This window comes from Algoriphagus aquatilis, from assembly GCF_042657405.1.
Lineage (GTDB): Bacteria > Bacteroidota > Bacteroidia > Cytophagales > Cyclobacteriaceae > Algoriphagus > Algoriphagus aquatilis.
This window is the reverse complement of sequence record NZ_JBHSKS010000021.1, coordinates 1-51221: the sequence shown is the minus strand read 5'-3', so window position 1 is coordinate 51221 and position 51221 is coordinate 1. Positions and strand designations below refer to the sequence as shown.

Genomic DNA, 51221 nt, shown 5'->3' with positions numbered 1-51221 from the left:
CATCCCGAACAGAGAAGTTAAGCCCTGCAGCGCCGATGGTACTGGGGTTACTCCCGGGAGAGTAGGTCGCCGCCACATTCTAACCAAAAGCCTTCAGTTCATACCTGAAGGCTTTTTTCGTTTTTATCCCTCTTTCGATTTATGGTTTATGATAGCGAACATAGGCTATCCAATTGCCATCAGGACTCCAACTATGTACATTAATGGTTCCTTGGCCTCCATAAAAAACAGGTGTTAGATCCCTGATTTCCTTTGTAACCATATCCCTAATTCTAAGCTTAACATCCTTTCCAAAGGGATGTCCTCCTTTTTGGTCTTCCAGATAGGAGATGTAAACAATGGATTGATTGTCTGGTGATGGATGAGGGAACCAATTATCATATTCATCAAAAGTCAACTGTTCTTGATTGCTTCCGTTAGGTTTCATTCGATAAACTTGCATTCGACCTGTTCGGTGTGAATTAAAATAGATCCATTGGCCATCATACGAGTATTCGGGACCGTCATCAAGGCCATCTGAATTGGTAAGTCTTATTTCTTCACCGCCCGTACTAGGGATGATGTATACATCCCATTGACCATTCCTTTCGGCACAGTATGCCAGAAATTTCCCATCCGGGCTTATCCCATGCCAATAGCTAGGGTAAAGAGGGGTAATAAGTTCTGGTTTTCCTCCTTCTATTGGAATTATATAAATTCTTGAGCCTAAGCCTTTGTCGTTTTTGCTGAAAATGAGTGTTTTACCATCAAAGCTTAAACCGTGATCGTTATTGGCAGAAGTGACTAAACCTGAATGTAAATGACCAAAATTCTTTCCGCTTAGATCAATCTTTTCGAGCAATCCTCCTGAATTGATTAATAGGTATTTCCCGTCACGAGACCAGTTTGGTGCTTCGAAATGTCGTTTCTCCTTCAGTATAGATTTTTCTTCTCCTGTCTTTACATTAAGGATGACAAGCTCGCTAGTCACGTTTTCAGGTGTTTGGGACCATGCCGAATAACTTATCAAAATGGATAAGCAAGGCATAAATAGTTTTTTGAAATTCATGGCTTTGGGTGATTGGTTATACCCAATTTACCTTGATTTTCAGCTATTAAGAAACCACCTCTACTACAAATGGGCCTTTTGTGAAAAATTCTCCAATCTCCCAAACAGGCTGCCTGTGTTTCGTCATAGTCGTTTCAAACCAATCTTTGTTTTCTGGAGAAACAGAAATCAACAGTCCTCCGCTGGTTTGGGGATCACAAAGTTTGACTAAGTCCATTCCCTTAACTCCTGTAGCTTTGGAGTTAAAGGCATTCCAGTTTCTATAAGTATTGTCAGGGAATATGAATTGGTTGATGTAATCCTGAATTCCTTCGACCAAGGGCAGTTTAGACAAATCAAGTCGGGCCGAAAGATTCGCACCTTCTGTCATTTCTATTAAATGACCCAAAAGTCCAAAGCCAGTCACGTCTGTCATGGCATGAACTTCTTCATGGTTGCCAAGAATCTCACCGATCGAATTGAGGCGACAAGCAGTGTCTACCAAAGCGACATAATCCTTTTCTGTAATTTTTTGGCGTTTGAGCGCAGTCGCTAAAACTCCTATTCCAATTGGCTTGGTGATATACAATAGATCCCCTTCTTTACTTCCTTGATTGGTCTTTATTTTTTTAGGATGGATTATTCCATTGACGGAAAGTCCGAAAATTGGATCCTTGGCAGCGATCGAATGTCCACCTGCTAATTCAATTCCCGCCTGTTTGCAGATACTTTTTGCTCCTTCAAGGACTTTTGCTGCTAGTTCTGGTGCTATTTTTTCTACAGGCCAACTCAAAATGGCATTGGCAAAAATGGGTTTACCCCCCATGGCATACACATCAGAGATTGCATTGGCAGCTGAAATTCTTCCAAAATCAAAAGGATCATCTACAATTGGGGTAAAGAAATCTACTGTGTTGATGACTGCCAAGTCTTCTGAAACCTGATAAACTGCGGCATCATCTTTTTGGGAATTACCAACCAATAGGTTGGGGTCAATCTGAGAAAATGACCCACTGGCAGACAGGATTTGATCCAAGATAGCAGGTGCTATTTTACAACCGCAACCTGAACCTTCGCTCCACTCAGTGAGTCTAATTTGTGGGGATTCCATAAAATTTGTTCTTAGTGTTCAATAAAAGTTGAACTTGGTCGCCCATCGAGAAACCTGTTAGGTCCAGATGAACTGTTTTATTCGCAACATGCCTGTGCAAGTCAAAATCATAGGTTTTGTCATAATACAGCAGCAGATTTGATATCCAAGAAGTAAGTTTCTTTTCTTGGATATCTGTAATTGCCTGTTGGGTTCTCAGACCGCCCAAACGTTTTTGCAAGCGTTTGACTGCTGCGATCAACTCAGACTCTGGAAGCTGTCCGTACTCCTCAGAGATATGTTCGATTCGCTCTCTTTCAGTTCGCTGTATTTCTAGTAATGGAGCCTGGGTCATTTGCTCATAAAAACGATCAGGGATGATCAGCCTGCCAATTTTCCGGCTTTCATTTTCTACCCAAATTGGAACACTAATATCCATCACTCGTAATTCTTCGGCTAACAGATTTTCAAATTGCTCCACCGTGGATTGTGGCTTTTGTCCTATGGATCCAAATGAAGATCCTTTATGATGGGCTATGCCCTCTAAGTCAATTACTTGTTCACCGGATTCTTTCAGCTTTTTTAGGAGCACGGTTTTTCCTGTTCCCGTTTTTCCACCTAAAACCAATAGTGGATAATTTCCCCTTACTTTTTCAAAAGTGTAGGTTCGATAAGTTTTATATCCACCTTTAAGTCTGTAAATCTCAAAGCCCACCATCGAAAGGAGCCAAGAAAGAATTTGACTTCGCATGCCACCTCTCCAGCAATAGACTATTGCTTTTCGGTCAGGAAATCTCTCCAATGCTTCTTTTTGAATTTGGTGAAATCTAGGACCGACAAGTTCGAAACCTTTTAAAGTAGCTTCAAGAGAACCTTGTTCTTTGTACAAAGTGCCTACTTTCACTCGCTCTTCATTCGTAAGTATAGGTAGATTGATTGATCCAGGAATTTGGCTTTGTGCAAATTCTCCCTCGCTCCTTGCATCGATCAAGGGTAGGTGCTCTCTTAGCTTCCAAAATTCTTCTAAGGATATAAGTATCTCTGCCATTTAGGCGATGAAGATAAAAAAAGCCGCAAAGAGTTCTTTACGGCTTTCGATCTAAGTGTAATTAAGAATTAAAGTTGTGCGTCTAGCTTTTGTGCCAAGACGGCTTTCGGAACAGCGCCCACTTGCTTGTCGACGATTTTTCCATCTTTGAAGAAAAGCAAAGTTGGAATAGAGCGGATACCGAATGCCTGAGCAACGGATGGATTGGAGTCCACGTCCACTTTACCAATTACTGCTTTACCTTCGTATTCTGCTGCCATCTGCTCCACTACAGGTCCGATCATTTTGCATGGACCGCACCATTCCGCCCAAAAGTCAACCAATACAGGCTTATCTCCTGAGACGATTTCTTCAAAGTTGGCGTCAGTTATTTCAATTGCTTTTCCCATTGTATTCTTGAATTAATAAGGTTCTGTTTTCAAATATATCAGCAAAAGCCGATTGATTTAGAATAAGTTCCTATCCAAATCAATAAATTCTCAATGACCCATCGACTAAATCAATAACTTATCTACCTGATTACCGATCTACTACTTTATAAACCACCTCAGGCAATTGGTTGAGTTCTTGGATCATTTCAGCACTCGGATCGATCGTATATTTTTTAGAGAAAAGCTCCAGTGTGATGTTTTCTCGTTGATCGATTACCTCGATATACAATTTCGCATCTCCTTTGTACTTCGTAGTAATGGCTTCTAGCTTTTCCATCAGGTCATAGGTCAAATCGTCCAAATTGATATTGACCTTGAGGCCTTTGATCATCTTTCCTCTGACTTCACTCAGTAGCGAAATGCTGTTGATCTTGAATTCCACCTCGTTTTCATTTCCCCATTTTTTTTGCTCGACTTTTCCAGTCAAAAACAAATACCAGCCGGTCATGAAGTACTGCTTAAACTTCACATAGTCGTCGCCGAATATGAAAAAGGTAAACGAACCATGGTAATCCTCCAAGGTAAGCGTACCAAAAGGTTTCCCATTCTTGGTGGTGCGGTGTGCAAAGGTTGATACCGACCCAGCCATCCTCAATTCATTCTTGCCTTTTAGGCCATCGAGGTCGGCTAAGGCTGTCAGCGGGGTATTGGTAAATGACTCGATTTCCAACTTGTATTGATCCAAAGGGTGGCCGGATATGAAAAGTCCTACCACTTCTTTTTCGATATTCAGTTGCTGGATTTGGGAGAAAGGCTCGATCGGTGCCACCGAAGGTAAAGGTATTTCAGCATTTCCCCCGCCTCCTCCGAAGAGGCTTACCTGCGCACTGTCTTCCTCTTGTTGAACCTTTTGGGCATATTTCGTCGCTTTTTCAATCAAGGTCACATCTCCATCTGGAGCCTCTAAGTATTGTCTTCGATGGTGCTCTTTGAAGCAGTCAAAGCTGCCTGCCATGGCCAAAGCTTCCATGGTTTTTTTATTCAAAGCACGGGAATTAACCCGCTTCGCAAAGTCGAAGATGTTTTTGTAAGGGCCGTTTTTCTCCCTTTCCTTGATGATTTCATCTACGGCTGCAGCACCTGCACCTTTGATGGCCGCCATCCCAAATCGGATTTCTCCGGCAGTATTTACCGTAAAACCACTTTTGGATTCGTTGACATCCGGTCCCAAAACCGGAATGCCCATTCGCTTACATTCTTCCATGAAAAAGGTCACCTGAGTGATGTCATTCATGTTGTTACTTAGCACAGAGGCCATGTATTCGGCTGGGTAATGTGCCTTCAGATAGGCCGTCTGGTAAGCAATCCACGCATAGCAGGTAGAGTGCGACTTGTTGAATGCATAGGAGGCAAAGGCTTCCCAGTCGGTCCAGATTTTCTCCAGCTTTTTGGGATCATGGCCTTTGGCAGCTGCCTGCTCGACAAACTTGGGTTTCATCTTGTCCAGTACATCCTTCTGCTTTTTACCCATAGCTTTTCGCAGGACGTCTGCCTCTCCCTTGGTGAATCCTGCCAATTTTTGTGACAAAAGCATGACCTGCTCTTGGTAGACCGTGATCCCGTATGTTTCCTCCAGGTAGTCCTTCATGTCATCCAAATCGTAGGTGATGGGCTCCTGACCATGCTTTCGCTTGATAAACGAAGGGATGTATGCTAAAGGCCCCGGACGATAGAGAGCGTTCATCGCGATCAAATCTGCAAATACTGTTGGCTTCAGTTCTCGCATGTATTTCTGCATCCCTGGACTTTCGTACTGGAAGATCCCGACTGTTTCGCCACGTTGAAAAAGCTCGTAGGTCTTGACATCATCAATCGGGAAAACATCTGCGTCCAACAGGATTCCATGCCGCTCTTTGACAATTTTGATGGCGTCTTTTATGAGCGTGAGGGTCTTTAAGCCCAAAAAGTCCATTTTCAAAAGACCTGCGGATTCTACTACGGAGTTGTCAAACTGGGTACAGACCATGTCTGAATCCTTGGCTAAAGCCACCGGAACAAAATTGGTAATGTCAGCAGGAGTGATGATTACCCCACAGGCGTGAATACCGGTATTTCGCACCGATCCTTCTAATACAGCTGCTTGATTGACTGTTTTGGCAGATTCGTCTTGACCTTGTGCAATGCGAATCAATTCTTCTGCTTTTTGCAGGAGCTCGCCTTGGCCTTTGAGTTTGTCATGTAGGGCTGGACGGTTTTTGGCAAGATCAAAAAGCGTCTTCAGCTTGATGTCAGGTACTAAATTCGCTAATCTGCCCGCTTCAGCTAGAGGTAAATTCAGAACCCGAGCTGTATCCCGAATAGCAGATTTTGCTGCCATGGTACCGTAGGTAATGATCTGCGCTACCTGATTGGAACCGTATTTTTTGATTACATAATCAATTACATCCTGACGTCCTTCGTCGTCAAAGTCAATATCAATATCGGGGAGGGAAACCCGGTCCGGATTCAAGAATCTTTCGAAGAGGAGGTCGTATTCGATTGGATCCACATTGGTGATACCCACGCAGTAAGCTACTGCCGAACCGGCTGCCGAACCTCGACCAGGACCGACAGAAACCCCCATATCCCGTGCTGCACGGGTGAAGTCTTGGACAATCAAAAAGTAACCCGGATAGCCAGTTTTTTCAATTGTAGCCAACTCAAAATCCAATCGTTCTTGGATTTCAGGAGTTATTTCTTTGTAGCGCTTTTTTGCTCCTTCATAGGTCAGGAAGCGCAGGTAAGCATTTTCCCCCCGCTTTCCTCCATCCACATCGTCCTCAGGATGCTTGAATTCCTCTGGAATATCAAACTTGGGCAGAAGGACTTCTCTTGCAAGTTTGTATGCCTCGCATTTGTCGACAATTTCTTGGGTACAGATGATGGCTTCGGGCAAATCCGCAAAAAGCTTCTTCATCTCCTCCGGGCTTTTGAGGTAGAATTCATCGTTGGGAAAACCATAACGAAATTCCCGTCCACGCTTTCCGATATACTTTTTAGGCTTTTCTACGAGTTCGCCGTCTTTCACACAGAGCAAAATGTCGTGAGCCTTGGCGTCCCCTTTGTCATTGTAGTAGGTGTTGTTTGCTGCGAAATATTTTACACCGTACTTGTGTGCAAACTCCAGAAGGACTTCGTTTACTTTTTCTTCTTCAGGGATTCCGTGGCGGTTGAGCTCGACATAAAAGTCATCTCCAAACTGATCCTTCCACCAGAGAAATGCTTCCTCTGCCTGAGTTTCTCCCACGTTCAGGATCAAGTAGGGGATTTCCCCCCAAAGTCCACCGGTCGTAGCAATCAAGTCACCTTTGTATTGGACAAGGACCTCTTTGTCAATTCTTGGCACATAATAAAAGCCTTCAATATTGGCGTAGGAGGCCAATTTGGCTAAGTTGTGGTATCCTGCTTTGTTTTTGGCAATCAAAACGGTTTGATATCCGTCATCCTTATTGGCTTTGTTTTTTCGGTCTCTGCAGAGATAAAACTCACATCCCAAAATAGGTTTGAGCTCCTTTCCCATCGCCTCTTTCACAAAGTGAAAAGCTCCCATCATGTTGCCGTGATCAGTCATGGCTACGGCGGTCATGCCCAAGGATTTGGCGCGGGCGACTATGGCTGGAATCTCAGAGGTAGCTTGAAGAACAGAGTATTGGGTATGGACATGCAGATGAGTAAAAGGTACATCTGCCAGGTCGGAAATGTCTGCTTTGCCAGCCTGTTTAAGTACATCTTTTGTGGCGGTCTTTTGGGTTTCTTTGGCTTGGACAAAATTGGCCTCTGCCAGCTTCGGCGCTTCATAAATTACCTCTTCAAGTAAAATTCCGGGTTCAGGTTTTTGAACTCCCTGAGTGATCAATCCAAAGAAGCAGCGTGCCGTAGCATCCACGTCATAGGCCGCATCGTGCGCGTCATCAAAACCGACTCCAAAAAGTTTTTGGTGAAGTTCATTTAGGGTTGGCCATTTGAATTTCCCTCCTTTTCCTCCGGGAAGTGCGCAGAAATCCGTGGAAATATCCTTGGTGTCAAGTTCGGCCTTACTTTCAAGAGGCATCACGAGCTCGGCTCGCAAATATTCTGAACCCACCACATTGATATCGAAACCGATGTTGTGACCCACTAAGAATTTGGCCTGAATCACATCCTCTCGGAATACCTGTAGGATTTCTTTCAGATCGTGACCTTCTGCCAAGGCACGCTTGGTGGAGATGCCGTGTACTTTTTCGGCATTGTAAGGAATGGTAAATCCCTCCGGACGGATGATGTAATTATGATTGGAGAGAAGCTTACCTCTGGCGTCATGCAGCTGCCAGGCAATCTGAACCAGTCTAGGCCAGTTGTCCACATCGGACATGGGCGCATTGTAGTCCCGGGGCAAACCGGTGGTCTCTGTATCAAAAATGATGTACATACTTGGTGGGTAAATGAGGCTTCAAATTAGGGGATTAAGCCCAAGCAAAAAATCGATTGGCGGGAATTGTCGCAAATAAAAATCTAAGAGACTGGTTTTCTTTCAAATATAGTTAAGTAATTGATTGTCAATTATTAATGCTTTTCAATTTTGAAATTTTTCAAGATTCACTTTGAAATTGTACAGGTTTTGAATGAGGTAGAAGGCCTTGAAATTCCCTTCTAAAAAATCAGAGAATCAGCTAGTTCATATGTATAATCCAGAAATGGGTTTCACTTGGGCTTTCAGAGAAGGCACTGAATGCACAATAATGTTCAAACTTTATACTTTCTCAATACCTTATTTCCCACATCCAAGCTTGCTTGCTATCGATGGAAGTCTGGATAAATTTCTTCACGAGGTCCTGATATTCGGAGCCTGTGACTTCTCTGCCTTTCATTTTTTTGGGGAGAGTGATGGGTTCTTTAGGCTCTCCAAAAGCGATTTTCTCAGCTTCGACGATCAGCATGCCGTCGTTGATGTCATAGGCTAAAATCAAACCGGGTAGGCCGAATAGCTCTTCTGGTCCCGTAGGAACTGGAATATCTGCAGCAAACCAAGCGGTGATTTTTTGGCCTTTGATGGGGTCTTCACTCACGGCTTTCATGCACATATGCCCGAGAATATCGCGGATTTCATTCATGACCCTCCATTTAGGAGGATTAAGGCGGTCACGGACTAGGTAAGTTTTGCCCATTTGGTCCATGAATTTCAGATAGGTCTGATCTTTAAGATTGTTTTCAATGAAGTAATCTTCTATTTGCCAAGAGTAGCTGCGTACTTCATAAGGTTCGCCATAGGTATATATACTTTTCTCAGGTGAAAACTGAAGCTTCATCCGTGTGCTGTAGCCATCGGGATTACCCCATGTCAGTAAAATTCGGTCGCGTTCCTGTTGGGTCAGATGGGGTAGACTGGAGTAGATTTTATCATAGAAAATCTTATATCGGAATTCTACTTCGCCTACTATATTTTGAGCCTTTACTCCTGTAGTGATCAGGATAAGCGCAATGGCAATTAGATGCTTTAATTTCATTGTGGTAGAGCTTGGCTGTTGTGTTAGATTATCTGTCATTTTTTACTTCTACGCCCCTCATATTGTAGGTCACGCCGAGGAGGAAATACCTAGACAAGGTTTCGATTCTTCCATTGGAAACGAAGTTTTGTCCTGCAAATTGACTGATCGTTTCATTTTGCTTGAAGATGTCATAGGCAGAGAGCCTGATTTCCCATTTTTTAGCTTCACCGATGAGTTTGTAGACAAATGCATTGAGAATGGGTACTTCCTGACTAAATCCAAAACTCTCATTTTCAAACCGGCTGTAGTTGAATTTCATGTCGAAATAAAAAGCCTTAGGAAGCTTGATGTTCATGTTTGTGTATGCACTCCAATTAACGATATCCTGATTTTGGGCGGGATTTTGTACGTATTTGGTTTTGCTCAGACGGAATGATGACCCGGCATATAGACTCAGCCACTCCGTCGGGTTCAGGTCTAAATTTGCCCCTACATTATGGCTTAGGGTGTTTGTTTCGGTCTCTTGGGAGTTGATCAGTGCTAAGCTTCTGGAATAGGAGGGATTAGCGGATAAAAAAGCATTCATTTTTGTTTTCACGATGGGGAATCCAAATCCTAAATACGAATTATACCGCTGTCCACCGGCAACATTTCCTGCCGTAAAAGTGGTGACAAAGGTTTCTGGATCAATAGTTTGGTTTTGCACAACCTGGCTTGTGTAGAAGGTTGAATTCAATGAGACAAAGAGGTTAATGAAAGTGGCAGGATCATACATATTGTATCCGGCATTAAAAGAATGACTTACCTCTGGCTGTAGATCTGGGTTCCCTTCGCGAATAAACAGTGGGTTAGAAATATCCTTGAAAGGCTGAAGATTGGAAATACTAGGAGGAGTGACACCCATAGAATACCCTGCGTTGAGTCGCTTGTTTCCTTTCATTGTCTTCCAATAGGACAAATTTGGAGTTAGATTGAGATAGCTTTTATCTACCGTGCCTAGAATCTCACTGTCCTTTTCCACAGAGAATCTTCCGTTCAAATTGTAGTTTGAGGCAGCTAATCCCAAGCTTAAGTTTGAGCCTTTATTCGCATACCTGATGCTCGATCCGAGTCGGTTATAGGTGATTTGATTGTCAAAAAAACGGCTTAGATCAGGGTTCAGCTGGAGGATATCACTAGTCTCTACATCAAATACACGACGGTCAATTTGGCTATTTGATTGGCTGAAATTGTAAAACGACTCCCAAAATAAAACCTTACTGATCGGCTCAACAAAAAGCAAACTTGACTTGATCACATTGGAGCTGTTCAGGGCCTGGTTCACTTGGTCTAAATTTCTAAAATAGGTGTTGGGATCTGTAGAATTTACTAGGTCCACAACAGATTTTTGGATGCCATCTTGGTCTGCATCGTTGTAGGTATTACTTATACTAGCCGCAAAGTTTCGCCCACTTTTTTCGAATTTATGTCTAAAGATTGCTGTGCCTTGGAAGGACCCAGACCATCTATTCGATCTATTGTTCCGATCCATTTGGCTTTGCTCGGTGCTGCTGCGGATCAGTTCCTGGAAGCTTTGGAGTGAGGTTCGAAGTGTACTGATTCTTCCTTTGGCATTGATCGTGAGGGTATTGGCGCTGTCCAATTCGTTTTGAAAACGTATTGTTGCCCGGTGATGTCCAGCCATGTTGTTCTGAGCACTTTGGTCATTGGAAGTAAAGGAGGAATTATCTTGAAGGAAAGTGGTTCTTGAATTGAAACTTTCGATGATTTGATCACTTCGGCTGTAGAAATAATTTCCGCTAAAATCCTTTTTGTCTTTGAGGCGGTTATAATTAACCCCGATCGCTTGGTTGTTGGAAAAGCCCGAACTGAGGTTGTTGAAGGGGATTTCGAAGGAATCCTCGCTGTCTCCTCCCGAAAAAGAGATAATCATCATTCCTCCATTGGCATTGAAGCCAAAATCTCCGGTGTCGCCAAATTGGAATGCTCCGCTCCCTCTAAACTCCTGCAGGTCATCCCAACTTAAGCCGGTTTGGTTGACATTATTGCCATAGCCGATGATGGAAAACTGATTTACCTTATCGAATTTATTGTAAGATCCATTGGATGACCATCTTCCATCTGTTCCTCCAGCAGCAGAAATTTTACCAAAACCTCCTTTTTTGGCTTCCTCTTTCAGCTCCACATTCAAGGTTTTTTCCTTTACGCCATCGTCAACTCCGGTTAGTTTGGCTTGCTCTGATTTGTCATCATATAGTTGAAGCTTGCTGATGGACTCTGCATTCAAGTTTTGCGTAGCCATTTTTGTGTTTCCACCGAAAAACCGACGCCCATCGACTGTTACTTTTTGGACTCGTTGGCCTTGGGCAACAATATTTCCGTCTGCATCGATTTGCATGCCAGGCAGTTTGCGGAGGAGGTCTTCTAAGGTCGCTCCGGGAGGTACTTTGAATTTGCTGGCATCATATTCCAGCGTATCTCCGCGCATCATGAGGGGGGCTTTGGCAGCTTTTACCACCACCTCATACAATTCCTGGAGAATGGGAGTTAACTGAATTTGCTCCACTTCCAGTTCATCGGAATCAGGCAAGACCAGTTCTTTTTGGAAAGGAATGTAGCCCATATAGGTGGCTTTGATAAGCAGTGGTTGCCTGTCCACATTTTTGAAGATGTATTCGCCAGCCTTGTTTGTCAGTGTATATGCCACCAAGGCCGAGTCTTTGGGACTCAACAAAAGTACGGAGGTATAATCCAGAGGCAGGTTAGTGGTGTCCTTTACCGTTCCTCGTATGGTCAGTTTGGATTGGGCTTGCGAAGTAAAAGTTAGGGCAAGCAAAAGAAGGAATGAAAAGAGGAATTTCATTTTTTCGGCGTTATATTTTTAAACTATAAAATAAATTTCAAAAACTAGGTTCCCATTTTTAAATCAAATTCATTCATCACTTTGGCGCCCAAGCCATTAAAGAAGATGAAATACTTGGGTATAAATGGGGTGTTATTGACTACGGTTAAGTTGAAAATGAGCGTCCTTATCGTTTATAACTCGCTGTTGCAATCCTTTGAATTCCCAATTCTTGTTCGCTATTGTTTTGAGGAAGACCTCATCATTTTCCCTTTTTCAATTGATGCATTTTTGATCAATCCAAAATTCATTCAATCAAAATGGTGCCTTTCGACAATGATCCGGTAATCACCTAATGAATAAACTGACAAGTATTTTAATACTGCTAGTTTAGTGATTATTTTTATAAAATAGCAAGACTATTTTGTTAAAATATGTTTCTTGAAGAATTTTATGGGGGGGAAAAGGAATGTGTCAAGCCTAAAACCGCTGAATACTGGCGGACGAAGCCTTAATGTTGGGGAAATAACCTTCTCCGAGATTGAAAGAAGTATTGGATTCAGGTGTCTTTTCTCAAAAATGATTTGAGCCTAAACGAAAACATGCTCTTAAAGCCCTTCCAAATTTTGTAGATAGGCATAGGATTTAGATTTTTTGGTAGTTGGATTTAAATGATCCGAACACTCATCTTTTATCTTCCCAAGGCATGTATACTACTTTTTTGGTCTCAAAAAAATCTTCCTTGAAATAGTCGCTCAGATGGTAGGTCACATAAGACTTGTCGAGCTCTTCCATTTCCTCATCCACGTCGCCGCCTTTCAGATATAGAATGCCGTTCTGGAATTCGTTGAAGTCTTCGCGCTTGATTTTGCCTTTGACCCAAGGATAAAAATTGATCATGCGAGTTACCGCACGGCTAATTACAAAGTCATATTTCCTCACCAGAGATTCGGCCCGAGCTTGCTGTGCTTCCACATTACCCAGTTTGAGTGCTTTGGCCACTTCTTTTACTACAGTGATTTTTTTCCCTATAGAATCCACCAAATGAAAGTGAGTATCAGGGAAAAGAATAGCTAATGGAATTCCTGGAAAACCACCGCCTGTCCCAATGTCAAGGATTTTGGTGCCTGGCTGAAAGGCCATCACTTTGGAAATTCCTAAAGAATGTAAGACATGATGAACATAAAACTGATCCATGTCTTTGCGGCTGATCACATTGATTTTGGAATTCCAGTCCTCGTACAGTTCTTGCAAACGGTCGAATTGTTCGATTTGCTTTTCAGTGAGGTCAGGAAAGTAGGATAAAATCAATTGTGTGCCGGTATTCATCAGATGTGGTTTTCTTTGCCGGAGGCGATCTCAAATAATAGCTCTCGAGATCGGTGAAGTTGAGCTTTCACAGTTCCTAAAGGCTTGTCAAGTTCTTGGGCAATTTCTTCGTAAGAGAGTTCGTCAAAGTACCTCAATTGAACCAATTTGCGGTATTTTGCCGGAAGTTTGTCCACAAAGACACGCACCATTTCGATGCGCTGTGATTTGATGAATTCATCCTGAGGGTTGTTGTCATCGTCTTCCACGTCAATATTGACGGAATTGCCACTATCATCAGAAAGGGTATTGTTCAAGCTCATGGTTTTGAGCTTTTTCTTTCGGATAAAATCAATGGTGTTGTTTGTGGCGATTCTAAATAGCCACGTAGAAAAAGTATAGTCTTTTTTGAATCGTTCAAGGTTACGGAAAGCCTTGGCAAAGGCTTCCATGGTCAGATCTTCCGCGTCATCCGCATCGCGGATCATCTTGAGGATCATGAAATAAACGGCCTTTTTGTACCGCTTCATCAACATGGCGTATGCAGACTGGTCTTTTTCAAGGACGGCTTTGTCTATTAAGTCAAAGTCTTCCAGTGCCTTAGTAGAGAAACCTCGTTCGTTTATTTCCATTGGATGTCTTTTGACTGATAGGATACGGAGCCCAAAATCCAGAAGTAACCCAAGTAAAAAAGGTCATTCAAGACGGGGTTCATTTTAGGAGCTTTTCCCTGAACAGTTTTTGCAGCGGATTTGAATATCCCCGCCACGAAAACCGATCTTAGAAGAATAATACCCAAAACAGCCAAAAAATGTTCCCATTGTAGGCCTATTCCGAAATAAATCAATAATCCTATTCCTCCTATCCAGAAGAGGGCATGTGACATAGAGTATAGTCCAATCTTTCTTTTGTCTTCTCCTCTGTAATATTTACCCACATGTAGGTGTCTCTTTTTCTGGACTAGGTAGTCTTTCCAAGTCTCTTTTGGAACAGAGGTAGTGGCTGCTTGAGGATCTATGACTATGGTGGAATTTTTGCCTGTGGCATAATTATTCACAAAAAGGTCATCATCTCCACCTTCCAGATGCCAGATCCCCTTAAATGCCTTAACTCCCATAAAGAAGCTTTTGCGATAGCATAAGTTTCTTCCGATTCCCATGAAAGGATCCTTCCAAAGTCCAAATGAAAGGTAAAACAGAGCGGTCAAAATCGTTTCGAACTGAATCCAACGATTCAGCTGGCTTGGTTTTTCCTGATATCCAGAATAGCCTATAGCAAAGGTTTTATCTTCTAGTCTTACCGGAGCTGTCATTTTTCTGATCCACTGATCCGAATTGGGGATACAATCCGCATCGGTCAGAAGTATGACGTCATTCTTTGCCACTTTGATACCAAGTGTCAATGCAAATTTTTTGGGAGTGACGTGGCTAGGGGTGTATTTGATGGTGACAGACCTGAGCTTTGGATAGATGGCCATCATTTCTTCCAGCAGTCGCTTGGTGCGATCCGTGCTGCGATCGTTGACGATCATCACATCAAATTTAGGATAGTCCTGTTCAAAAAGTTTTGGAATCAGGACTTTAAGGTTTTGAAATTCATTGTGGGCCGCCACCAATACCGTCACACCCTCTTCAGGTGACTGAGTGGATGGAGACTTGGAAGGGGATTTAAACCAGGCCGTCCGTCCAAAGATCATCAGGAGATAGATCCCCTGAATAATAAGTCCGATGCCAAAGAAAAACCAAAGTAAAAATAGGCCCATAGGTCGATTTTGTCGGGCAAATATAAAATCAATTTCAGCAAGTCATTTAAGAATAAGTGGATATTTTTGCAGGCTAAACCATGCGGATTGTAGTTCAATACAATAGCTCCGCTATATGTAGTAATGAAGTTTACTTTAGAGAAAAAAGATTCCTTAACCAACGCCCGTACAGGTACGCTGACTACTGACCACGGAGTGATTCAAACTCCCATTTTTATGCCGGTAGGGACTGCTGCTACAGTCAAGGCTGTCCATCAACGGGAACTAAAGGAGGATATCAAGGCGCAAATTATCTTAGGCAACACCTATCACCTTTACCTTAGGCCGGGACTTGATATTCTTGAAAAAGCAGGGGGACTCCATCAATTCAATGGTTGGGATCGACCCATTTTGACAGATTCTGGAGGTTATCAAGTTTTTTCTTTGGCAGGTACCCGAAAAATAAATGAAGAGGGAGTCACTTTTAAGTCTCATATCGACGGTTCTAAACATGTCTTTACTCCCGAAGGAGTGATGGATATTCAGCGAACCATCGGTGCAGATATCATCATGGCTTTTGATGAATGCACTCCCTATCCGTGCGAATATGGCTATGCCAGAAAATCGATGGAGATGACCCATCGTTGGCTTACCCGTTGTATTCAACGCTTTGATTCGACTGAAGGAAAATACGGTTACGGTCAGACTTTATTCCCAATCGTTCAAGGGTCGGTCTATAAAGATTTGCGAAAGCAAAGTGCCCAATTTATTGCCGATCAAGGAAGAGAGGGAAATGCAATCGGAGGATTGTCTGTAGGAGAGCCGGCTGAGATGATGTATGAAATGACCGAAATGGTGACGGATATTTTGCCTGCGGATAAACCTCGCTACCTCATGGGAGTAGGAACACCTGCGAATATTCTGGAATGCATTGCCTTGGGTGTAGACATGTTTGACTGTGTGATGCCTACCCGAAATGCCCGGAATGGGATGCTATTCACTTCGGAAGGAATCATCAATATCCGAAATGAAAAATGGAAAGATGATTTTAGCCCGATCGATCCGGCTATCGGTAATTACGCCAGTACGTTTTATTCTAAAGCTTATTTGAGACACCTGACTGTATCCAAAGAAATCCTTGCCGCACAGATTGCCAGTATTCATAACTTGGCTTTTTATCTCTGGCTAGTAGGACAAGCTAGAGAACATATTCAGGCTGGGGACTTTGCCGTTTGGAAGGAACAAATGGTGAAAAAAGTAAGTACTCGACTCTAAGGCATGAAGATCCTGGACAAACTGATCATTAAGGAATTTTTGAAGACCTACTTTTTTGTGGTCATCATGTTGATTCTTATTGTATTGGTTTTGGACTTTACAGAGAAAAACGACACCTACATTCGTAACCAAGTGCCTGCCCGCGATATCCTCAAGTACATGGGGAATTATGGGTTGTATCTGAATAATCTGCTGACTCCGATCACGGTATTTATTGCGGTTATTTTCATCACTTCCAAAATGGCTGGTCGTACCGAAATCGTGGCCATCCTAAGTTCCGGAGTTAGTTTTGTAAGAATGCTCCGTCCTTTCCTTTTTGCGGCAGCGATGATTGGATCCATCAGTTTTCTGTTAAATGGCTGGGTATTGCCTGTAGCTACCGCAGGGGTCAGTGAGTTTCGGATTCGCTATTTGGAAAAAGGAAAAGCTTCTACCGATCCCAATATTCACATCAAAGTCGGTCCTGATGCCTATGCTTACATCAGTAGGTTTTACCAAAGCGGTCTCACCGGTTATGATTTCACCTTGGAGGAAATCCGGGATGGGAAGCTTTTATCCAAGCTTTCTTCTGACCGAATTCAATGGGATACCACCAAGAATGTTTGGAGACTGGAAAATTGGAGGTTGAGAGTTTTGAAAGAAAATGGAGAGGACTATTCGGTAGGCTCTGAATTGGATACCGTTTTATCTATTTCTCCCACAGATTTTGATCTGCCCGAAAATCACCATGAGACTCTGAAACTTCCCGAACTGAGTCGTCAGATCAAAATTCTCGAAGATCGGGGAGCAGACAATGTGAGCTATTACCGCATTGAGCGCTATGTTAGATTTATGTCGCCGTTTGCAGCTATTATTCTCACTTTCATCGGGGTGATCATGTCTGCCAGGAAAACCAGGGGAGGCTCGGGCTTTCAGATTGCCCTTGGATTTTTCTTAGCATTCGTATACATCTTACTTTTCATTCTTTCGAGGACTTTTGCTGAGGCCGGGACCCAATATCCCATTTTTGCAGTGTGGCTTCCCAATATCATTTTCGCAGTTACAGGATTGGTACTGTATAAAACTGTTCCCCGATAGATGAATTCTCAAACCGTAAAAGACTATCTCTTGCTCCATTTCATCGTGTTGATTTGGGGCTTCACGTCCATTTTGGGATTATTGATTAGTCTGCCTGCTTTGGAATTAGTCTTTTACCGAACCTTGATTGCTGCTGTGGGCGTAGGGTTGGTGATGGTATGGAGGAAGAAAAATATACTTGTGCCCCCAGCCGAACTGATCAAAATAGCAGGAGTGGGGGTTCTGATTTCTCTTCATTGGATATTCTTCTTTTGGTCTGCAAAAGTTTCTACGGCTTCGGTGTGTCTGGCAGGCATGGCGACTACCTCATTGTGGACGGCATTTGTGGATCCAATTATCAACCGGACTAAGATCAAATGGTACGAAGTAGCGTTGGGCTTATTGGTAATTTCCGGGTTGGTGGTGATTTTCCAATTTGAAAGCGGCTACTGGCTTGGACTTTCCTTGGCACTACTTTCCGCATTTTTAAGTGCTTTGTTTTCAGTTTTCAATGCCAAACTGACCTTTCGCCACACTCCTTATCAGATTACATTATTTGAGATGGCGGCGGCTAGTCTTTTTGCCTTGTTTTTTATGCCGATTTATTCGGAGTTTTTAAATGACGGTGCTCCGATCCAATGGGAATGGAAAGGATTGGACTGGGTATGGATGCTGGTGTTGTCTGGAATATGTACTGTGTATGCTTTCTCTGTTTCAGTCGAGCTGATGAAACGGGTTTCTGTTTTCACCATTAATCTGACGATCAACTTGGAGCCAGTATATGGGATTTTGCTCGCCGTGATGGTCTTTGGAGAAAAGGAAAAAATGACCCCACAGTTTTACCTGGGTACCTTGATTATCCTGTTTTCTGTCTTGATTTATCCTGTGCTTAATTACTGGAATAAGCGGAGAAAAGCCATCCGGATCATCAACTGATTAGAGTACTCCTTCAAAGACAAAGTAGTCCTCCTGCCAAGTCAGGTTTTCAGGTTTTTGGTCAAACAATCCAAATACGCTTGATCCCGAGCCGGACATCGCAGCATAGTATGCCCCTGCCGAGTACAATCTATCTTTAATTGCAGCGATTTTGGGGTGGTTTTTGAAAATACTCGCTTCGAAGTCATTGACTAATTCGGCTTTCCATCTGTTTCGGTCTGCCAAGACCTCTTCCAACTTGACTTTGGGTGGAGCAGGAGAGACACCCGCGTAGGCTTCCTTGGTACCTACGTGAATTCCCGGATTGATTAAAACCAAATGGCTTCCCCTCAAGGAAAGATCAATGGGCTCCAGAATTTCACCTCGGCCACGCGCGATTTTTGGAGTGTTTTCTATGAAAAAAGGGCAATCACTTCCCAATTGAGCGGCATACTCTTCCAAAAAGAAATCATCCAAATGAAGGTCGAACAGGTTGTTCATCAACTTTAGCGCAAAGGCACCGTCAGCTGAACCTCCGCCAAGACCTGCGCCCATTGGGATGTTTTTATGCAGGTGGATGGAAAGATTTGGCAGACCCGGAAAATCCTTTTTCAGCAGCTTTTCCGCTTTTAATATCAGATTATCTTTCGCTTCTCCTGGGATATCCAAACCAGATGAATTCCAGCTTGGCTTTTTATCCACAATCATTTCCAAAGCATCATAAAGAGGAATTGGCACCATACAAGTTTCGATCTCATGGTATCCGTCTTTTCTCTTGGAAGTGATGTGGAGGCCAAGATTGATTTTGGCATTGGGAAAGCTGATCATAAGAAAAGGCTGTTTTGACAAAAGTAAAGCAAAACTCCTGAGCTGGGTACAAATAGTCTGATTTGAATTTTTGTTAATCTTTGGTAGGAATTTTAGATTTTTGACAGAGTATCATTTTTTTTCTTAAATAAAAGCTCGGGATTTCTCTAAAAATTTGAAAGAATCGGAAATCCATACAAAATTTTGAGAGGTGCTGAAATTTGGACGGTTTTTGAAAAATAGATTTTGCAAATTCTGTATAAAAGGAATTAAATTTTAAAAAAAATATTTAAACCCAATTTTATTATCTGTTTAATCTGAATAATAGAGAATTAAATATTGTAAGTCTGGGATTAGAGTTTTAATATTGTCACGTGATTCGAAATCGAAGCATATACTCTCAAACCACGCTATGTATCCATTGGTCGTCCTGCTAAGCATTATTATTCTCATCGGATTTTCGAAGTGAGGCACTAGACCATTATAACCCAGTATATAAAATCTAAAGTGCCTCACTGACCTGAGGCACTTTTTTATTTTCTAATCCTATGACCCAGAACAATCTGAAAAAGTACAGTTGGGAAATCAGTGACAATCCCGAGCATCCAGCCGGAATGGCGATGCTATATGCTACAGGAATGTCTGATAAAAAAATGAAACAGCCCTTTGTAGGGGTAGCCAGTTGCGGATATGAAAGCAACCCCTGCAATATGCACCTCAATGACTTTGCCGGTCTGATCAAAGCTTCCTCTCAGGAATATGATCTGACCGGTTTGGTTTTTAATACCATAGGGATTTCTGATGGGACTTCCATGGGTACTCTTGGAATGAGGTACTCTTTAGTGTCCAGAGATATTATTGCAGATTCGATCGAGTCCTTCATTTTGGGACATTCATTTGATGGATGTGTGGCGGTAGCTGGTTGTGATAAAAATATGCCCGGTGCAGTTATGGGGATGCTACGAATCAACCGTCCCGCAATTATGGTCTATGGTGGTACGATTGCTTCAGGTAACTATAAAGGAGAAAAACTCAATATCGTTTCTGCATTTGAAGCCTTTGGGAAAAAAATCCAAGGAACCATCTCCGACGAAGATTACGATGGAGTAATTAGAAATGCGTGTCCGGGTAAAGGAGCTTGCGGGGGGATGTACACTGCCAATACTATGTCTTCGGCTATAGAAGCGATGGGTATGTCATTGCCTTACTCATCCTCCAATCCAGCTAATTCAGCAGAAAAACTAAAAGAGTGCCAGGATGTCAATAAATACATGCGTATTCTGCTGGAAAAAGACATCAAGCCAAAAGACATCGTCACCAGAAAAAGCTTGGAAAATGCAGTCACGGTAGCCGTGGCTCTTGGAGGAAGTACCAATGCTGTACTTCACATTTTGGCGATTGCAAGGACTGCAGGGGTGGAATTTACCTTAGAGGACTTTAAGGTCATCAATGCAAAGACGCCTTTGCTTGGAGATTTCAAACCCTCAGGTAAATTCATGATGGAAGACTTGTACGAACAGGGAGGTCTTCCAGCTTTTATGAAATACATGCTCAACAATGGCTACCTCCATGGTGACTGCATGACAGTGACAGGAAAGACGGTTGCTGAAAACCTTCAAAATATAGATCCTATCGTCCCATCCGTGGTCAATGTGATCCATCCGCTGGAGACACCGATCAAGAAGTCCGGTCACTTATGCATCCTGAAAGGTAATCTTGCTCCGGAAGGTGCAGTATCCAAAATTACCGGAAAAGAGGGGACCGCATTTACGGGACCAGCCATCGTGTTTGACTCAGAACTTGAGGCAAATGATGCCATCCGTGACCATAAAGTGAAGGCAGGGAATGTAGTAGTCATTCGAAATGTAGGCCCAAAAGGTGCTCCTGGAATGCCTGAAATGCTAAAGCCAACTTCCATGATTATTGGCGCAGGCTTGGGTTCGGATGTTGCTTTGATCACCGATGGTAGATTTTCGGGAGGCACACACGGCTTTGTCGTGGGGCATGTGACACCAGAGGCTTGGTGTGGTGGTCCAATCGGGCTGCTTAAGGATGGCGATATCATCACTATCGATGCAGATAATTTTATCCTTTCTGTAAATGTTACAGAGGAGGAATTTGCTGAGCGTAAAAAGACTTGGTCTCCTAAACCTATCGAAGGGCTTCAAGGCACGCTCAAAAAATACAACAAACTCGTTGCGACCGCCTCAGAGGGTTGCGTTACCGATAAATTTTAATCCTATGAAGGACTTGATAAGAGGTGCAGACATTGTTGTGCGCTCCCTGATTGCCGAGCAGGCAGAGCTCATCTTCGGATATCCGGGTGGGGCTATTATGCCGGTATATGATGCGCTGTATGACTATCATGATCAAATCAAGCACGTGCTTACCCGCCACGAGCAGGGTGCCATCCACGCAGCACAAGGTTATGCCAGAGTATCTGGGAAAGTTGGGGTTTGTCTTGCTACTTCCGGTCCCGGAGCGACCAATTTGATTACTGGATTGGCAGATGCGCAAATTGACAGCACACCGCTAGTCTGCATCACGGGACAAGTAGCGGCACATCTTTTAGGTACTGACGCTTTTCAAGAAACGGATGTAGTGGGTATTTCTATGCCCGGCACCAAATGGAATATTCAGGTAAGGAGGGTGGAGGATATTGCGCCTGCCATTGCAAAAGGTTTTTACATCGCTCGTTCCGGTCGACCAGGGCCTGTATTGATAGACATAACCAAAAATGCTCAGGTAGATTTTGGTGAATTTAACTATGTGCCTTGTCAAGGTTTTAGATCTTACAAAACACATCATCCAATTGAAAAAACAGCGATCCAACAAGCCGCTGAACTGATCAATCAGGCAGAAAGGCCCTACCTTTTGTTCGGACAAGGGGTAGTTTTGGGCAATGCAGAAACTGAACTTAAGTTTTTCTTGGACAAATCAGGGATACCTGCAGCTTCGACTCTTTTGGGTTCTGGAGCGCTATCTCAGGATCACCCAAATTACGTGGGGAAACTGGGCATGCATGGAAACTATGCCCCAAACTTGCTCACCAATCAGTGCGACGTATTGATTGCAGTGGGTATGCGCTTTGATGATCGTGTGACTGGGGATCTGAAGCGCTATGCTAAGCAGGCAAAGGTGATTCATCTTGAATTGGATCCTTCTGAGATCAATAAAAATGTCAAAACTGCAGTAGCTGTACAAGGCAATTGCAAAGAGAGTCTTTCCATGCTGACTGAGGCTATTCTGGCTAAAAAGCATGACTCTTGGATGGCGAAGTTCAGAGAATTGGAAGAGCAGGAAAGAGCGGCAGTAGTTCAGCATGACATTACACCAACCAAGGAAGGACTTACCATGGGTGAAGTGATTCACCAGATCAATCAATACAAGGCGGATGACGCTGTCTTGGTGACTGATGTAGGTCAGCATCAGATGATCGCATGGAGGTATTTCAATTATAAAAAGCCTCGAACTCAAGTGACTTCGGGTGGATTGGGAACAATGGGGTTTGCACTTCCAGCAGCTTTGGGAGCGCAGCTATTTGATTATTCTCGACAGGTAATCTGTGTGGTAGGAGATGGAGGTATTCAGATGACCATTCAGGAACTCGGTACCATCAAGCAGACTAAAGCCCCTGTGAAAATTGTCCTGCTGAATAATAACTACCTCGGTATGGTGCGTCAGTGGCAGCAGATGTTTTTTGATAAGCGTTATTCTTTTACAGAATTGGATAATCCTGATTTCATCATGCTTGCAGAAGCTTATGGTATCAAAGCACAAAAAGTTTCGGAAAGAGGTGATCTGCAAGAAGCGATCGAAGATATGCTCATCCATGATGGGCCCTATTTCCTCGAAGTGGTAGTGGAAAAAGAAGACAATGTATTCCCAATGATCGCCACAGGTTGCTCTGTGGAGGAGGTCAGACTAAGCTAATTCAAACCTATGAAGAGATATACCATTTTTGTTATTACCGAAAATTTCATCGGGATTCTTAACCGGATCACTATCATTTTCACCCGTAGAGGAATCAATATCGATGCACTTACTGCATCAGAAAGCCGGATTCCGGGTATTCACCGGATCACTATAGAGGTGACGGTCAATGAAGATACGGTCATCCAACTTGTCCATCAGATCGAAAAAATCATCGACGTAATCAAAGCATTTTATCACGAAGATGAAGGTGTCGTGTATCAGGAAATTGCGCTCTATAAGATCCCTGTTTCCCGTTTGGACGGTGGCTTGGAAAAAATCATCCGTCAGCACAATGCCAAAATCATAGCCGCTGAACCGGACTTTGTGGTACTCGAGCTTACCGGTCATAAAGAGCAAACTCAAGAGCTGCTGGAAATCCTCAAAGGCTATGGACTTCTTGAATTTGCAAGATCTGGGCGTGTGGCAGTTGCCAAGCGAATGCTTACCATTGAATCGTTCATTAAATAATTATCTCAAACCTGTTTATACAATTTAAAAACCCAACAATATGAAATTGAAATTCGGAAGCGTTGAAGAAAACGTAGTTACCAGGGAAGAATTTCCTTTGGAAAAAGCAAGAGAAGTCCTCAAAAACGAGGTAATCGCAGTCATCGGTTATGGTGTTCAAGGACCGGGTCAAGCTTTGAATTTGAAAGACAACGGCTTCAACGTGATCGTGGGCCAGCGTAGCGGCTCGAAGACTTGGGATAAAGCCATTGCCGATGGCTGGGTTCCCGGTGAAACGCTTTTTGAAATCGAAGAAGCTTGCGAAAAAGGCACAATTCTTCAATTCTTGCTTTCCGATGCAGGTCAGATTGCTCTTTGGCCTACCGTTAAAAAACACCTTACGCCGGGTAAAGCATTGTATTTCTCTCACGGTTTCGGAGTGACATACAAAGAGAAAACAGGCATTATTCCTCCTGCCGATGTGGATGTGATCTTGGTTGCACCAAAAGGTTCAGGTACTTCTTTGAGAAGAATGTTTGTAGAAGGACGTGGATTGAACTCATCTTATGCGATCTACCAAGACGCAACCGGAAAGGCGAAAGATCGCGTGGTAGCTTTGGGAATCGGCGTAGGTTCAGGATACCTATTCGAAACTGACTTCTACCGCGAAGTTACCTCCGACTTGACAGGCGAAAGAGGGACCTTGATGGGAGCCATCCAAGGTATTTTTGCTGCTCAGTACGAAGTGTTAAGATCCAATGGACATACACCTTCAGAAGCTTTCAATGAAACTGTTGAAGAATTGACTCAGTCTTTGATGCCGCTTGTGGCTGAAAATGGAATGGACTGGATGTATGCCAACTGTTCTACCACCGCTCAGCGTGGTGCATTGGATTGGTGGAAGCCTTTCCGCGACGCGACCAAGCCGGTTTTTGAAGCACTTTACAATTCTGTGAAAACAGGTGTGGAAGCTCAAAAGTCTATCGATTCCAATTCCAAGCCGGACTACAGAGAAAAACTGGAAGCTGAATTGAAAGAATTGAGAGAATCCGAAATGTGGCAAGCGGGTGCAGTAGTGCGCCAGTTGAGACCAGAAAATAATTAAGAAACCCAAACCCTTAACTTGTATGAGTGAAAAGCTGTGGATATTCGATACAACGCTTCGTGACGGTGAGCAGGTGCCTGGCTGCCAGCTCAATACCCAAGAAAAGATCATAGTAGCCAAGGCACTAGAAGCTCTTGGTGTAGATATTATCGAAGCAGGATTTCCGATTTCCAGTCCGGGAGATTTTAATTCCGTTCAGGAGATTTCAAAGGCTGTTTCCAATCCTATTATCTGTGCGCTCTCCAGAGCAGTAGAAAAAGATATAGAAGTAGCTGCAGCTGCCCTCAAGTATGCCAAAAAAGGCAGAATTCATACCGGAATCGGGGTTTCTCCTTATCATATTCAATATAAGCTCCGTTCCACGCCCGATGAAATCATCAAGCGTGGGGTGGCGGCTGTGAAGTTTGCCCGTCAGTTTGTGGATGATGTGGAGTTTTATGCAGAAGATGCCGGAAGATCAGAGCCAGATTTTCTCTGTAAAATCATCGAAGAGGTCATCAAAGCCGGAGCTACGGTAGTAAATATTCCTGATACGACGGGATATTGCCTGCCAGAGCAATATGGGGCTATTATCGCCAGCCTCAAAAACAATGTGCCAAACATCGACCGGGCAATTATTGCTACCCATTGTCACAATGACCTTGGGATGGCTACAGCAAATACAGTGGCAGGTGTGCAGCATGGTGCCCGTCAAGTAGAAGTGACCATCAACGGAATCGGTGAAAGAGCAGGCAATACCTCTATGGAAGAGGTGGTCATGGCAATAAAGTGCCATAAATCAATTCCAGTCTACACGGATATTGTGACTCCACGAATCTATCAGACTAGCCGATTGGTTTCCAAACTGATGAATATGCCCGTGCAGCCCAACAAAGCAATCGTGGGAAGAAATGCATTTGCCCATTCTTCGGGAATTCACCAGGATGGAGTATTGAAGCATAGAGAAAACTACGAAATCATCGATCCGAAAGAGGTAGGCGTGGAGGAGTCTTCCATCGTCTTGACAGCCAGATCCGGCCGTGCAGCATTGAAGCACCATTTGGATGCATTGGGCGTAGAGCTCGAAGGGGAAGAACTGAGAGAAGTTTACGAGGCATTCTTGGTATTGGCTGATTCCAAAAGGGATATCGGTCGAAAAGACCTCTTGGAACTAGTCGGGAAGTATATGGAAGAATCCAATTTCATCGAATTGGAAAATGTCAGCTATTCTTCCAACGGCTCGGTCAATGCTCATGTAAAACTAAAAATCGGAAACGATGCGCATGAGGCTTCTTCTACAGGTGTTGGACCAGTGGATGCCGTTTTGAAAGCGATCGAGACCATAGTCAAACCTCAAGTGGATTTGGAAGAATTCCTAATCCAAGCCATCACCCACGGAAGTGATGATGTGGCCAAAGTCCACATGCGACTCATTAAATCCGAAAAACCTTATTATGGCTTTGCATCCAACCAAGACATTGTCTTGGCTTCTGCACAGGCCTTTGTCGATGCACTCAACAAAATACCAGTCAAAGAATACGCGAATGCTTAATTATGGAAAAGACAACATTATTTGATAAAATCTGGGATGCACACGTGGTCAAATCCGTGCCAGCTGGTCCGGATGTATTCTTCATCGATAAGCATTTTATCCATGAAGTGACCTCTCCCGTAGCTTTCCTTAATTTGGAAAAAAGGGGGATCACGGTAAAATATCCTCACAGAACCATCGCTACTCCCGACCATAACGTGCCTACGATTGATCAGGATCAGACGATCAAGGATAAGCTTTCCCGTATGCAAGTGGAAAAGCTCCGCGAAAACTGTAAAAAATACGGGATCGAACTCCATGATTTGGGATCAGCCCACCATGGAATCGTTCACGTGATTGGTCCTGAGCTCGGTGTGACTCAACCAGGAATGACCATCGTTTGTGGTGATTCTCACACCTCTACCCATGGTGCTTTTGGAGCGATCGCATTTGGTATTGGTACTTCCGAAGTAGAAATGGTGCTCGCTACGCAGTGTATCATGCAGTCTAAGCCTAAGAAAATGAGGATTTCCGTTAATGGAACTCTGGGCGCTGGAGTGACCTCTAAAGACATCATCCTTTACATTATTTCTAAAATTTCTGCTGCAGGAGCCACCGGTTACTTTGTGGAGTATGCAGGTTCAGCTATTCAAAGTCTATCCATGGAAGCCAGAATGACTATCTGCAACATGTCCATCGAGATGGGTGCGCGTGGTGGTCTGATTGCTCCTGATGAGACGACTTTCAACTATCTGGAAGGTAAGCAATACGCTCCAAAAGGTGCGGATTGGGACAAGGCAGTTGCTTACTGGAAAACTTTGAAAACCGACGAAGGCGCGGTTTTCGATCAAGAGCTGGTTTTCGAAGCCGCCGATATCGAACCGATGATTACCTATGGTACTAATCCAGGCATGGGAATCAAGGTTGTCGGTAATATCCCTACTACAGAAGGCATGGAAGGTTCCAATAAAACTTCTTACCTCAAATCGTTGGATTACATGGGCTTCCAGCCTGGTGAACCAGTCAAAGGTAAGCAAGTGGACTACGTGTTTGTAGGTTCATGTACCAATGGCCGTATTGAAGACATTCGGTCTGTAGCTCAGTTTGTGAAAGGACATAAAAAAGCGGACAACATCACCGCTTGGATTGTACCTGGATCCCGTGAAGTAGAGAAAATGGCTCACGAAGAAGGCTTGGTGAAAATCCTCGAAGAAGCTGGATTCGAACTTCGTCAGCCGGGCTGTTCTGCCTGCCTTGCGATGAACGACGACAAGATTCCTTCAGGAAAGTATGCAGTTTCCACTTCCAACCGAAACTTTGAAGGTCGCCAAGGTCCTGGTGCACGCACCATGCTTGCTTCTCCATTGACCGTGGCAGCGGTGGCAATCACCGGACGTATCACAGATCCTCGCGAAGTATTCGGAAATTGAGTTTACTGGTTATTGAGTTATTGGTTACTAGTTAGCAGTATTTGGATAGGATCCTTTACTACACTAGTAACCCACTATTAACTGGTAACAAATAACTAATCAACAAAAATATGGCTTACGATAAATTTACAGTCCTACGCAGTACAGCAGTCCCTTTGCCTACTGAAAACGTGGACACCGACCAGATCATCCCAGCCCGATTCCTGAAGGCTACCGAGCGGGAAGGTTTTGGAGACAATCTCTTCCGTGACTGGAGATACGATGTGGAGGGCAATCCCAAAAAGGATTTTGTCCTCAACGATCCTACCTTTTCCGGCAAAATCTTGGTGGCTGGAAAGAACTTCGGTTCAGGATCCAGCCGAGAGCATGCCGTGTGGGCGATCTATGATTATGGATTTCGTTGCGTAGTATCCAGCTTTTTCGCAGATATCTTCAAAAATAACTGCCTCAACATTGGTGTCCTTCCGGTGACCGTATCTGCAGAATTTGCAGACAAACTTTTTGCAGCAATCCAAGCTGATCCATCTACTGAGGTAGAGGTCAATCTGCCTGAGCAAAAGATCAAACTCCTTTCTACAGGTGAATTTGAATCTTTTGACATCAACGAATATAAAAAAGACAACATGCAAAATGGCTTCGATGACATCGACTACTTGTTGAATATGTCATCGGAAATAGACGCTTTTGCGGCTTCTAGATAATTACTTCTCTCATGGAGGCAAACAGAAGAATAGAAATTATGGATACAACCCTGAGGGATGGAGAACAGACCTCAGGCGTTTCCTTTTTGCCTTCGGAAAAACTCCAGATTGCCAAATTACTTCTTGAAGAGCTCAAGGTTGACCGAATAGAGGTGGCTTCTGCACGCGTATCAGAAGGGGAATTGGAGGGTGTACAAAAGATTACCGCTTGGGCTGCGCAAAAGGGATACTTGGATCGCGTGGAGGTGTTGGGCTTTGTAGACACGCCAGTCTCAGTCAATTGGATTGTAGAGGCGGGTGCCAAAGTGCTCAATCTTCTGACCAAGGGATCTTTGAATCATTTGGTTCACCAGCTCAAAAAGACCCCCGAGCAGCATTTTGCAGATATTGCCAAAAGCATTGCCTATGCTCAGGAATTGGGCGTATCGGTCAATGTCTACTTGGAGGACTGGTCCAATGGCATGCGGAATTCTCAGGAGTACACGCTGAGTCTGATTGAGTTTTTGACTCAACAGCCTGTCAAGCGAATCATGCTTCCGGACACACTAGGATTACTTTCTCCCAAAGAAGTAAAAGCCTTCTTTCAGCAAATCGTAGCAAAGTTTCCTGGAACCCATTTTGATTTTCATGCTCACAACGACTATGACCTCTCCGTGGCCAATGTGCTGGAGGCCATCACCCACGGTGCAGCAGGATTTCATACCACGGTCAACGGCCTTGGTGAACGCGCAGGAAATGCACCTCTAGAATCAGTGGTAGCAGTAATCAAAGATTTTACTTCGCTTGAAATCGGAGTTCAGGAACAAAAGATTTTCCGTGTTTCCAAGCTCGTGGAGCAGTTTTCAGGGCAGCATATCCCTGCCAACAAGCCAGTGGTTGGGGAAAATGTCTTTACCCAAACTGCGGGGATTCACGCTGACGGAGACAATAAGAAAAACCTGTATTTCAACGATCTTCTCCCAGAGCGATTTGGCCGTCAGCGGAAGTATGCCTTGGGTAAAACTTCTGGAAAGGCCAATATTCTAAAGAATTTGGAGGAGCTTGGGATTTCCTTGGAAAAAGAAGAACTGGCTCGGGTAACCCAACGGATCATTGAACTGGGTGACAAAAAAGAGCGCGTGACTACTGAAGATCTTCCTTACATCATTTCTGATGTGCTTCAAAACAACTCGATCTCCAAACACATCAGCATCGAAGGTTACCACATGACTCATTCCAAAGGATTGAAGCCGTCGGTCCAACTTCGATTGAATGTGCACGGTAAATCTTACGATGCCACAGCCACAGGTGACGGTCAGTATGACTCGTTTATGAGGGCTGTGAAAAAAATCTATAAATCCCTGAAAAAGGAACTGCCCAAACTGATCGATTACCATGTTTCCATTCCTCCTGGAGGGAAAACCGATGCGTTTGTTGAGACGGTGATCACTTGGGATTATGGAAAAATCTTCAAAACCAAAGGGCTTGACCCTGACCAAACCGTGGCAGCGATGATGGCCACTGAGAAAATGCTCAACATCATCGAATCATTTACTACCAATTCAGAAAAAGAATCCACTTCCTATGGAAATGCATATCGCGTTATTGCCGGGTGACGGCATCGGTCCTGAGGTCATTGCTCAGGCTGTGAAAGTTGTTAATGCTGTTGGCCAAAAGTTTGGTCATACCATCACCTTCAAAGAAGGATTGGTGGGCGCCTGTGCCATCGATGCCACGGGTGATCCCTATCCGGATGCCACGCATGAGATCTGCGCAGGTTCTGATGCAGTTCTTTTTGGGGCGATCGGTGATCCTAAATATGACAATGATCCCAAGGCCAAAGTCCGTCCTGAGCAAGGGTTGCTCAGAATGAGACAAAAATTAGGTCTATTTGCCAACGTTCGGCCGACTTTTACTTTTCCTTCTTTGGTGCATAAGTCTCCTTTGAAATTGGATCGAGTAGATGGAGTGGATTTGGTGTTTTTCAGAGAATTGACCGGCGGAGTTTACTTTGGTGAGCCTAGAGGTCGAAATGAGCAGGGCACCAAAGCCTTTGACACCAATGTGTACAGCAAAGAGGAAATCGTTCGTTTGGCGAGAATGGGTTTTGAAGCTGCGCAAAAGAGAAGAAAGCTTCTGACCTGTGTAGATAAAGCCAACGTAATGGCGACATCTAGATTGTGGAGAGAAACTGTGCAGGAATTAGCTCCCGAGTATCCGGATGTCAAAGTAGAATATGAATTTGTGGATGCTGTGGCCATGCGACTGATCCAATGGCCAAAGGCTTATGATGTGTTGATTACAGAAAACCTGTTTGGTGATATCCTGACGGATGAAGCTTCAGTGATTTCCGGTTCCATGGGCTTAATGCCTTCCGCATCCTTGGGTTCCAAAGTGAAGCTCTTCGAACCCATCCACGGTTCCTATCCTCAGGCAGCAGGTAAAGACATTGCCAATCCGCTTGGAACGGTGCTTTCAGCAGCTATGATGTTTGATTATGCCTTTGGTCTGGCTGAGGAAGCCAAACTGATTAGCGATGTGGTGAACCTTTCATTGGCAGAAGGAGTGGTGACAGAAGACATTGCCGAAGGCGGCAAAGCTTACAAAACCTCGGAAGTAGGAGATTGGTTGGCTGCCAAGATTTTGGGATAATATTCCAAGTCATAAAACGAAGAAACCACCCCAGGAATAGGGTGGTTTTTTGTTTTTCTCACTTATTCCGAAATTTGAAAAATGGAGGTTTGATTGAAATTGTGATTAGCGGTTTTACTTTCTCTTTCATCTTCCAAGCCGACTTTTGATTGAAAATCTGATTTTAGAAATGCGCTCCCGACCATACACCTACCTCTTTTCTATTTCGTATTTCGGCGCCCGATTCAAGGGTTGGGCCAAGCAAAAAGGCCAACCTACGGTGGAGGGTAAATTGGAGCGGGTGTTCCGATACGTCCTTGGGCATGAGGATTTCCGGTTGATCGGATCGAGCAGGACTGATTCAGGAGTGAGTTGTCGGCAGGGATTTGTTCAGATTTTCCTTCGGGAAGAGGTGGATTTTGAACCGATCTTGGCAGCTTTGAACCTGAACTTGAATGGAGAAATCCGACTCAATTCAGTTCAGCCAATTTCCAGAGACTTCAATCTGATCAACTCGGTCAAAGAGAAAACCTACCGTTACTTTTTTTCAGATTCCGAAAATTTCCATCCATTTGCTTCCCCTTTTTTGACATCGGTTTCCAAATTCAACTCGCTGGAACGAATGCAGGAAAACGCAGCCTTATTTGTAGGAAAGCAAGATTTCAAAGCCTTTTGCAAGATATCGGCCCATAAGTTGGATTTTACCAGAGAAATTTTGGAAGCGAAAGTCTTTGAGACGGCCGCATTTTCCATGGAATTTTCTCCTGAAAAGACGTACTGTTTTGAAGTAACCGGACCGGGTTTCCTTTATCATCAAGTCCGAAAAATGGTCCATGCGATTTGGTATTTCTCTCCCGAGGAAATCAAGTCTCGGTTGGAGAAACCACATGGGGAATGGGAGGCAATTCCTACCGCCGCTTCCAACGGCTTGGTACTTTGGCAAACGGTATTGGATTTAGAGCTCTAAAGAATCAATTTAGAGATTTCAATTCCCCAAAATAACCCCCTGCATTTATGCTTTCATGGATCAGTAAAAGCTTTCCCATTGCTTTTGGTTTTTTCTTCCTTCTTGCATTCCAAACAGCTGCCCAGCAAAAATCGGCTAAAGGAAATCCAAATATTGTATTGATCTACCTCGATGACCTGGGCTATGGAGATGTCAGCGCCTACCAGGCCGGAACCCTTCAGACTCCCAAAATGGATGTATTGGCTAATGGAGGGATGAGGTTTACCAATGGCTACGCCTCCTCCGCTACCTGCACACCCAGTCGCTATGCACTTTTGACGGGAACCTATCCCTGGAGAAATCAAAATGCCAAAATCCTTCCCGGCACTGCACCCTTAATCATCGATACGGCACAGATGACCTTGCCAAAAATGCTAAAGAATCAGGGATACGAAACAGCCGTGATCGGAAAGTGGCACTTGGGCTTGGGGACAGGTATAGTGGATTGGAACCGGGAAATCTCCCCAAATCCCAACCATGTGGGATTTGATCATTCCCATATCCTGGCAGCCACTCAGGATCGGGTACCAACAGTCTACATCGAAAATGGAAGAGTGGTGAATCTGGATCCAAATGACCCGATTCAGGTGGATTACGATAATAACTTCGAGGGTGAACCTACCGGTTTGGAAAATCCAGAGTTGCTCACGATGAAATGGCACCATGGACACAATAACAGTATTGTCAATGGAATTCCCCGAATCGGATTCATGAAAGGAGGCAAAAGTGCCCTTTGGAGCGATGTGGACATGGCCGATCATTTTCTCGAAAAAGGAAAAGCTTATATCGAAGAAAAATCCAAGTCAGGCAAGCCGTTTTTCCTGTTTTTCCCGATGCAGCAGCCACATGTACCACGTACGCCGCACCCGAGATTTGAAGGGAAATCAGGCATGGGTCCTAGGGGAGATGCATTGCTCGAAGCGGATTGGGTAATTGGGGAATTATACAACACCCTAGAAAAAGAAGGTCTTTTGGAAAATACACTCATCGTCCTTTCCAGCGACAATGGTCCTGTTTTGAATGATGGTTATTATGACGATGCGGTGGAAAAATTAGGAAATCATACCCCTGCCGGACCACTTCGAGGTGGGAAGTATTCCCTGTTTGAGGCGGGTACCAAAGTGCCTTTTGTGACGTATTGGAAAGGAAAAATCCAGCCTGGCGTTTCGGATGCCCTGGTCACTCAGATGGATCTGTTAAATTCTTTGGCGGCGTTGGTAGGAAGTTCTGAAACTGGACCGGATAGCGAGAATCTATTAGACACCTTTTTGGGAAAAAGTCAAAAGGGAAGAGAATCTTTCATTTTAGAGGCTACCAGTCGAACGGCCTTGCGATCTGGAGACTGGGCAATGATTCCGCCTTACAATGGGCCGGCAGTCCAAAATCAAGTCAATATTGAATTGGGTAATTCTTCGGATTATCAGTTGTACAATCTAAAAGATGATCCGGGGCAAAAAAATAACTTGGCTCAATCCAATCCTGAAAAGCTGAAAGAAATGAAGAAAAAGTATCAGGAGATTCGGGGAGATAACAGTAAAATCGAGCAAGTAGAGCTGAAGTAAAAATACAAAAGCCCGGGAGTTGAATTTCTCGGGCTTTTTTGGCAGCTGTAACTAGGTGTGGAGTTATTGAATAAATGATTGATTTTTTCAATTATTCTTGAAGTTCAAATTGAGGCAATTCCCCCTACTTTTCTTTGCTCCAAACATTCAAAAATAGCTACAGTAAAAATATAGCTTTCGGAAAAGCAGGTTAACCACACTAGTAAACCTTCGAGGTTTTCAAAACCTCAAAGGTTGAGAAAGACATCAAAGGTTCAATTCCATCACCACATCATCCATCACGTAGCCGTTTCCGATGTCGATGACTTCTTTGTAAATCTCCTGAAAACCCATTCTCAGGTAAAAATCTATGGCCCTTTGGTTGTACTTGTTGACGTTGAGCAGAAGACTTTTTTGTCCATTTTTTCTTGCCCGGTCGGCTACTTCGAGGATTAAGGCCTTTCCGGCTCCTTTTCCCTGAGCTTCGGGCAAGAGGTAGATTTTATGCAGCTTGGCTTTTTGTCCTTCTGCATAATTCAGCTCAAAACCCGCAAATCCGAGCTCTTTTTTATCTTCTTCAGCCAGCAAAAAGGTCTGCCCCTTTTCCAGTTGAGATTCCAGCATTTTGAGATCATACATCCAGTTGAGCATGTAGTCGATCTGCTCTGGGCTTAGAATATTGGCAAACGTGGATGGCCAAGTTCGATGAGCGATGGATTGAACTTTGTTAAGTTCTTCTTTAGCGAGCTGTCTGATTTTAAGCATTTATGAATTTTTGAATTACGACAGACAAAATGACCAATTTTTAATGTCCAATTTTCAATCACCAATTCTCAATTTTCAAGGTAATTCATTGTTAATTGTTCATTGAGTTTGATCATTGAAAATTGAATAACTCCCTGCTTCCTAACCTCCCAACTCTCAAAACTCCACCAACTCCTTCAACTTCCCCTTAAACCGCTCCGTCGGCAAAAACTGTTTTTCCAAACTCGGAGCAAAAGGTACAGGAGTATCCAAACTACCTTCTCGCATGATCGGAGCGTCGAGGTCTTTGAAGCAATGCTCGGAAATCCATGCACAGATCTCCGCGCCGATGCCTCCCATCAAGGTGTCTTCGTGGAGGAAAATCACCTTTCCGGTCTTTTTCACCGTCGCAGCTACCGCTTCCTGATCCCAAGGCAGGAGGGTTCTCAAGTCCAAAATGTCTGCTGAAATCCCGAGTTCCTCGACTGCTTTAATCGCCCAATGTACGCCCATGCCATAGGTGATGATGGAGACTTGGGTGCCCACTTGGGCCAAAGCAGCTTTTCCCACTTCCACGGTGTAGTAGCTCTCCGGCACAGGTCCGGAAATGGAGCGATAGAGCAATTTGTGTTCGAAATAGAGGTAAGGGTTGGGGTCCTCCAAAGCCGCATTGAGCAGGCCTTTCGCATCATGAGGATTGGAAGGATAGACGATTTTTAGGCCCGGAGTATGGAAAAACCAGGCTTCGTTGGACTGGGAGTGAAAAGGGCCTGCGGCCGTACCGGCACCGGTTGGCATGCGGATGACGACATCGGCTTGCTGTCCCCAGCGGTAATGAATTTTAGCGAGGTTGTTCACGATTTGGTTGAAACCCACGCTCACAAAGTCTGCAAACTGCATCTCGACCATGGCTTTGTAGCCTTTGATCGAGAGGCCAAGGCCTGCGCCGATGATGGCGCTTTCGCAAAGTGGGGTATTGCGCACTCGATCGCCTCCGAATTGGGCTTTGAAGCCATCGGTAATTTTGAAAACTCCTCCATATTCTCCGATGTCCTGACCCATGAGGATCAGGTTAGGATATTTTTCCATGGATTGACGGAGCCCATCGCTGATGGCATCGATGAAGCGCTTTTCGGTACTTGGGCCCTCCGGAGCGATGACTATTTGGGTAAATGGTGCATAGACATCTGCCAGTTCTTCCTCCAAGTTTGGCGTGATGGCTTCCTCGGCAAAGGCGATCTCCAAGGCATCGTTGATCGCTTTTTTGACCTTTGTATTCAATTTCTCTTTGGTCGCCGCATCGAGAACCCCAATGGATTCCAAATAGGCTTCGTAATTGTCGACCGGATCGAGTTGGGCCCATTCTTCCATCAGGTGCTTGGGAACGTACTTGGTGCCGGAGGCTTCCTCGTGGCCGCGCATGCGGAAGGTGATGGCTTCGACCAATACAGGTCTTGGATTTTCGCGGATATCTTCCGCTAGTCTTAGAATGGTGTCATAGACATCCAGGACGTTATTTCCCTGCACCCGAACTGCTTCCATTCCATAGCCGGGTCCTTTTTCGGTGAAGTATTTGAAAGCAAACTGCTCCTCGCTAGGGGTGGAAAGTCCATACCCATTGTGCTCGACGATAAAAATCACCGGCAATTTCCAAACCGACGCCACATTCAATCCTTCGTGAAAATCTCCTTCCGAACTTGCCCCATCACCGGAAAAGACCAGCGTCACTTTCTTTTCCTCAGCAAGCCGATGTGCCAAACCGATCCCATCTGCGATGGCTAGCTGAGGACCGAGGTGGGAGATCATTCCCACGATGTGGTGCTCGATGCTTCCAAAGTGAAAAGAGCGATCGCGTCCTTTGGTGAAGCCTGATTTTTTCCCCTGAAACTGTGCAAACAACCGCTCCAAGGGCATGTCCCGACCCGTGAAAATCCCTAAGTTTCGGTGCATCGGCAGGATAAATTCGTCAGCTGCCAAGGCATTGACCGCGCCAATCGAGATGGCTTCCTGTCCCCATCCACTAAACCACTTGCTGATTCGGCCCTGACGGAGGAGGATGAGCATTTTCTCCTCGATCCGACGGGGCATAATCAAGGATTCGTAGAGTTTGAGGAGGGTTTGGTCGGAGTAATTTTTTCTGTCAAAAGTCAGTATTTGGGCATTTGGGGCAGTGAATTCCATACGATTCGATTTGGGAATCTAAGGTACAGGAAGCACCGAAATCGGCAAAGGGTTTTTGGGATTGTAGATTTTTAGGTTAGAGGTTCCCGCAGAAGAACGCAGAAAAAGACGCAGATGTACGCTGATTTAAATTTTGGGACTTCGGTAGTTTAAATCCGACGTCCGAAATCTAAAAATCCGAAATCGAAACTCCCTTGCATAGTGCCCCGACTTTCGTCGAGGCAAAAAGTAAATGCAAGGAGTTAAAAAGTATTTGCTGTACGATTCAAAATTAGACAAAGCTTTTCCCCGAGTACGACATCCTGCGTTAAGCTTGTTTTATCAAAGTGTTAAGCGGGGAAGTGGTAAAGTTGCAAAGTGTAAAAGTTGTAAGGTTAGGTGATTCCACATTACAACTTTTAAACCTTACAACCTTTTCAACCCTTTTTTAATTACCTTTGCCCTCCCAAATCGAAGCGAATTCTGTGAAAGCGAGAACATTAAAGAAAGACAAAGTCAATATCATCACCATGGGTTGCTCCAAAAACCTGGTGGATTCCGAAGTCCTCCTGACTCAACTCAGAGGTAACGGCATCAACGCCAGCCACGAGTCCAACTCCGATGACAACAACATCATTATCATCAACACTTGCGGATTCATCGACAATGCCAAGCAGGAGTCGATCGATACCATCCTCCAGTATGTAGATGCCAAGGAGCAGGGTTTGGTGGACAAGGTGTACGTGACCGGCTGTCTTTCTCAACGCTACAAGGACGATTTGGAAAAGGAAATCCCTCAGGTGGATGCATTTTTTGGCACGCGTGATTTGCCTGCGATTTTGAAAAAATTTAAGGCAGACTACAAGCACGAGTTGGTGGGTGAGCGTCTGTTGACTCACTCGGCCCACTACGCCTACATGAAGATTTCAGAAGGTTGCGACAGGCCATGTTCCTTCTGTGCCATTCCGCTCATGCGCGGAGGACACATCTCCAGACCTATTGAGGAATTGGTCAAAGAAGCCCAGCATAAGGCAGCCAACGGAACCAAGGAATTATTGCTGATTGCGCAGGATTCTACCTATTACGGTTTGGATTTATATAAAAAGAGAAACCTCGCCGAACTCCTTCGCAACCTCTCCGACGTGGAGGGAATCGACTGGATTCGACTTCACTATGCCTACCCGACGGGTTTCCCGATGGATGTGATCGAGGTGATGAAAGAGCGTCCGAATATCTGCAAGTACTTGGATATTCCTTTGCAGCACGGTTCGACTGATGTACTGAAGGCCATGCGCCGAGGCACCACCCGTGAGAAGCAGGAAGAACTCATCCATAGCATCCGCGAGATGATTCCGGAGATTGCGATCCGAACTACCCTGATCGCCGGACATCCGGGTGAGGGAGAAAAGGAATTTCAGGAGATGGTGGACTTTGTGGAGCGGATGAAATTTGAGCGATTGGGTGTGTTTACCTACTCACATGAGGAAAATACCCATGCGTTCTCCATGGAGGACAAACTTTCTCAGGAAGAAAAGCAGGACCGCGCCAATCACCTGATGGAAGTACAGGAGCAAATCAGCTACGACCTCAATCAGGAGAAAATCGGCAAAACTTTCAAAGTTCTGATCGATAAAAAAGAAGGAGGCTACTTCGTCGGCCGAACCGAATTTGACTCTGTCGAAGTGGACAATGAAGTGCTGATCGATGCCTCCAAGTTTTACTGCCGAGTGGGGGATTTTGTTCAGGCCAAGGTCTTTGACGCGACGGAGTTTGATCTGTATGCGACGGTGGAGGAATAAACAAAAAGAAAAGGGAGAATTGGGAGCTGAATTCTCCCTTTTTTCGTTTTAGGAGTATACAGCAAAATTGCTAACTTTCATCATGCTGACAATCAATCCTAAATACATCACAGACCATGCAGGGAATAAGATTTCCGTGGTGATTTCTTTAAAAGAGTTTGAAGCAATGGTTGAAAAGATCGAAGAATTGGAGGATATCAAACTTTATGACCAAGTCAAGAATTCCGATGAATCCTCCCTTCCCATTGACGAGGCTTTTGAAATGATCGAAACTCTCCGAAAAGAAAAATAATGGCTTACCAAATAGCCATTAAGAAGTCTGCGATTAAATCTCTTTCCAAGATTCCAGAACCTTATTTTTCAAGCTTAAAAGAGGCCATTTATAATTTGGCTGAAAATCCAAGACCTATAGGATATAAAAAGTTGAAAGGCAGAGACGCATATCGAATTCGAGTATCGGATTACCGAATTATTTATGAAATAGAGGATAGCATCCTAACCATTGAGGTTATTGCTATTGGACATCGAAGGGATATTTATGAATGATCTTCCTGTTTTTTTAAAAATCTTAATTGGATTAGTTCTTTTCGGCTGGGGTTATTATCGGTATAGACAGGTCATAAAGCCCGATAAAGTAGGATTTCACAAATTCAATTTCTTATACAAATTCCAGAGAAATGCATTCATCTACGCATTGATGACATGTGGTCTGATTATGGTAATGAGAGAGTTGGTTATTTTGATTTGGTTTTAGACTTGACTTAGTCATGCATCTGTAGAAGCAAGCCAACCTTAGTACTTACTTTTTGCCCTTTCCCCCCGATCCCCTAATTTAGCCGATCTAAAATCCCCCGAATGAAGCTGATCGAAGTCACCACTCCTGCCCATCAGAAAGAGTTTATCGAGATGGCGGTAAAGCTGTACCGAACCGAGAAAAACTGGATTCGCCCGCTAGACAATGACATTGAGGGACTGTTTCACCCCGAGACCAACAAGCTTTTCCGAAATGGGGCAAAGGCCAAACGCTGGTTGCTTCAGGACGATAAAGGAGAATCCATCGGTAGAATCGCAGCTTTCGTCAATCCCAAGATGAAGGAAAAGCAACCTACGGGAGGTGTGGGTTTCTTCGAATGCATCGATAGTCAGGAAGCGGCTTTTCTCCTTTTCGATACCGCAAAAGCCTGGCTTCAGAGCGAAGGCATGGAGGCAATGGATGGTCCGATCAATTTTGGTGAACGCGACAAATGGTGGGGATTATTGGTGGATGGGTTTTCCGAACCGAATTACAACATGCCTTGGAACTTCCCCTACTACCAGAAGTTCTTCGAGGACTACGGCTTCCAACTCTATTTCAAGCAATACACTTACATGAGGCCGGTTCAGGATCTCGGCTTTGACGAGAAAATGATCCAGCGTGCTAACGCTATCATGGCCAATCCGGATTACACCTTCCGATACATTCAAGGAAAAGAACTTCAGGAAAAAGCACCGGAATACTTCATGACGGTCTACAACAAAGCTTGGGCACGCCACATGGGTAAGTCCATTGCTTTGAAGGAAGCCCAACTGATGTTTGGCAAAATGAAGCCGATCATCGATCCGAGGTTGATCTATTTTGCCTTCTTCAAAGGTGAACCGGTAGGCTTTTTCATCCAAATCCCGGAGATCAATCAGATCTTCAAGCATGTGAATGGGAAAATGGACTTGATCGGGAAGCTAAAATTCCTGTGGTACAAGACCTTTTTTCCACCCAAAAAAATGCTCGGTTTAGTCTTTGGCGTGGTACCGGAGCATCAAGCCAAGGGTGTAGAGAGTGCCATGATCATCAGCTATGACAAGATGAGCGGCAAGTCATCCTTCCCCTATAAAACTATCGAAATGAACTGGATCGGCGACTTCAATCCCAAAATGATGCGGGTATGCGAGCAGCTGTTGGCGACGATTTATAAGACACACCATACGTATCGCTACCTGTTTGATCGGGAAAAGCCATTCGAGAGACATCCGATTTTCGATTGACGAATTACGAAGTACGAGATTCTTCTGAACCTCCATCTTAAGAATGCAAGATTGAGTTTTCCTATTTAGAATGTCGATTATCGAACTCCGAATAATGAATTGAGACCAACTTTACAACCTTTTAACATTACAACTTTCCAACGTTTTAAAAATGAAAAAATACGACGTAACAGGCATCGGAAATGCCCTGGTAGATATTGAGTTTAAAGTAAAAGACCAGTTTTTTCTTGACAATCAGGTCGAAAAAGGCCTAATGACTCTGGTGGATGAAGACCGCCAAAATCACCTGATGAAGGTGATCAATCACGCAGAGGCCAAAAAGCAGGCCGGTGGATCTGCTGCAAACTCGGTGGTGGCAGTCAGTCAGTTTGGGGGTAAATCTTACTATTGCTTCCGAGTAGCCAATGATGAGTTGGGGCACTTTTACTTGAACGATCTTCAGGAATCAGGAGTGGATTCGGCACTCAAAGTATCAAATCTTCAGGAAGGGATTACAGGTAAATGTCTGGTGATGGTGACGGATGATTCTGAGCGAACCATGAATACTTTCCTGGGGATTACTCAGAATTTTTCTGTAAATGACCTTAACGAATCCGCGATCAAGGATTCCAAGTACCTCTTTATTGAAGGTTACCTGATTACTTCCGAAAATGGCAAAACTGCCATTAAGCATGCCAAGAAAGTCGCTGAGGAAAATGGGGTAAAAGTGGCTTTGACCTTTTCCGATCCGGCGATGGTGAAGTATTTCCGGGAGCCTTTTGACGAAGTAATCGGAGCGAGCGTAGATCTGCTATTTGCCAATGAAGAAGAGGCCATGCTTTTTACAGGTAAGGACAATTTATTGGAGGCACGGGAAGAAATGAAAAAAGTAGCCAAGCATTTTGTGATTACGCAAGGCAAAAATGGGGCGATGATTTTTGACGGGGATACCTTTATAGATATTGAACCCTATCCGACTACAGCTATAGACAGTAATGGTGCGGGCGACATGTTTGCCGGAGCATTTCTGTATGGAATTACTAATGGACACAGCTATGCTTCAAGCGGAAAATTGGCCTCCATGGCTAGTTCAAGGATAGTAAGTCAGTTTGGTCCAAGATTAAAATGGCATGAGGCCAAAGAAATCCTCGCTAGATTGAATCCTTAATTCTAAGAGGCTGCTTTTACAGGCAGCCTCTTCGTTTGTCCGCTGATTCCTGCAATGATGGAATTGAACCTGTGATTTTCCGAAAAACAGGATAATTTTCCGTCTATCATTTCATTTTGATTTCCTACTTCTAAACAAAAAGTGAATTAATTCAGTAATATTCCAACTATAAACCTTATCCAATCTTTTTATCATGAAAAAAACTACCCTCTTGGGCTTTTTGGTCGGCGTTCTCGCGCTACCCTCTTGGGCCCAAAATAAGATCGAATTCAAGGAATTTACCTTGGAAAACGGTTTGCACGTCATCATGCACCAAGACAATACGACTCCGATTGTAGTCACTTCGGTATTGTATCATGTGGGTTCAAAAAATGAGAACCCTGAAAGAACAGGCTTTGCACACTTTTTTGAGCACTTGATGTTCGAAGGCTCTGAAAATATCGAGCGAGGACAATACATGAATATTATTCAAGGCAGAGGGGGAACGCTCAATGCTTATACTTCTAACGATATCACTTACTACTATGAATTGTTGCCTTCCAACGAGTTGGAACTGGCGCTTTACATGGAAAGCGAGCGCATGCTGCATTCCAAAGTGGATATCACTGGAGTAGAGACTCAGCGTGAAGTGGTGAAGGAAGAAAGACGTCAGCGCTACGAAAACCAGCCTTATGGCACCATCCTCCCGGAAACATTAAAAAGAGCCTATCAAGTACACCCTTACCAGTGGGCACCGATCGGTTCGATGGATCACCTCAACGCAGCGACCATTGAGGAGTTCCAGCAGTTTTACAAGGACTTCTATGTGCCAAATAATGCGACGTTGACCATTGCCGGTGATATCGATTATGCAACTACCGAATCTTTGGTGAGGAAGTATTTCTCAGAAATTCCAAAAGGAGTCAATCCCATTTATCGTCCGAATGTTGTTGAGCCAAAGAAAACAGCAGAAATCCGTGATGTCATTTATGACAACATTCAGATCCCTGCGGTGATTCAGGCCTATAACCTGCCTCCAAGAAATCATCCGGACAGCTATGCGCTTTCCATGCTTTCTACTTACCTGACAGGAGGTAATTCTTCTTTGATGACCAAAGAGTTGGTAGACAAGCAGCAAAAAGCCCTCGTTGTGGCTGCAATTCCATTGGAGCTTGAAGACGGAGGAGTCTTTCTAATGTATGGCATTACCAATATGGGTGTGGAGCCAAAGGATTTGGAATCAGAAGTGGATCGCTTGATCAAGCAGGTTCAGGATCAGGGTATCAGTGATGAGGAATTTGCCAAGCTCAAAAATATTATGGAAAACAACATCGTGAGTGGAAACTCTACGGTGGAGGGTATTGCAGAAAATCTGGCTGAGGCGAAAGTGATTTATGGCAACACCAACTACATCAACCAAGTGATGGATGCGTATGCAAAAGTGACCAAAGCGGATATTCAGCGTGTCGCCAAAGAATACATGAATCTAAACGGACGGGTAGTGCTTTATTATTTGCCTAAATCCGCTCAGCCAGCTACTGAATAATTGTTTGACCTATCAAAAAAAACTGACATGAAAAAAATAGCAATAGTAGTTGTATTGATGCTTTTGGTAGCTGTGAGCGGCTTTGCTCAGGTAGACCGAAGCAAATTGCCTGCTGCAGGACCAGCACCGGAAATCAAAATAAATGAAGCTGAAACATTCACTTTACCCAATGGGCTGAAGGTCTTTGTGGTGAAAAACACCAAGCTACCTAGAGTGTCGTTCACCTTGGTATTGGAGCGTGATCCGATTTTGGAAGGTGACAAAGCGGGATTGTCCGGATTTGTAGGAGAAATGATGATGGGAGGGACAAAGAATCGTACCAAAGATCAATTGGATCAGGAAGTGGATTTTATCGGAGCTAGCTTGAGTGCTTCATCGACCTCCATTTTTGCTTCTTCGCTCAAAAAGCATCAGGGCAAAGTGCTCGAGTTAATGGCAGATGTGCTTTTCAATCCGGTTTTCCCACAGGAAGAATTGGACAAGTTGAAAAAGCAGTCATTGACCAACTTGGCGCAGAGTAAGGATAACCCGAATGCCATTTCTTCCCGACTTTCCAGAGCTGTGCTTTATGGTAAAAACCATCCGTATGGAGAGTCTCAGACTGAGCAGACGACCAACAACATTACCGTGGCTGATGTACAGGCTTACTACAAAACCTATTTCAAGCCAAACATCGCCTACTTAGCGATTGTAGGGGATATGGACAAAGCTGAAGCTCAAAAAGTGGTTACTCAATATTTTGGGGCTTGGCAAAAAGAAGAAGTGCCTAAGTTCACTTACCCAATGCCTGTCAGAGCCGCCAAGCAGGCTGTGGCTTTGGTAGACAGAAGCTCTTCCGTACAATCCGTAATAAATGTAACTCAGCCGGTTCAGATGAAAATCGGGGATCCGGATTACATCTCAAGTCGTCTTTTGAACCAAATCCTAGGTGGAGGTTCTGCTTCCAGATTGTTCATGAATCTTCGTGAAGACAAAGGTTACACCTATGGCGCTTATTCTTCCATCGGTGCGGATAAGCTAGTAGCTACGATTTCTGCCAATGCTTCTGTAAGAACGGAAGTGACCGATTCGGCAGTGTATGAGTTTATTTATGAGATCAAAAATCTGGTAGAAAATGGAGTGACTGAGGAGGAATTGGCAAAAGCAAAGGCAGAACTCTCCGGAAGTTTCGGGAGATCTCTTGAGCAGCCTGCTACTGTCGCAAACTTTGCGTTGAATATCGATCGCTATAAGCTGCCCAAGGATTATTACGCCACTTACCTTCAGAAGCTCAATGCGCTAACTGTAGCAGACATCAATGCCACAGCAAAGCGTCTGATCGATCCGGATAAATTTATTATTACCACTGTGGGTAACGGTGCTGAGATCAAAGAAAAGCTAGCCAAGTTTGGTGAGGTAATCGAATACAATAACATGGGCGAACCTGCCAAGCAGCTTGTAGCTGATGCAACGATGACTGCCGAGAAAGTCCTGGATAACTACCTTACAGCTATCGGCGGAGCTCAAAAAGTGGCGGCCATCAAAACGGCTAAAATTTCCATGGATGCCAATATCATGGGCAATGCCCTGACCATCGCTTTTGTGTATGATTCTGAAAATGGAAGATATGCTCAGAAGCTTTCCATAGCTGGAAATGTGATGCAGAAAACCAGCTTGGTAGACGGTAAAGGTTCGATGTCTATGCAGGGGCAAAATGTACCACTAACCGACGCACAATTGGCAGAAGCTAAGTTGAACTCCTATCTTTTCCCTGAGGCCGTGTACAAAGAAAAAGGATACACGGTGACATTTGATGGATTAAAAGATGTCGATGGTACACCTGCATATAAAGTGATAATCTCGGATGGAAGCGGTGCAAAATTGACAAATTACTATGCTCAAGATTCTGGTTTGAAGATCAAATATGAAAATCCCGCTTCAGGTGATACTTATTACTCAAACTACCAAGCTAAAGAAGGAGTCTTAATCCCAATGGCCTGGACATTGAAGTCCCCAATGATTCCTGTACCTCTTGAAGCAAAAGTGACCACGTTGGAACTTAACAGCCCCGTGACTGATGCAGATGTAAATTGATTTTAAACTCTGGCTGCTTCTTATTCGGAGGCAGCCTTTTTACTTTCTACTTAATTTATTCAATCATGAAAAAACTACTTTTACCCCTAGCTCTACTACTTGTTTTTACAGGAGTTTCCAATGCAAGAGTTTTTGAGGAAATACCTGCCAAGAAACCTGATTTTGCCTCACTCAATGATCCAGCAACAGTCATTTCTAACTACATTAAAGCTGTGGGAGGCTTGGAAAAGGTTCAGGGAATCAAAAATGCGAGTTTGACAGGCGAGGCAAATTTTCAAGGGCAGATCATTGAAATCAAAACAGTGGCTGATGCGGAAAATGCCCGATTGATGCAATCAACTTCTTTAGGAGGAAATGTGGTCCAGAAAACATTGTTCAGCGGAGGAAAAGGCCAGATGATGGCGATGGGTCAAGTTCAGGAGCTACCCGATGAAATGGCTTCCATGCTGAAGGTTCAGACCTATGTTTTTCCTGAAGTACATTATGAGGCTTTGGGATTCAAGCTTGCTTTCATTGGAACAGAAGATATGGACGGTGAGCAGGTTCACAAATTGGAAATCACAGCTCCAAATGGGATGGTCACCAATGAATTCTATTCGGTCAATTCAGGATTAAAATTGAAGACCAGCAGCGCTGCCACCGGTGATATCATGTACTCCGACTATCAGGAAGTGGATGGAGTAAAATTTCCGATGATGCTGACCATCAAAAATCCAATGCTGCCTGTTGCGCTTGAGACCAAGATGAAATCAGTGAGTTTCAATCAGCAGCTTTCAGATGCTGATTTCCAATAATTTTAGATTCTTAGTGATGAGTAAAAGCCTTCCAACTTGGAAGGCTTTATTATTTCATCCATCTCTCAAGAGCTGGTGTAAGGTGGTCCAATTCCAATTTCATTTCAGGGAAAAACGTGCGGCTTACCAAAGGAATAAGTACTCGAACAGTTCTTCCCAATCGGTCCAGATTCAGGTGAAGTCCAATGTTATCTTCAACCCAGTCGAGAATTTTATCATTCCTCATGACCAAGTTATGGGCGGTTGCACCTGGATGAATTTGAGTAATTACACCATCGTCAGTTTTTCTGATTCCCCAATGGTGAAGAAATCGGTCAGTCCCAATACGTTCAACAAGCTCCAAACCGATTTCATGTAGTAAGGACTTAAGCAGAGGGAATAGGTCTTGGTAACCAAAAACATGATTGGATAAGAAGTTCAGAGGTTCGGCTTTTTCAGGGAATTTTTCCACGATCAGTTGTTCAAAATCTTCCCATTGATAACCTATAAACGGTTTGCCGAAGCTTATCCAAGCTTGCTTCATAACCTCTGAAAGCGAGCTCCCATGTCGAATTAGCATTAAGTCAAGGCACATCGCCAAAAGGGCGCCTCTGCTGTAGATGTTGACCTTTCTGTCTGGAATACCCGAAATATACCCATCAATCCAAAGGTCAAAAGAAGACGCTGCGATGGTGTAATTTTTCCATCCAAAGTGACTGGCCTCCCGGGCTATGATTTTTTCCAGATGTCTAAGGTAGGCAGGTAGATCATAGACCCCTGATTTCAGCAAATAGAGATCCCCCATGTAGGTGGTGACTCCTTCTAAAATCAGACCCGCTTGGGTATAAGTTTCTTTTGAAAAATCATAGGGCAATAATTCTTTTGGTCGGATGCGGCAGACGTTCCAGGCATGGTACAGCTCGTGGCAACTGACCCCCAAAAGCTCCTCCATTTGATGGGGATCTGTCAATGATTCGGCGGGGCCAAATGTGATGACGGTACCTCGACGGTGTTCTACCCCATGGTAATGAGGGTAAGACAAAAGTTGGAAAATAAAATGATATTCTTCTTCAGGAAATTCCCCGAAGTCCACTATCAGTCTCTTTGAGAAAGCTTCAAATCGGTTGAGGAAAAGCTCCTTTTCAAAATGAACCTCTCCGTGAATCCAAATGTGAAATAGTGTAGATTCAACCTGATACGTCCAGTGCGTGATACTCTTAGCAGCCAAAATGGTTGAATCAGCCAGCATTTGATAGCTATGGGCTTTCCACCTTGAAGTCCCACAAGGAATTAACGTGCTTAGCTGTTCGGGGTATTCTGGCAGGTTTAAGTAAACTTCGATTTCCTGTTCACGTTGTCCCAACACTTCAAAGCAGCAATTCACCAAGTTAGCATAAACCTGCTGATCGTCTGTCCATGCACTTCCGGCATCCATTTTTCCAGCCCAATATTCATAGGAAATAAGGATAATTTGATCAGGAGATTGAGCTAAGGTCCAACGATCTTTCGTGGTTTTTTTGAAAGGGACATGATTTCCTTTATCATCCATTACCGAAAATTTCCGGATATTCTGGGCGTAATTAGCAAGCTGATACCTACCTGCTCTCCAGGCCGGCAACTGGAGGATAACTTCTCCTTTTGAGGAATTTTCGAAGGTAAGTTCGATCTCCAAAAACTGACTTGCAGGATTCGAACACGAGATTTTAAATTGGATCATGGCTTTTTGCTTGATGCTCACAACAAATGTAGATCTCTGATTTGTATTTAAAGAAATGGTGCATATCTTTGCAGTCCTTTTTGGGACCAAACTCAATCAGGACAGTCAAGGGAGCAAATAGATAAAGATATTCGATCATGAAAAGAACATTCCAGCCTTCTCGCAGAAAAAGAAAAAACAAGCATGGTTTCAGAGAAAGAATGGCTACTGCTAATGGTAGAAGAGTTTTGAGAGCCAGAAGAGCAAAAGGTAGACATAAGTTAACTGTGTCTGACGAAAAGACATTGAAGAAGTAATTCTTTGGATGGCATTTCGTATGTTCACATACGAATAAAGTCCTTGCGATGAATTTCAAACTTCCAAAATCTGAACGGCTTCATGCCGAAAAGCTTATCAAGGAACTTTTTAACGAAGGTTCCTCTTTTTTTTTGTACCCTTTCAAAGTGGTTTTTTTAGTAAAACAGGAGCTTGAAGATCTGCCAAACCAAGTATTGTTTTCAGTTTCAAAAAAGAAGATCAAAAAAGCTTCTGGAAGGAATTTTATCAAAAGAAGATTGAAAGAAACTTACAGATTGAATAAGCAGCTTCTTTCTAAAAAAGGAATTTTATTGGGCTTTATATTTGTTGGAAACCCAGAAATGAGTTTTTCCGAAATTGAGCCCAAAATGAAGTTGGCACTGGATAGACTTCAAAAGGAATTATCCCAAAATCACTCCAATGATGATTCAAAAATTTAAAAAGCCGGTCATTTTTATCCCGGTCACGCTAGCTCTCTTTTTGGGAGTTTTTGCATTTCAGTTCAAGAACGACAAGCTTTTTGCGATAGCGAAAAACATTGACATTTTCGCAACCCTCATTCGGGAGTTGGACTCGTATTATGTAGACGAAATTAATCCCGATGAATTGGTGACTGTCGGGATCAATGCCATGTTGGAAGAGCTTGATCCGTATACTGAATTTATTCCTGAAGAGGAATCGGATGATTTCCGAATGCTTACCACAGGAGAATATGCAGGAGTCGGGGCCTTGATTGGAAACCGAGGAGGCGGAAATATGATCCTGATGCCATACACAGGTTTCCCCGCCCAAAATGCAGGATTGAAAATTGCAGATTTCATTCTGAAGATAGATTCCCTGGATGTTTCAAAAAAATCCACATCTGAAGTTTCTGAATTGCTCAAAGGTCCTGCCAATACTTCCGTAAAGGTGACTGTAAAAAGGAACTTGGATACGCTTCAATTTTCATTGGTTAGGAAGAAGATAAGTCTCAAGAATGTGCCTTTTTACGGAAAACTGGATGATAAAACAGGATACATCAAGCTGGCTGATTTTACTACTAACGCCTCATCTGAAGTCAGGAATGCCTTGGTGGCCTTAAAGGCACAAGGAGCTGACCGGTTGATTTTGGATTTAAGGGACAATCCGGGAGGATTGCTCAATGAAGCGGTGGAGATTGTCAATCTTTTTATTCCAAAAGGAAGAGAAGTAGTAAAGACGATTGGTAAGCTTCAAAATGTAAATTATACCTACAAAACCACGAAGACTCCTATAGATAAGGAAATTCCATTGGTGGTATTGATTAATGAGCGAAGTGCTTCCGCTGCCGAAATTGTAGCGGGTGCACTTCAGGATTATGATCGTGCTGTTTTGGTTGGCAGGAAGTCCTTTGGAAAAGGCCTAGTCCAAACGACCATCCCACTTACTTACAATGCTCAGGCAAAAATAACCACTGCCAAATACTATATCCCAAGTGGGCGTTGTATCCAAGCCATCGATTATGCGCAGTCCAGAGAAAACGGGTCAGTCACTACCGTGCCCGATTCACTTAGAAAGGCATTCAAGACAGCCAATGGAAGGACCGTTTTGGATGGTGCAGGAATCGAGCCTGATGAAAAAGTTGCAGAGGTTTCTTATGCGCCGATTTCTTATACCCTCGTGACGGGAAATCATGTCTTTGATTTTGCTACTGACTTTTTCTACAGAAATAAAACCATTAGTAATCCTAAGTCTTTTGAAGTTTCTGATCAAGAATATGAAGCTTTTAAAAAGTTTTTGATAGGAAAGGATTATGACTACACGACCTATACCGAGAAGTCTGTTCAGGATTTGGAAAAGTATGTTTCAAAAGAGCCTTACTATGAAGAAATCAAATCACAGCTTGAGGCTATCAAATCAAAGGTGAATCATAGCAAAGAAAATGATTTGGACACCCACAAAAAGGAGGTGAGGAAGATCCTAAGAGAAGAGATTATTTCGAGGTATTACTTTCAAGAAGGAATGATTGAGGCAGGGTTATATGATGATCCTGCGGTGGAGCTTGCAAAAAGCTATTTGAACAATCCTGTCAAAATCAGCAAAACATTGACCGCTTCAGTGAAATAAGTATGCCTGTTATTCTTTCTATAGAGACATCTACCTCCATTTGTTCTGTTGCGGTGCATCAGGATGGAGCGTTGATTTCGTTGAAAGAGTTAAATGAATCTGGTGCTCATTCCGAAAAGTTGATGGGCATGATTGATTCTGTGCTTTTGGAGGCGGACTTGGAATATGCTCAGCTTGACGCCCTTGCTGTTTCAGAAGGTCCGGGATCTTACACGGGTTTACGGATTGGAGTTTCTACAGCCAAAGGTTTAGCGTATGCTTTGGAAAAGCCTCTCATTGGAATCAATACGTTGCAAGCAATTGCATCTTCGAGAGATTACCAGAAAGATGAGATAGGAATAGCGGTCTTAGACGCACGCCGAATGGAGGTTTACAGCCAGGCTTTTGGTCAAAATCTCACCGAGCTCAGTCCGATAGAATCGGTTATTTTGGATGATGATGCCTATTCATCTTACCTAAGGTCATATAAGGTATATTTTAGTGGAGATGCTGTAGAGAAGGTGAAGAGTGTGATCAATCATGAGAATGCCGTTTTCTTAGAAAATGCTGGACTGTCGGCTAACCATTTGGGTAAATTGGCATTTCAGAAATTCGTGTTAGGCGACTTTGAAGATATCGCCTATTTCGCGCCGAATTATTTGAAAGAATTCAAAGCACTTCAATCCAAAAAGAACCCTTTATTGAACTTATGAGCGAAATTGTAAATCGAGTGGCCTCCAGTCCTATTCTGTCAATAAACATGGAGGAGTTTTATCCTCAAGAGGAGAGGATGATTTTTGATTTGAAGGGATTTCTTTTTCAAGAGTTGATTTTACGAGAGAAAGATTTTCGACAAGCTCTAAAAGAATTGAATTGGTCTCTTTATTCTGATAAATGGGTAGCAGTAACTTGTACCGCAGATGCTATTGTTCCGACTTGGGCATATATGCTAGTTTGTACTTATTTGGAGGGAGTTTCTAGGGGATATGTTGTTGGGGACCTAATTATGCTGGAGCAACACATTGCAGAAATTACATTAAGCGCCATCAATCCTAGTGATTTTAAAGATCGACCAGTTGTGATCAAGGGCTGTTCTAAATTTCCGATTCCACTTTTTGCTTATGGTCGTTTGGTTTCATTGCTTCAACGTGAAGCCAGAAGCTTAATGTTTGGAGAACCCTGCAGTACTGTTCCTCTTTTTAAAAAAGGAAAGTCCTGATTTTTAAACAGTAAAAACGGAATCAGAAAAAGTTTGATTTTTTTGTTTGAGAAAGGCTTGCGTAATCCATTTGCCTCTTCTATGTTTGCACTCCCATTCAGGAATAAGGCCTGAAGGAAATTGAAAAAGAGTTAAAAGCGAAGAAAAAAAGGAGAAAATTTTCTCTCGGATTTTTGGAAAGAAAAAACAAAATCCGATCTTTGCACTCGCTTTCGGAATAACGGTTCCGACAATCTTTCGAATGAGAAAGACAAGTTCTTTGAAGTGATGTAAGGCGAAAAAGAAATAACCTGAGGAGAGGAGTTTATGATTTATACTTTAGATCATAGATGACTTAAAATAGAAACTTTACAATGGAGAGTTTGATCCTGGCTC

41 protein-coding genes and 1 rRNA gene are annotated in these 51221 nt (G+C 43.7%); 28 read left to right on the top strand and 14 right to left on the bottom strand.

The genetic code is table 11. The features are described from left to right. Positions 1-78: ribosomal RNA gene (gene rrf, locus ACFPIK_RS18150) — 5S ribosomal RNA — on the top strand; the annotation flags it as partial. Between the two features lie 61 nt (positions 79-139). Here the strand turns inward: rrf and ACFPIK_RS17410 are convergent. From ACFPIK_RS17410 to ACFPIK_RS17365, 10 genes are all read right to left on the bottom strand, one after another. Continuing rightward, a complete protein-coding gene (locus ACFPIK_RS17410; protein ID WP_377917611.1) occupies positions 140-1048 on the bottom strand; it encodes a TolB family protein in 909 nt (302 codons plus the stop codon). A 46-nt stretch (positions 1049-1094) separates the two neighbouring features. After that, positions 1095-2138, bottom strand: a complete 1044-nt coding sequence (gene selD, locus ACFPIK_RS17405) for a selenide, water dikinase SelD (protein WP_377917609.1) — start codon at positions 2136-2138, stop codon at positions 1095-1097. Continuing rightward, positions 2119-3165 (bottom strand): tRNA 2-selenouridine(34) synthase MnmH, encoded by a 1047-nt coding sequence (gene mnmH / locus ACFPIK_RS17400; RefSeq protein WP_377917607.1) that lies wholly within the window; start codon positions 3163-3165, stop codon positions 2119-2121. Before mnmH ends, selD begins: the two co-directional genes overlap by 20 nt. A gap of 68 nt (positions 3166-3233) precedes the next feature. Further along, positions 3234-3554, bottom strand: a complete 321-nt coding sequence (gene trxA, locus ACFPIK_RS17395; protein ID WP_187177734.1) for a thioredoxin — start codon at positions 3552-3554, stop codon at positions 3234-3236. 130 nt (positions 3555-3684) lie between these two features. Beyond that, positions 3685-7983, bottom strand: coding sequence for a DNA polymerase III subunit alpha (dnaE, locus tag ACFPIK_RS17390; protein ID WP_377917605.1), 4299 nt, complete (start codon positions 7981-7983; stop codon positions 3685-3687). A 331-nt stretch (positions 7984-8314) separates the two neighbouring features. Continuing rightward, the gene (locus ACFPIK_RS17385) at positions 8315-9058 is read right to left on the bottom strand and encodes a GLPGLI family protein (RefSeq protein WP_377917603.1); all 744 of its coding nucleotides are present in this window, start codon (positions 9056-9058) and stop codon (positions 8315-8317) included. A gap of 28 nt (positions 9059-9086) precedes the next feature. Next, positions 9087-11903 carry an outer membrane beta-barrel protein gene (locus tag ACFPIK_RS17380; RefSeq protein ID WP_377917601.1) on the bottom strand — a complete coding sequence of 939 codons (2817 nt, stop codon included), beginning with the start codon at positions 11901-11903 and terminating at the stop codon, positions 9087-9089. A gap of 663 nt (positions 11904-12566) precedes the next feature. Next, positions 12567-13211: a 16S rRNA (guanine(527)-N(7))-methyltransferase RsmG gene (rsmG, locus tag ACFPIK_RS17375; protein WP_377917599.1), complete on the bottom strand. Its 645-nt coding sequence runs from the start codon at positions 13209-13211 to the stop codon at positions 12567-12569. Then, on the bottom strand, positions 13211-13822 hold the full coding sequence (locus ACFPIK_RS17370) for an RNA polymerase sigma factor (RefSeq protein ID WP_377917597.1): 612 nt from the start codon (positions 13820-13822) through the stop codon (positions 13211-13213). Before ACFPIK_RS17370 ends, rsmG begins: the two co-directional genes overlap by 1 nt. Further along, entirely contained in the window at positions 13813-14952 is a 1140-nt protein-coding gene (locus ACFPIK_RS17365; protein WP_377917595.1) for a glycosyltransferase, read from the bottom strand. The genes ACFPIK_RS17370 and ACFPIK_RS17365 overlap by 10 nt, the downstream gene beginning before the upstream one ends. 123 nt (positions 14953-15075) lie before the next feature. Here ACFPIK_RS17365 and tgt point away from each other — a divergent pair, with 123 nt between their 5' ends. The 3 genes from tgt to ACFPIK_RS17350 are packed head-to-tail and all read left to right on the top strand — an operon-like array spanning position 15076 to position 18198. Then, positions 15076-16206, top strand: a complete 1131-nt coding sequence (gene tgt / locus ACFPIK_RS17360) for a tRNA guanosine(34) transglycosylase Tgt (protein WP_377917593.1) — start codon at positions 15076-15078, stop codon at positions 16204-16206. A 3-nt stretch (positions 16207-16209) separates the two neighbouring features. Continuing rightward, positions 16210-17283 carry an LptF/LptG family permease gene (locus tag ACFPIK_RS17355; RefSeq protein ID WP_377917591.1) on the top strand — a complete coding sequence of 358 codons (1074 nt, stop codon included), beginning with the start codon at positions 16210-16212 and terminating at the stop codon, positions 17281-17283. Continuing rightward, entirely contained in the window at positions 17284-18198 is a 915-nt protein-coding gene (locus ACFPIK_RS17350) for a DMT family transporter (RefSeq protein WP_377917589.1), read from the top strand. On the opposite strand, the gene ispE is transcribed toward ACFPIK_RS17350, so the two are convergent. Continuing rightward, positions 18199-19005, bottom strand: a complete 807-nt coding sequence (gene ispE, locus ACFPIK_RS17345; protein WP_377917587.1) for a 4-(cytidine 5'-diphospho)-2-C-methyl-D-erythritol kinase — start codon at positions 19003-19005, stop codon at positions 18199-18201. It abuts the gene before it with no gap. Between the two features lie 527 nt (positions 19006-19532). Here ispE and ilvD point away from each other — a divergent pair. From ilvD to ACFPIK_RS17290, 11 genes are all read left to right on the top strand, one after another. Beyond that, the gene (gene ilvD / locus ACFPIK_RS17340) at positions 19533-21221 is read left to right on the top strand and encodes a dihydroxy-acid dehydratase (RefSeq protein WP_377917585.1); all 1689 of its coding nucleotides are present in this window, start codon (positions 19533-19535) and stop codon (positions 21219-21221) included. A gap of 4 nt (positions 21222-21225) precedes the next feature. Continuing rightward, a complete protein-coding gene (gene ilvB, locus ACFPIK_RS17335; RefSeq protein WP_377917583.1) occupies positions 21226-22917 on the top strand; it encodes a biosynthetic-type acetolactate synthase large subunit in 1692 nt (563 codons plus the stop codon). A 9-nt stretch (positions 22918-22926) separates the two neighbouring features. Beyond that, positions 22927-23427 (top strand): acetolactate synthase small subunit, encoded by a 501-nt coding sequence (gene ilvN / locus ACFPIK_RS17330; protein WP_067550114.1) that lies wholly within the window; start codon positions 22927-22929, stop codon positions 23425-23427. A gap of 40 nt (positions 23428-23467) precedes the next feature. Further along, entirely contained in the window at positions 23468-24511 is a 1044-nt protein-coding gene (gene ilvC, locus ACFPIK_RS17325) for a ketol-acid reductoisomerase (protein WP_377917581.1), read from the top strand. A 22-nt stretch (positions 24512-24533) separates the two neighbouring features. Continuing rightward, positions 24534-26042, top strand: coding sequence for a 2-isopropylmalate synthase (locus ACFPIK_RS17320; protein WP_377917579.1), 1509 nt, complete (start codon positions 24534-24536; stop codon positions 26040-26042). A 2-nt stretch (positions 26043-26044) separates the two neighbouring features. Further along, positions 26045-27451, top strand: a complete 1407-nt coding sequence (gene leuC / locus ACFPIK_RS17315) for a 3-isopropylmalate dehydratase large subunit (protein WP_377917577.1) — start codon at positions 26045-26047, stop codon at positions 27449-27451. Positions 27452-27561: 110 nt separating this feature from the next. Continuing rightward, entirely contained in the window at positions 27562-28152 is a 591-nt protein-coding gene (gene leuD, locus ACFPIK_RS17310; protein WP_377917575.1) for a 3-isopropylmalate dehydratase small subunit, read from the top strand. 11 nt (positions 28153-28163) lie between these two features. After that, on the top strand, positions 28164-29747 hold the full coding sequence (locus ACFPIK_RS17305; RefSeq protein WP_377917573.1) for an alpha-isopropylmalate synthase regulatory domain-containing protein: 1584 nt from the start codon (positions 28164-28166) through the stop codon (positions 29745-29747). Next, on the top strand, positions 29716-30783 hold the full coding sequence (gene leuB / locus ACFPIK_RS17300) for a 3-isopropylmalate dehydrogenase (protein ID WP_377917571.1): 1068 nt from the start codon (positions 29716-29718) through the stop codon (positions 30781-30783). The genes ACFPIK_RS17305 and leuB overlap by 32 nt, the downstream gene beginning before the upstream one ends. Before the next feature lie 169 nt (positions 30784-30952). Next, positions 30953-31729 carry a tRNA pseudouridine synthase A gene (locus tag ACFPIK_RS17295; protein WP_377917569.1) on the top strand — a complete coding sequence of 259 codons (777 nt, stop codon included), beginning with the start codon at positions 30953-30955 and terminating at the stop codon, positions 31727-31729. 47 nt (positions 31730-31776) lie between these two features. Beyond that, a complete protein-coding gene (locus ACFPIK_RS17290; protein ID WP_377917567.1) occupies positions 31777-33330 on the top strand; it encodes a sulfatase family protein in 1554 nt (517 codons plus the stop codon). Between the two features lie 246 nt (positions 33331-33576). On the opposite strand, the gene ACFPIK_RS17285 is transcribed toward ACFPIK_RS17290, so the two are convergent. Together ACFPIK_RS17285 and ACFPIK_RS17280 are read right to left on the bottom strand one after the other, a co-directional pair. Next, positions 33577-34074 (bottom strand): GNAT family N-acetyltransferase, encoded by a 498-nt coding sequence (locus ACFPIK_RS17285; RefSeq protein ID WP_377917565.1) that lies wholly within the window; start codon positions 34072-34074, stop codon positions 33577-33579. A 156-nt stretch (positions 34075-34230) separates the two neighbouring features. Then, positions 34231-36234, bottom strand: a complete 2004-nt coding sequence (locus ACFPIK_RS17280) for an alpha-ketoacid dehydrogenase subunit alpha/beta (protein ID WP_377917563.1) — start codon at positions 36232-36234, stop codon at positions 34231-34233. Between the two features lie 464 nt (positions 36235-36698). Here ACFPIK_RS17280 and rimO point away from each other — a divergent pair, with 464 nt between their 5' ends. The 8 genes from rimO (at position 36699) to ACFPIK_RS17240 (ending at position 45570) form a co-directional block, all read left to right on the top strand. Next, a complete protein-coding gene (gene rimO, locus ACFPIK_RS17275) occupies positions 36699-38012 on the top strand; it encodes a 30S ribosomal protein S12 methylthiotransferase RimO (RefSeq protein ID WP_287936429.1) in 1314 nt (437 codons plus the stop codon). An 82-nt stretch (positions 38013-38094) separates the two neighbouring features. After that, positions 38095-38304: a hypothetical protein gene (locus ACFPIK_RS17270; RefSeq protein ID WP_377917561.1), complete on the top strand. Its 210-nt coding sequence runs from the start codon at positions 38095-38097 to the stop codon at positions 38302-38304. Next, positions 38304-38558 carry a type II toxin-antitoxin system RelE family toxin gene (locus ACFPIK_RS17265; protein ID WP_377917559.1) on the top strand — a complete coding sequence of 85 codons (255 nt, stop codon included), beginning with the start codon at positions 38304-38306 and terminating at the stop codon, positions 38556-38558. The genes ACFPIK_RS17270 and ACFPIK_RS17265 overlap by 1 nt, the downstream gene beginning before the upstream one ends. A 309-nt stretch (positions 38559-38867) precedes the next feature. Continuing rightward, positions 38868-40031 (top strand): hypothetical protein, encoded by a 1164-nt coding sequence (locus ACFPIK_RS17260; protein WP_377917557.1) that lies wholly within the window; start codon positions 38868-38870, stop codon positions 40029-40031. Positions 40032-40182: 151 nt separating this feature from the next. Beyond that, complete coding sequence (locus ACFPIK_RS17255) at positions 40183-41178, top strand: adenosine kinase (protein WP_377917555.1); 996 nt, start codon at positions 40183-40185, stop codon at positions 41176-41178. Between the two features lie 193 nt (positions 41179-41371). Continuing rightward, positions 41372-42703, top strand: coding sequence for a M16 family metallopeptidase (locus ACFPIK_RS17250; protein WP_377917553.1), 1332 nt, complete (start codon positions 41372-41374; stop codon positions 42701-42703). A 27-nt stretch (positions 42704-42730) separates the two neighbouring features. Continuing rightward, positions 42731-44776: a M16 family metallopeptidase gene (locus ACFPIK_RS17245; RefSeq protein WP_377917551.1), complete on the top strand. Its 2046-nt coding sequence runs from the start codon at positions 42731-42733 to the stop codon at positions 44774-44776. 65 nt (positions 44777-44841) lie between these two features. Then, positions 44842-45570, top strand: a complete 729-nt coding sequence (locus ACFPIK_RS17240) for a LolA-like protein (RefSeq protein WP_377917549.1) — start codon at positions 44842-44844, stop codon at positions 45568-45570. A gap of 49 nt (positions 45571-45619) precedes the next feature. On the opposite strand, the gene ACFPIK_RS17235 is transcribed toward ACFPIK_RS17240, so the two are convergent. After that, positions 45620-47266 carry a M61 family metallopeptidase gene (locus tag ACFPIK_RS17235; protein WP_377917547.1) on the bottom strand — a complete coding sequence of 549 codons (1647 nt, stop codon included), beginning with the start codon at positions 47264-47266 and terminating at the stop codon, positions 45620-45622. Positions 47267-47403: 137 nt separating this feature from the next. On the opposite strand from ACFPIK_RS17235, the gene rpmH reads away from it, so the two are divergent. From rpmH to ACFPIK_RS17210, 5 genes are read left to right on the top strand one after another with little or no spacing between them, the layout of a single operon-like run. Then, positions 47404-47562, top strand: coding sequence for a 50S ribosomal protein L34 (gene rpmH, locus ACFPIK_RS17230; protein WP_082792274.1), 159 nt, complete (start codon positions 47404-47406; stop codon positions 47560-47562). Between the two features lie 48 nt (positions 47563-47610). After that, positions 47611-48003: a ribonuclease P protein component gene (rnpA, locus tag ACFPIK_RS17225; RefSeq protein WP_377917545.1), complete on the top strand. Its 393-nt coding sequence runs from the start codon at positions 47611-47613 to the stop codon at positions 48001-48003. After that, positions 47987-49648: a S41 family peptidase gene (locus ACFPIK_RS17220; protein ID WP_377917612.1), complete on the top strand. Its 1662-nt coding sequence runs from the start codon at positions 47987-47989 to the stop codon at positions 49646-49648. Before rnpA ends, ACFPIK_RS17220 begins: the two co-directional genes overlap by 17 nt. Positions 49649-49650: 2 nt before the next feature. Further along, complete coding sequence (gene tsaB, locus ACFPIK_RS17215; RefSeq protein ID WP_377917543.1) at positions 49651-50340, top strand: tRNA (adenosine(37)-N6)-threonylcarbamoyltransferase complex dimerization subunit type 1 TsaB; 690 nt, start codon at positions 49651-49653, stop codon at positions 50338-50340. Then, positions 50337-50846: a DUF2480 family protein gene (locus ACFPIK_RS17210; protein WP_377917541.1), complete on the top strand. Its 510-nt coding sequence runs from the start codon at positions 50337-50339 to the stop codon at positions 50844-50846. Before tsaB ends, ACFPIK_RS17210 begins: the two co-directional genes overlap by 4 nt. The last annotated feature ends 375 nt before the right edge of the window (positions 50847-51221 follow it).

Excerpts from the sequence above, each read along its gene's own strand:
- ACFPIK_RS17240 (WP_377917549.1), top strand. The coding sequence starts at position 44,842 with ATGAAAAAACTACTTTTACCCCTAGCTCTACTACTTGTTTTTACAGGA.
- ACFPIK_RS17210 (WP_377917541.1), top strand. The coding sequence starts at position 50,337 with ATGAGCGAAATTGTAAATCGAGTGGCCTCCAGTCCTATTCTGTCAATA.
- leuD (WP_377917575.1), top strand. The coding sequence starts at position 27,562 with ATGGCTTACGATAAATTTACAGTCCTACGCAGTACAGCAGTCCCTTTG.
- ACFPIK_RS17305 (WP_377917573.1), top strand. The coding sequence starts at position 28,164 with ATGGAGGCAAACAGAAGAATAGAAATTATGGATACAACCCTGAGGGAT.
- ACFPIK_RS17250 (WP_377917553.1), top strand. The coding sequence starts at position 41,372 with ATGAAAAAAACTACCCTCTTGGGCTTTTTGGTCGGCGTTCTCGCGCTA.
- ispE (WP_377917587.1), bottom strand. The coding sequence starts at position 19,005 with ATGATCAGCTTTCCCAATGCCAAAATCAATCTTGGCCTCCACATCACT.
- ilvB (WP_377917583.1), top strand. The coding sequence starts at position 21,226 with ATGAAGGACTTGATAAGAGGTGCAGACATTGTTGTGCGCTCCCTGATT.
- ACFPIK_RS17385 (WP_377917603.1), bottom strand. The coding sequence starts at position 9,058 with ATGAAATTAAAGCATCTAATTGCCATTGCGCTTATCCTGATCACTACA.
- ilvD (WP_377917585.1), top strand. The coding sequence starts at position 19,533 with ATGACCCAGAACAATCTGAAAAAGTACAGTTGGGAAATCAGTGACAAT.
- ilvC (WP_377917581.1), top strand. The coding sequence starts at position 23,468 with ATGAAATTGAAATTCGGAAGCGTTGAAGAAAACGTAGTTACCAGGGAA.
- ACFPIK_RS17350 (WP_377917589.1), top strand. The coding sequence starts at position 17,284 with ATGAATTCTCAAACCGTAAAAGACTATCTCTTGCTCCATTTCATCGTG.
- ACFPIK_RS17280 (WP_377917563.1), bottom strand. The coding sequence starts at position 36,234 with ATGGAATTCACTGCCCCAAATGCCCAAATACTGACTTTTGACAGAAAA.
- leuC (WP_377917577.1), top strand. The coding sequence starts at position 26,045 with ATGGAAAAGACAACATTATTTGATAAAATCTGGGATGCACACGTGGTC.
- ACFPIK_RS17235 (WP_377917547.1), bottom strand. The coding sequence starts at position 47,266 with ATGATCCAATTTAAAATCTCGTGTTCGAATCCTGCAAGTCAGTTTTTG.
- ACFPIK_RS17320 (WP_377917579.1), top strand. The coding sequence starts at position 24,534 with ATGAGTGAAAAGCTGTGGATATTCGATACAACGCTTCGTGACGGTGAG.
- ACFPIK_RS17295 (WP_377917569.1), top strand. The coding sequence starts at position 30,953 with ATGCGCTCCCGACCATACACCTACCTCTTTTCTATTTCGTATTTCGGC.
- ACFPIK_RS17255 (WP_377917555.1), top strand. The coding sequence starts at position 40,183 with ATGAAAAAATACGACGTAACAGGCATCGGAAATGCCCTGGTAGATATT.
- ACFPIK_RS17265 (WP_377917559.1), top strand. The coding sequence starts at position 38,304 with ATGGCTTACCAAATAGCCATTAAGAAGTCTGCGATTAAATCTCTTTCC.
- ACFPIK_RS17365 (WP_377917595.1), bottom strand. The coding sequence starts at position 14,952 with ATGGGCCTATTTTTACTTTGGTTTTTCTTTGGCATCGGACTTATTATT.
- dnaE (WP_377917605.1), bottom strand. The coding sequence starts at position 7,983 with ATGTACATCATTTTTGATACAGAGACCACCGGTTTGCCCCGGGACTAC.
- selD (WP_377917609.1), bottom strand. The coding sequence starts at position 2,138 with ATGGAATCCCCACAAATTAGACTCACTGAGTGGAGCGAAGGTTCAGGT.
- mnmH (WP_377917607.1), bottom strand. The coding sequence starts at position 3,165 with ATGGCAGAGATACTTATATCCTTAGAAGAATTTTGGAAGCTAAGAGAG.
- ACFPIK_RS17270 (WP_377917561.1), top strand. The coding sequence starts at position 38,095 with ATGCTGACAATCAATCCTAAATACATCACAGACCATGCAGGGAATAAG.
- ACFPIK_RS17290 (WP_377917567.1), top strand. The coding sequence starts at position 31,777 with ATGCTTTCATGGATCAGTAAAAGCTTTCCCATTGCTTTTGGTTTTTTC.
- ACFPIK_RS17370 (WP_377917597.1), bottom strand. The coding sequence starts at position 13,822 with ATGGAAATAAACGAACGAGGTTTCTCTACTAAGGCACTGGAAGACTTT.
- ACFPIK_RS17220 (WP_377917612.1), top strand. The coding sequence starts at position 47,987 with ATGATTCAAAAATTTAAAAAGCCGGTCATTTTTATCCCGGTCACGCTA.
- ACFPIK_RS17410 (WP_377917611.1), bottom strand. The coding sequence starts at position 1,048 with ATGAATTTCAAAAAACTATTTATGCCTTGCTTATCCATTTTGATAAGT.
- tsaB (WP_377917543.1), top strand. The coding sequence starts at position 49,651 with ATGCCTGTTATTCTTTCTATAGAGACATCTACCTCCATTTGTTCTGTT.
- ACFPIK_RS17355 (WP_377917591.1), top strand. The coding sequence starts at position 16,210 with ATGAAGATCCTGGACAAACTGATCATTAAGGAATTTTTGAAGACCTAC.
- ACFPIK_RS17245 (WP_377917551.1), top strand. The coding sequence starts at position 42,731 with ATGAAAAAAATAGCAATAGTAGTTGTATTGATGCTTTTGGTAGCTGTG.
- rnpA (WP_377917545.1), top strand. The coding sequence starts at position 47,611 with ATGAATTTCAAACTTCCAAAATCTGAACGGCTTCATGCCGAAAAGCTT.
- ACFPIK_RS17380 (WP_377917601.1), bottom strand. The coding sequence starts at position 11,903 with ATGAAATTCCTCTTTTCATTCCTTCTTTTGCTTGCCCTAACTTTTACT.
- ilvN (WP_067550114.1), top strand. The coding sequence starts at position 22,927 with ATGAAGAGATATACCATTTTTGTTATTACCGAAAATTTCATCGGGATT.
- ACFPIK_RS17260 (WP_377917557.1), top strand. The coding sequence starts at position 38,868 with ATGAAGCTGATCGAAGTCACCACTCCTGCCCATCAGAAAGAGTTTATC.
- leuB (WP_377917571.1), top strand. The coding sequence starts at position 29,716 with ATGGAAATGCATATCGCGTTATTGCCGGGTGACGGCATCGGTCCTGAG.
- ACFPIK_RS17285 (WP_377917565.1), bottom strand. The coding sequence starts at position 34,074 with ATGCTTAAAATCAGACAGCTCGCTAAAGAAGAACTTAACAAAGTTCAA.
- rpmH (WP_082792274.1), top strand. The coding sequence starts at position 47,404 with ATGAAAAGAACATTCCAGCCTTCTCGCAGAAAAAGAAAAAACAAGCAT.
- trxA (WP_187177734.1), bottom strand. The coding sequence starts at position 3,554 with ATGGGAAAAGCAATTGAAATAACTGACGCCAACTTTGAAGAAATCGTC.
- tgt (WP_377917593.1), top strand. The coding sequence starts at position 15,076 with ATGAAGTTTACTTTAGAGAAAAAAGATTCCTTAACCAACGCCCGTACA.
- rsmG (WP_377917599.1), bottom strand. The coding sequence starts at position 13,211 with ATGAATACCGGCACACAATTGATTTTATCCTACTTTCCTGACCTCACT.